The sequence below is a fragment of the Amycolatopsis acidicola genome (assembly GCF_007713735.2).
Classification (GTDB): domain Bacteria; phylum Actinomycetota; class Actinomycetes; order Mycobacteriales; family Pseudonocardiaceae; genus Amycolatopsis_E; species Amycolatopsis_E acidicola.
In genome coordinates, this window is the sequence record NZ_VMNW02000037.1 from 1 (window position 1) to 55,731 (window position 55,731).

General features: G+C 71.1%; 55 protein-coding genes, 1 pseudogene and 1 riboswitch (1 of these 57 only partly in view). Of the genes and pseudogenes, 22 read left to right on the forward strand and 34 right to left on the reverse strand.

The window, feature by feature from the left end; genetic code table 11:
• Positions 1-407: 407 nt before the first annotated feature.
• On the reverse strand, positions 408-1,130 hold the full coding sequence (locus tag FPZ12_RS23355) for an SDR family oxidoreductase (protein WP_144747767.1): 723 nt from the start codon (positions 1,128-1,130) through the stop codon (positions 408-410).
• A gap of 137 nt (positions 1,131-1,267) precedes the next feature.
• Between FPZ12_RS23355 and FPZ12_RS23360 the strand changes: the two genes are divergently transcribed.
• From FPZ12_RS23360 to FPZ12_RS23390, 7 genes are all read left to right on the forward strand, one after another.
• Complete coding sequence (locus FPZ12_RS23360) at positions 1,268-2,602, forward strand: amidohydrolase (RefSeq protein ID WP_144747768.1); 1,335 nt, start codon at positions 1,268-1,270, stop codon at positions 2,600-2,602.
• Between the two features lie 47 nt (positions 2,603-2,649).
• Positions 2,650-2,764: riboswitch (SAM riboswitch) on the forward strand.
• Between the two features lie 38 nt (positions 2,765-2,802).
• Complete coding sequence (locus tag FPZ12_RS23365) at positions 2,803-3,885, forward strand: ABC transporter substrate-binding protein (protein ID WP_144747769.1); 1,083 nt, start codon at positions 2,803-2,805, stop codon at positions 3,883-3,885.
• Positions 3,882-4,895 carry an ABC transporter ATP-binding protein gene (locus FPZ12_RS23370; RefSeq protein ID WP_243769985.1) on the forward strand — a complete coding sequence of 338 codons (1,014 nt, stop codon included), beginning with the start codon at positions 3,882-3,884 and terminating at the stop codon, positions 4,893-4,895. The genes FPZ12_RS23365 and FPZ12_RS23370 overlap by 4 nt, the downstream gene beginning before the upstream one ends.
• The gene (locus tag FPZ12_RS23375) at positions 4,876-5,751 is read left to right on the forward strand and encodes an ABC transporter permease (RefSeq protein WP_144747771.1); all 876 of its coding nucleotides are present in this window, start codon (positions 4,876-4,878) and stop codon (positions 5,749-5,751) included. Before FPZ12_RS23370 ends, FPZ12_RS23375 begins: the two co-directional genes overlap by 20 nt.
• Positions 5,744-6,529, forward strand: coding sequence for an ABC transporter permease (locus tag FPZ12_RS23380; RefSeq protein WP_144747772.1), 786 nt, complete (start codon positions 5,744-5,746; stop codon positions 6,527-6,529). The genes FPZ12_RS23375 and FPZ12_RS23380 overlap by 8 nt, the downstream gene beginning before the upstream one ends.
• Positions 6,526-8,535: a hydantoinase/oxoprolinase family protein gene (locus tag FPZ12_RS23385; protein ID WP_208025964.1), complete on the forward strand. Its 2,010-nt coding sequence runs from the start codon at positions 6,526-6,528 to the stop codon at positions 8,533-8,535. Before FPZ12_RS23380 ends, FPZ12_RS23385 begins: the two co-directional genes overlap by 4 nt.
• Positions 8,532-10,469, forward strand: coding sequence for a hydantoinase B/oxoprolinase family protein (locus FPZ12_RS23390; RefSeq protein WP_144747773.1), 1,938 nt, complete (start codon positions 8,532-8,534; stop codon positions 10,467-10,469). The genes FPZ12_RS23385 and FPZ12_RS23390 overlap by 4 nt, the downstream gene beginning before the upstream one ends.
• Here the strand turns inward: FPZ12_RS23390 and FPZ12_RS23395 are convergent.
• The 4 genes from FPZ12_RS23395 to FPZ12_RS23410 all read right to left on the reverse strand — a co-directional run bounded on the left by FPZ12_RS23395 (position 10,459) and on the right by FPZ12_RS23410 (position 15,467).
• Positions 10,459-11,580: an acyl-CoA dehydrogenase family protein gene (locus FPZ12_RS23395; protein WP_144747774.1), complete on the reverse strand. Its 1,122-nt coding sequence runs from the start codon at positions 11,578-11,580 to the stop codon at positions 10,459-10,461. The genes FPZ12_RS23390 and FPZ12_RS23395 overlap by 11 nt on opposite strands.
• 330 nt (positions 11,581-11,910) lie before the next feature.
• Entirely contained in the window at positions 11,911-13,443 is a 1,533-nt protein-coding gene (locus FPZ12_RS23400; RefSeq protein ID WP_144747775.1) for an acyl-CoA synthetase, read from the reverse strand.
• A 59-nt stretch (positions 13,444-13,502) separates the two neighbouring features.
• Positions 13,503-14,630 (reverse strand): DUF5938 domain-containing protein, encoded by a 1,128-nt coding sequence (locus FPZ12_RS23405; RefSeq protein ID WP_144747776.1) that lies wholly within the window; start codon positions 14,628-14,630, stop codon positions 13,503-13,505.
• Between the two features lie 33 nt (positions 14,631-14,663).
• Positions 14,664-15,467 (reverse strand): SDR family NAD(P)-dependent oxidoreductase, encoded by an 804-nt coding sequence (locus FPZ12_RS23410; RefSeq protein ID WP_144747777.1) that lies wholly within the window; start codon positions 15,465-15,467, stop codon positions 14,664-14,666.
• A 192-nt stretch (positions 15,468-15,659) separates the two neighbouring features.
• On the opposite strand from FPZ12_RS23410, the gene FPZ12_RS23415 reads away from it, so the two are divergent.
• Positions 15,660-16,289, forward strand: coding sequence for a TetR/AcrR family transcriptional regulator (locus tag FPZ12_RS23415; protein ID WP_144747778.1), 630 nt, complete (start codon positions 15,660-15,662; stop codon positions 16,287-16,289).
• A 19-nt stretch (positions 16,290-16,308) separates the two neighbouring features.
• On the forward strand, positions 16,309-16,983 hold the full coding sequence (locus tag FPZ12_RS23420) for a hypothetical protein (protein ID WP_144747779.1): 675 nt from the start codon (positions 16,309-16,311) through the stop codon (positions 16,981-16,983).
• 231 nt (positions 16,984-17,214) lie between these two features.
• Here FPZ12_RS23420 and FPZ12_RS23425 read toward each other — a convergent pair whose 3' ends face one another.
• Positions 17,215-17,859 carry a GntR family transcriptional regulator gene (locus FPZ12_RS23425; protein ID WP_144747780.1) on the reverse strand — a complete coding sequence of 215 codons (645 nt, stop codon included), beginning with the start codon at positions 17,857-17,859 and terminating at the stop codon, positions 17,215-17,217.
• Positions 17,860-17,945: 86 nt separating this feature from the next.
• On the opposite strand from FPZ12_RS23425, the gene FPZ12_RS23430 reads away from it, so the two are divergent.
• Together FPZ12_RS23430 and lhpI are read left to right on the forward strand one after the other, a co-directional pair.
• Positions 17,946-21,206 carry a molybdopterin-dependent oxidoreductase gene (locus FPZ12_RS23430; RefSeq protein ID WP_144747781.1) on the forward strand — a complete coding sequence of 1,087 codons (3,261 nt, stop codon included), beginning with the start codon at positions 17,946-17,948 and terminating at the stop codon, positions 21,204-21,206.
• A complete protein-coding gene (gene lhpI, locus FPZ12_RS23435; RefSeq protein ID WP_144747782.1) occupies positions 21,199-22,164 on the forward strand; it encodes a bifunctional Delta(1)-pyrroline-2-carboxylate/Delta(1)-piperideine-2-carboxylate reductase in 966 nt (321 codons plus the stop codon). The genes FPZ12_RS23430 and lhpI overlap by 8 nt, the downstream gene beginning before the upstream one ends.
• Here the strand turns inward: lhpI and FPZ12_RS23440 are convergent.
• Entirely contained in the window at positions 22,161-23,054 is an 894-nt protein-coding gene (locus FPZ12_RS23440; RefSeq protein WP_144747783.1) for an oxidoreductase, read from the reverse strand. The two genes, lhpI and FPZ12_RS23440, sit on opposite strands and share 4 nt — an antisense overlap.
• Positions 23,055-23,116: 62 nt before the next feature.
• Between FPZ12_RS23440 and FPZ12_RS23445 the strand changes: the two genes are divergently transcribed.
• Entirely contained in the window at positions 23,117-23,719 is a 603-nt protein-coding gene (locus FPZ12_RS23445; protein ID WP_208025965.1) for a TetR/AcrR family transcriptional regulator, read from the forward strand.
• A gap of 6 nt (positions 23,720-23,725) precedes the next feature.
• Here FPZ12_RS23445 and FPZ12_RS23450 read toward each other — a convergent pair whose 3' ends face one another.
• Positions 23,726-24,022: a PepSY domain-containing protein gene (locus tag FPZ12_RS23450; RefSeq protein ID WP_144747785.1), complete on the reverse strand. Its 297-nt coding sequence runs from the start codon at positions 24,020-24,022 to the stop codon at positions 23,726-23,728.
• A 222-nt stretch (positions 24,023-24,244) separates the two neighbouring features.
• Here FPZ12_RS23450 and FPZ12_RS23455 point away from each other — a divergent pair, with 222 nt between their 5' ends.
• Positions 24,245-25,876: a cation:proton antiporter gene (locus FPZ12_RS23455; RefSeq protein WP_144747786.1), complete on the forward strand. Its 1,632-nt coding sequence runs from the start codon at positions 24,245-24,247 to the stop codon at positions 25,874-25,876.
• Between the two features lie 3 nt (positions 25,877-25,879).
• Here FPZ12_RS23455 and FPZ12_RS23460 read toward each other — a convergent pair whose 3' ends face one another.
• Positions 25,880-27,847: an MFS transporter gene (locus tag FPZ12_RS23460; RefSeq protein WP_243769986.1), complete on the reverse strand. Its 1,968-nt coding sequence runs from the start codon at positions 27,845-27,847 to the stop codon at positions 25,880-25,882.
• A 64-nt stretch (positions 27,848-27,911) separates the two neighbouring features.
• On the opposite strand from FPZ12_RS23460, the gene FPZ12_RS23465 reads away from it, so the two are divergent.
• Positions 27,912-28,424 (forward strand): MarR family winged helix-turn-helix transcriptional regulator, encoded by a 513-nt coding sequence (locus tag FPZ12_RS23465; protein WP_144747788.1) that lies wholly within the window; start codon positions 27,912-27,914, stop codon positions 28,422-28,424.
• 5 nt (positions 28,425-28,429) lie between these two features.
• Here the strand turns inward: FPZ12_RS23465 and FPZ12_RS23470 are convergent, their stop codons facing one another.
• The 3 genes from FPZ12_RS23470 to FPZ12_RS23480 are packed head-to-tail and all read right to left on the reverse strand — an operon-like array spanning position 28,430 to position 30,956.
• Positions 28,430-28,861: a GerMN domain-containing protein gene (locus FPZ12_RS23470; RefSeq protein WP_144747789.1), complete on the reverse strand. Its 432-nt coding sequence runs from the start codon at positions 28,859-28,861 to the stop codon at positions 28,430-28,432.
• Entirely contained in the window at positions 28,843-30,270 is a 1,428-nt protein-coding gene (locus FPZ12_RS23475) for a sensor histidine kinase (protein WP_144747790.1), read from the reverse strand. Before FPZ12_RS23475 ends, FPZ12_RS23470 begins: the two co-directional genes overlap by 19 nt.
• Positions 30,267-30,956, reverse strand: a complete 690-nt coding sequence (locus tag FPZ12_RS23480) for a response regulator transcription factor (protein ID WP_144747791.1) — start codon at positions 30,954-30,956, stop codon at positions 30,267-30,269. The genes FPZ12_RS23475 and FPZ12_RS23480 overlap by 4 nt, the downstream gene beginning before the upstream one ends.
• Positions 30,957-31,144: 188 nt before the next feature.
• Between FPZ12_RS23480 and FPZ12_RS23485 the strand changes: the two genes are divergently transcribed.
• The gene (locus FPZ12_RS23485) at positions 31,145-31,690 is read left to right on the forward strand and encodes a D-alanyl-D-alanine carboxypeptidase family protein (RefSeq protein ID WP_144747792.1); all 546 of its coding nucleotides are present in this window, start codon (positions 31,145-31,147) and stop codon (positions 31,688-31,690) included.
• 157 nt (positions 31,691-31,847) lie between these two features.
• Here the strand turns inward: FPZ12_RS23485 and FPZ12_RS23490 are convergent, their stop codons facing one another.
• The 3 genes from FPZ12_RS23490 to FPZ12_RS23500 form a co-directional block, all read right to left on the reverse strand.
• The gene (locus FPZ12_RS23490) at positions 31,848-32,576 is read right to left on the reverse strand and encodes a hypothetical protein (RefSeq protein WP_144747793.1); all 729 of its coding nucleotides are present in this window, start codon (positions 32,574-32,576) and stop codon (positions 31,848-31,850) included.
• A 36-nt stretch (positions 32,577-32,612) separates the two neighbouring features.
• The gene (locus tag FPZ12_RS23495; protein ID WP_144747794.1) at positions 32,613-33,272 is read right to left on the reverse strand and encodes a hypothetical protein; all 660 of its coding nucleotides are present in this window, start codon (positions 33,270-33,272) and stop codon (positions 32,613-32,615) included.
• 113 nt (positions 33,273-33,385) lie between these two features.
• Entirely contained in the window at positions 33,386-34,594 is a 1,209-nt protein-coding gene (locus FPZ12_RS23500) for an MFS transporter (protein WP_243769987.1), read from the reverse strand.
• 75 nt (positions 34,595-34,669) lie between these two features.
• Here FPZ12_RS23500 and FPZ12_RS23505 point away from each other — a divergent pair, with 75 nt between their 5' ends.
• Positions 34,670-35,032, forward strand: coding sequence for a MerR family transcriptional regulator (locus tag FPZ12_RS23505; RefSeq protein WP_144747841.1), 363 nt, complete (start codon positions 34,670-34,672; stop codon positions 35,030-35,032).
• Between the two features lie 55 nt (positions 35,033-35,087).
• Here FPZ12_RS23505 and FPZ12_RS23510 read toward each other — a convergent pair whose 3' ends face one another.
• Positions 35,088-35,960, reverse strand: coding sequence for a siderophore-interacting protein (locus FPZ12_RS23510; RefSeq protein ID WP_144747795.1), 873 nt, complete (start codon positions 35,958-35,960; stop codon positions 35,088-35,090).
• Between the two features lie 372 nt (positions 35,961-36,332).
• Here FPZ12_RS23510 and FPZ12_RS23515 point away from each other — a divergent pair, with 372 nt between their 5' ends.
• Entirely contained in the window at positions 36,333-36,632 is a 300-nt protein-coding gene (locus FPZ12_RS23515; protein WP_144747796.1) for a DUF1540 domain-containing protein, read from the forward strand.
• A 70-nt stretch (positions 36,633-36,702) separates the two neighbouring features.
• Here FPZ12_RS23515 and FPZ12_RS23520 read toward each other — a convergent pair whose 3' ends face one another.
• The 9 genes from FPZ12_RS23520 to FPZ12_RS23560 are packed head-to-tail and all read right to left on the reverse strand — an operon-like array spanning position 36,703 to position 44,726.
• The gene (locus FPZ12_RS23520; protein ID WP_144747797.1) at positions 36,703-37,446 is read right to left on the reverse strand and encodes a nucleotidyltransferase domain-containing protein; all 744 of its coding nucleotides are present in this window, start codon (positions 37,444-37,446) and stop codon (positions 36,703-36,705) included.
• A 10-nt stretch (positions 37,447-37,456) separates the two neighbouring features.
• Entirely contained in the window at positions 37,457-38,347 is an 891-nt protein-coding gene (locus FPZ12_RS23525; RefSeq protein WP_243769988.1) for a fumarylacetoacetate hydrolase family protein, read from the reverse strand.
• A gap of 25 nt (positions 38,348-38,372) precedes the next feature.
• Complete coding sequence (locus FPZ12_RS23530; RefSeq protein WP_144747798.1) at positions 38,373-39,176, reverse strand: SDR family NAD(P)-dependent oxidoreductase; 804 nt, start codon at positions 39,174-39,176, stop codon at positions 38,373-38,375.
• A 10-nt stretch (positions 39,177-39,186) separates the two neighbouring features.
• Positions 39,187-40,395, reverse strand: a complete 1,209-nt coding sequence (locus FPZ12_RS23535; protein ID WP_144747799.1) for an FAD-dependent monooxygenase — start codon at positions 40,393-40,395, stop codon at positions 39,187-39,189.
• A 13-nt stretch (positions 40,396-40,408) separates the two neighbouring features.
• The gene (locus tag FPZ12_RS23540) at positions 40,409-41,392 is read right to left on the reverse strand and encodes a phosphate/phosphite/phosphonate ABC transporter substrate-binding protein (protein ID WP_144747800.1); all 984 of its coding nucleotides are present in this window, start codon (positions 41,390-41,392) and stop codon (positions 40,409-40,411) included.
• Positions 41,389-42,201, reverse strand: a complete 813-nt coding sequence (locus tag FPZ12_RS23545; protein WP_144747801.1) for an ABC transporter ATP-binding protein — start codon at positions 42,199-42,201, stop codon at positions 41,389-41,391. Before FPZ12_RS23545 ends, FPZ12_RS23540 begins: the two co-directional genes overlap by 4 nt.
• The gene (locus FPZ12_RS23550; RefSeq protein ID WP_144747802.1) at positions 42,194-42,982 is read right to left on the reverse strand and encodes an ABC transporter permease; all 789 of its coding nucleotides are present in this window, start codon (positions 42,980-42,982) and stop codon (positions 42,194-42,196) included. Before FPZ12_RS23550 ends, FPZ12_RS23545 begins: the two co-directional genes overlap by 8 nt.
• Positions 42,952-43,767, reverse strand: coding sequence for an ABC transporter permease (locus FPZ12_RS23555; protein WP_144747803.1), 816 nt, complete (start codon positions 43,765-43,767; stop codon positions 42,952-42,954). The genes FPZ12_RS23550 and FPZ12_RS23555 overlap by 31 nt, the downstream gene beginning before the upstream one ends.
• On the reverse strand, positions 43,764-44,726 hold the full coding sequence (locus FPZ12_RS23560; protein ID WP_144747804.1) for an ABC transporter substrate-binding protein: 963 nt from the start codon (positions 44,724-44,726) through the stop codon (positions 43,764-43,766). The genes FPZ12_RS23555 and FPZ12_RS23560 overlap by 4 nt, the downstream gene beginning before the upstream one ends.
• Before the next feature lie 223 nt (positions 44,727-44,949).
• Between FPZ12_RS23560 and FPZ12_RS23565 the strand changes: the two genes are divergently transcribed.
• From FPZ12_RS23565 to FPZ12_RS23575, 3 genes are read left to right on the forward strand one after another with little or no spacing between them, the layout of a single operon-like run.
• A complete protein-coding gene (locus FPZ12_RS23565) occupies positions 44,950-45,639 on the forward strand; it encodes a GntR family transcriptional regulator (RefSeq protein WP_144747805.1) in 690 nt (229 codons plus the stop codon).
• On the forward strand, positions 45,636-46,532 hold the full coding sequence (locus tag FPZ12_RS23570; protein ID WP_243769989.1) for a dioxygenase family protein: 897 nt from the start codon (positions 45,636-45,638) through the stop codon (positions 46,530-46,532). Before FPZ12_RS23565 ends, FPZ12_RS23570 begins: the two co-directional genes overlap by 4 nt.
• Positions 46,522-47,574 (forward strand): maleylacetate reductase, encoded by a 1,053-nt coding sequence (locus FPZ12_RS23575; RefSeq protein WP_144747806.1) that lies wholly within the window; start codon positions 46,522-46,524, stop codon positions 47,572-47,574. Before FPZ12_RS23570 ends, FPZ12_RS23575 begins: the two co-directional genes overlap by 11 nt.
• A 23-nt stretch (positions 47,575-47,597) precedes the next feature.
• Here FPZ12_RS23575 and FPZ12_RS23580 read toward each other — a convergent pair whose 3' ends face one another.
• Entirely contained in the window at positions 47,598-48,089 is a 492-nt protein-coding gene (locus tag FPZ12_RS23580; protein WP_144747807.1) for a TetR/AcrR family transcriptional regulator C-terminal domain-containing protein, read from the reverse strand.
• A gap of 8 nt (positions 48,090-48,097) precedes the next feature.
• Here FPZ12_RS23580 and FPZ12_RS46550 point away from each other — a divergent pair.
• Positions 48,098-48,867, forward strand: a pseudogene (locus FPZ12_RS46550) (FAD-dependent oxidoreductase).
• 26 nt (positions 48,868-48,893) lie between these two features.
• Here FPZ12_RS46550 and FPZ12_RS23590 read toward each other — a convergent pair.
• A complete protein-coding gene (locus FPZ12_RS23590; RefSeq protein WP_166462870.1) occupies positions 48,894-49,328 on the reverse strand; it encodes a DUF3237 family protein in 435 nt (144 codons plus the stop codon).
• Complete coding sequence (locus tag FPZ12_RS23595; RefSeq protein WP_144747809.1) at positions 49,325-49,903, reverse strand: TetR/AcrR family transcriptional regulator; 579 nt, start codon at positions 49,901-49,903, stop codon at positions 49,325-49,327. The genes FPZ12_RS23590 and FPZ12_RS23595 overlap by 4 nt, the downstream gene beginning before the upstream one ends.
• A 98-nt stretch (positions 49,904-50,001) precedes the next feature.
• On the opposite strand from FPZ12_RS23595, the gene FPZ12_RS23600 reads away from it, so the two are divergent.
• Positions 50,002-50,610, forward strand: a complete 609-nt coding sequence (locus tag FPZ12_RS23600; RefSeq protein ID WP_144747810.1) for a TetR/AcrR family transcriptional regulator — start codon at positions 50,002-50,004, stop codon at positions 50,608-50,610.
• 487 nt (positions 50,611-51,097) lie between these two features.
• On the opposite strand, the gene FPZ12_RS23605 is transcribed toward FPZ12_RS23600, so the two are convergent.
• The 6 genes in view from FPZ12_RS23605 to FPZ12_RS23630 are tightly spaced (at most 44 nt apart) and all read right to left on the reverse strand, a layout consistent with a single transcriptional unit that may run on beyond the window.
• Positions 51,098-52,309, reverse strand: coding sequence for a sensor histidine kinase (locus FPZ12_RS23605; RefSeq protein WP_144747811.1), 1,212 nt, complete (start codon positions 52,307-52,309; stop codon positions 51,098-51,100).
• A complete protein-coding gene (locus FPZ12_RS23610) occupies positions 52,306-52,980 on the reverse strand; it encodes a response regulator transcription factor (RefSeq protein WP_144747812.1) in 675 nt (224 codons plus the stop codon). Before FPZ12_RS23610 ends, FPZ12_RS23605 begins: the two co-directional genes overlap by 4 nt.
• Positions 52,977-53,696 (reverse strand): FAD:protein FMN transferase, encoded by a 720-nt coding sequence (locus tag FPZ12_RS23615; protein WP_144747813.1) that lies wholly within the window; start codon positions 53,694-53,696, stop codon positions 52,977-52,979. Before FPZ12_RS23615 ends, FPZ12_RS23610 begins: the two co-directional genes overlap by 4 nt.
• Positions 53,697-53,699: 3 nt before the next feature.
• Complete coding sequence (locus tag FPZ12_RS23620; protein ID WP_144747814.1) at positions 53,700-54,116, reverse strand: FMN-binding protein; 417 nt, start codon at positions 54,114-54,116, stop codon at positions 53,700-53,702.
• A 19-nt stretch (positions 54,117-54,135) separates the two neighbouring features.
• Complete coding sequence (locus FPZ12_RS23625) at positions 54,136-55,458, reverse strand: ferredoxin reductase family protein (protein ID WP_144747815.1); 1,323 nt, start codon at positions 55,456-55,458, stop codon at positions 54,136-54,138.
• 44 nt (positions 55,459-55,502) lie between these two features.
• On the reverse strand, positions 55,503-55,731 hold the 3' portion of the coding sequence (locus FPZ12_RS23630; protein ID WP_144747816.1) for a response regulator. 446 nt of this gene lie beyond the right edge of the window; the window shows 229 of its 675 coding nt (coding positions 447-675); its start codon lies off the right edge, out of view; it ends in the stop codon at positions 55,503-55,505.

Consider the following 55,731-nt stretch of genomic DNA (forward strand, 5'->3'; position numbering starts at 1 on the left):
GTGGTGGGCCGTCCGGGGATGGGCCGCATGCTGGGGTGGCGAATCGCTTGGGCAGGGTGGTGAACCGCTCGGTGGGGAGGCGGACGCCTCAGCGGGTGCCGCCGGGCGAGGCGCGCGGGGAGAGAACGGGCACCATCCGCGCCGGAGCGGCAAACATGCCGTCGCGGCGGGCAAACACACGCACCGTAGCCGCCAAAACAGAGCCGTGGCGGGCAAACACACCCGGCCGCGCTTCGCGTCGGCGAGTTGGCCGCCCGCGTCGGCGAGTTGGCCGTTCCCGTCGGTGAGTTGGCCGTTCCCGTCGGTGAGTTGGCCGCCCGCGTCGGCGGCCGGAGTCCACTGTGGACCGGTCCCCGAACCGCCGCGGTAAACCCGCTGCGCCGGGCGCACGCCTCAGCGAAAACCCCTCACCGGCCGGGGAGCAACCGCGAGCGTTGGTCCACCAGCTCCGCATACGTGCCGTCGCGTTCGGCCCAGCGGTGAGTCAGGACGCGGTCCACCAGGATCTCGGCGGGGGTCGGTTCCTTCGCCAGCAACGGCATCACCTCGTCGAGATACGCGTCGAGGGGCAGGGCCGCCGGGTTCACCTTCTCCTGCCCGGCGGTGGCGACCGCGGGCGGCACCAGCTCGGCCACCTCGACGCCCGTCCCCGCGAGCTGCGCCCGCAGCGATTCCGTATAGGCGTGCACACCGGCCTTCGACGCGCCATAAGCGGGCATGAGCGGGAACGGCAGAAACGCGATCCCCGAGCTCACCGTGAGAATCGTCCCCGCACCACGCCCGACGAGGTGCGGCGTGAAAGCACTGACGACGCGGATGGTGCCCAGCAGGTTCGTCTCGATCGTCGTCTCGGCCGCCGCGAGGTGCGACGGATCGCGCAGATCTTCGGGAAGCATGACGCCGGACATCGTGACCACGACATCGAGCCCGGGATGAGCGGCGAGCACTTCGTCACGGGCGCGGCTGACCGACTCCGGATCGGTGACGTCGATCCGGACCGTGCCGGGCCCCTCAGGATCCCGCCCACCGACGACCACCGTGCTCCCCGCGTCCGCGAACCGGCGCGCGAGCCCGCGCCCGATTCCCGAAGTACCGCCGACGACCAAAACCGTCCGGTTGCCGATCTCCATCCTGACCTCCTCGAACTGGGCTACAGCAACCACCGTGCCCCGCATCCGCGCCGCTGGGGAGATCCCCGCCGATCCTGGGAGTGGCGGGACCCCCGTCCGGACGGCACGCCACCGGGCCGGCGCCTAGGATCACCGTCGTGACCGGACCCGAGGAGCTCAAATCCCTTGCCTGCGCCGAAATCGACCGGCGCGCCGGCGAGATCGTCGCGCTGAGCGAGGACATCATGCGGCATCCCGAGACGGGCTACCGCGAGTTCCGCACGGCCGACGTCGTCGCCGGACAGCTCGAGGCGCTCGGCCTCACCCCGGAAACGGGGCTCGCGCGCACGGGCGTGAAGGCACGGATGAGCGGGCGCGCGGCGGGCCCCACCGTGGGCATCCTCAGCGAGCTGGACAGCCTCGTCATCCCCGATCATCCTTACGCCGACCCGGAAACGGGCGCCGCGCACGCCTGCGGGCACAACTCGCAAATCGCCGCGATGGTCGGCGCGGGGATCGGGCTCGCGACCGTCCACGAGGAACTCGACGGCGACGTCGTGCTGTTCGCCGTACCCGCCGAGGAATGCATCCAGACGAGCTGGCGCCTCGGCCTGCGCGACGCGGGCGAACTGCACCACACCGCGGGCAAGGCCGAGCTGATCCGCCGCGGCCATTTCGACGACGTCGACCTCGCGCTGCTCACCCACGCCGGCACCCCGGAACCCGCGCTGGGCCTGGGTTTCACCGGCACCGGCTCGCTGCTCATGCGCGTCCGCTTCCACGGCAAAGCCGCACACGCCGCCGCCTCCCCCGAAGCCGGGATCAGCGCGTACAAGGCGGCCACGGTCGCGATCGCCGCGATCGACGCGCACCGCGAGATGTTCCGCGAGGGCGACGGGATCCGCGTGCACCACCTGATCACGCATTCGGGCGCGGCCGTCAGCTCCATCCCGGCGCTGACCGAAATGGAGATCCTCGTCCGCGCGCACACGATCGACGCCCTGCGCGCGACGGCGAAGCGGGTCGAGGGCGCGCTGCGCGGGGGCGCTCTCGCGATGGGTGCCGACGTCGAAATCCTCACCACGGTCTCGTTCCTCCCCTACGCCGACGACGCCCCGCTCGCCGAAGTGGTCGAGGCGAACGCGCGCGAGCTCGTCGGCGACGGGTACGCGCGGCTGACCGGGTCCGGTGGCGGTTCGACGGACATGGGCGACCTGAGCCGGGTCATGCCGGTGGTGCAGGCGATGGCGGCCGCCGGGGTGGACGCGCCCTTCCACGGCAACGCTTTCCACACCGCCGACCACGTGTCCGCCGCCGTGGTCCCGGCCAAGCTGATGGCCATGACCGCGATCGACCTCCTGCACGACGGCGCCGCCCGTGCCCGCGAGGTGATCGCCGGCAGCGGGCCGAAACTGTCGCGTGAGGACTTCGCCGGACTGCACGACTCCCTGACGCGCGAGTCCGTGTTCCGCAGTACTGATCACGCCTTGTGATCGTTGTCTCAGCGTCAACAGGCCCGTACGGGTGATAAGTTCTGGTCCGTCATGAGTTCCGGCGCCAAGCCCCGGCTGGCCGGACGGCAACCCTCCAACTGCGGTGGGGTGCCCCGGGTGAAGACATGGCCGCCCACGGCGCGTGGGAGGCAAGCGCGGACCTGCCAGCCCAGGTCCCTCTGACCTGAGGACGATGCACGATGCTCAAACGCGTGGGCGCGATCGTGGCCGCGGCGGCCGTCCTGTTCACCGGCGCGTGTTCGGTGGACACGGCGAACACCGGCGGCTCCGGGGATTCCGGCCGGTCGATCACGGTGACGGCGTTCGCGGGGGCGTGGAGCGACGCCTTCCGGACGTCCTTTGTGGAGCCGTTCGAAAAGGAAACCGGCATCAAGGTGAACCTGGTGCTGGGCGCGGACGCCGACTGGCTGACCAAGCTGCGCGCGGCGAACGGCAAGAACCCGCCGTTCGACCTGGTGGCCTTCACCTCCGAGTCGGTGCGGGCCGCGGTCGGCGGCAACCTGCTGCAGCCGCTGGACACCGCGAAGATCACCACCTGGCCGCAGCTGTCGAACACGCTGGTGCAGCAGGGTTCGGTGGACGGCAAGGCTTACGGCGCCCCGCTGACCACCGGTTCGCTGGGCTGGCTCTACCGCACGGACAAGATCACCGATCCGCCCAAGGACTGGCAGGACATCTTCGATCCGGCCTACTGCGGGCACATCGCGCTGCCCCCGCTGACCTACAACCCGGGTATGCAGTTCTTCTCCGCGCTGGTGCACAGCCTCGGCGGGCAGCTGTCGAATCCGTCCGATGTGGACCGTGCCTTCGCGCAGCTGGAGAAGCTCAAGGGCTGCGTGACCTCGTACCCGGCGGACGCGGGCAGCGTGGCGACGACCGTGCAGAACGGTGACGCGTGGATCGTGCCCTTCTGGGACGGCCGCGCGCTGGCGATGGAGAAGGCGGGCCAGCCGATCGGCTTCACCTACCCGGCCTCGGGCGCGGTCGGCGCGCTCACCTCGTACTACGTCCCGGCCGGCACCACTCACTCCGACGACGTCTACAAGTTCCTCAACTACCTGACCGCCGCGCAGTACCAGAAACCCTTCGCGGAGGCCACGTTCTACGGCGCGGGCAACGACACCATCACCTACAGCGCGGACTTCGACGCCAAGATCAAGCACGGCGAGGACGTGTACAAGACCTTCACCTGGGTCGACTACGCGGCCGCGACCCCCAACCTGAACAGCTGGCAGCAACGATGGAACCAGATCTTCGGGTGAGCGAGCACCTCGAGATCACCGGCCTGACCGCGGGCTACGACGGGAACTCCGTCCTGGACGTGGACGCGCTCAGCGTCCGCAAGGGCGAGTTCCTGTCGGTGCTCGGCCCGAGCGGCTGTGGCAAGACGACCCTGCTCAACACGCTCGCCGGGTTCATCAAACCGAAGTCCGGCACCATCAGCCTCGACGGCGAGGACCTCACCGCGGTGCCGCCGTACCGTCGCGGGCTCGGCCTGGTGTTCCAGAACTACGCGCTGTTCCCGCATCTCAGCGTCGCCGACAACGTCGCCTACGGTCTCAAGGCGCGCAAGGTACCCAAGGCCGAGCGCGCGGAACGCGTGGAAGAGGCGCTGCGCCTGGTCAGCCTGAGCGAGTTCGCCGGGCGCCGTCCGCGTCAGCTTTCCGGTGGGCAGCAGCAGCGGGTGGCCGTCGCGCGGGCGCTGGCGATCCGGCCTTCGCTGGTGCTGCTGGACGAACCACTGTCCAATCTGGACGCCAAGCTGCGCCGCGAGATGCGTGTCGAGCTGCGCGCGCTGCAGCAGCGCCTGGGTATCACGATGGTGTTCGTGACGCACGACCAGGAGGAGGCGCTCGCGCTCTCCGACCGGATCGTGCTGCTCAACGGCGGCCGGGTCGAGCAGGCCGGGACGCCGGAAGAGGTGTACCGGACGCCGGCCACGCGCTTCGTCGCCGAGTTCCTCGGGGCCGCGAACGTGCTGGAGGGCAAGGCCGGAGACGGCAAGCTGACCGTCGGCGAGAACAGCTTCCCTTGGCAGGGCGAGGTTTCCGGCGACGTGACCATCGCCGTGCGGCCCGAGCGCGTGCGCCTCGGCGGCGAGGATTGGCCGAAGGCGAAGGTCGTGTTGCGGTCGTTCCTCGGCGACACCTGGCAGGTCGAGCTGGTCCTGCCCGGCGGTATCCGGCTGACGGCCCGCGCGGACGAGGCCCCGGCCGAGGGCAGTGAAGTTCCGGTGAGCTGGGAGCCAGGCGATGTCATCGTCCTCGGCTGAGAAGCCGCGCCGGCGCGGGCTGACCTTCGTCCTGCCGGCGCTGGCGTTCCTGATCTTCCTGCTGATCGTGCCCATGGTCCGGATGCTGATCATGAGCTTCCACCCGGTCGACCAGTACGGCGCCGCGCTGCCCGGGTTCACCGGGGCGCAGTACGGCCGCGTGTTCGGCGAGTCGTTCTTCCTCGAAGCGTTGCTGCACAGCCTGGTCGTCGCGCTGGTGGTGACGGCGCTGTGCCTCGTGCTCGGCTACGCGGCGGCGTACGTGCTCGCCCACCGCAGGCCCGGCGTCGTGCGGACTTTGTTGCTGCTCATCGTGATCTCGCCGCTGCTGACGAGCGTGGTCGTGCGCACCTACGGCTGGTCGGTGCTGCTGTCCGGCAACGGGCTCGTGAACCGCGTGCTCGTCGGCCTCGGCCTGAGCGACCAGCCGGTGAACCTGCTCGGCAGCACCGGCGCGGTGATCGTCTCGGTGACGCACGTGCTGCTGCCGTTCGCGATCGTCCCGCTCACCACGGCGCTGCGGAACATCGAGCCGAACCTCTCGCGCGCGTCGCTGAGCCTGGGCGCGGGCCCGGCGCGCACGTTCTGGCGCGTGACCGTTCCGCTGAGCCTGCCAGGCGTCGCGGCCGGTGTGCTGATCGTCTTCTCGCTGGCGATGGGCATCTACATCACCCCGATGCTGATCGGCGGCACCAACCAGCCGCTGGCCGGAATCCGGGTCTACGACCAGGTTTCGAGCGTGTTCGACTACCCGATGGCCGCGGCGCTGTCGTTCGTGCTGCTCCTGCTCACGGGGGTCTGCACGGCGCTCTTCGGCGGCGGGTTCCGGCTGTGGACGCGGAGGCTCAATGGCTAAGCTGCTGACCGTCGCGGGCCGGGTGTTCGCGGGTCTGGTCTTCCTGTTCCTGCTGGCGCCGCTCGTGGTGCTGGTGGTGGCGTCGTTCAACTCGGCGGACTCGGTGGCGTTCCCGCCGTCCGGGTTCTCGCTGCGCTGGTACTCCGCGGTGCTGTCCTCACCGGACTGGCTGGTGTCGTTCCAGCTTTCCGGGTTGCTGGTGGTGTTCGTCGTGCTCACCACGGTGGTGCTCGGCACCACGGCGGCGTACGGCATCGCGCGCGGGACGTTTCCCGGAAAGGGCGCGCTGGCCGGGTTAGCGCTGGGCCCGCTGCTCATCCCGGAGATCATCATCGCCCTCGGGCTCCTGTACTACCTGCAGGGTCTGCAGCTGACGAACACGATCACCGGGCTGTGGCTGGCGCATTCGCTGATCGCGCTCCCCTACGTCGTGCGCGCGGTGCTGGTGAGCGCGTCCGGCCTGGACGTGACGCTGGAACGGGCGGCCGCGAGCCTCGGCGCGAGCAACCGCCGCGTGTTCTGGACGGTCACGCTTCCCTTGCTGCGCCCCGGAATTATCGCCGGAGCCGTCTTCGCCGCCGTCACCTCGCTCGGCGAAGTGGCCATCACCGCGCTCGTCGCCGGGGCGAACACCACCACCGTGCCGCTGCGCATCTTCTCGGCCGTCCAGTTCCAGCTGGACCCGTCGGTCGCCGCGGTGTCCACCCTGCTGCTGGCCGCCAGCGTCATCGTGATGCTGGTACTGGAGCGATTCGTGCGCCTGTCGGAGCTGCTGTGACCATTCGAGCCGGAATCGACGTCGGCGGCACGTTCACCGACTTCGTCCTCGCCGGCGCGGGCGAGGAAGTGCTGCACCACAAGGAACCGAGCACGCCCGCGGACCCGACCGAGGCCGTCGCGCGCGGCCTGGCCGCGATCGCGGAGCTGGCCGGGATCGCGCCCGGCGAGTTCGGCGCGATCACCCACGGCACGACGATCGGGCTGAACACGATCATCCAGCGGCGCGGCGCGCGGCTCGCGCTCGTGGTGACCGAGGGATACCGCGACATCCTGGAGATCGGGCGCAGCCGTCTGCCCTCGTCGTTCGACCTGCACGCGGCGAAGGAAGAGCCGCTCGTGCCGCGCGAAGTGGTCGTCGAACTGCCCGCGCGCCTGAACCCGGACGGCACCCCGGCCCGCACCCCGACCGACGAGGACCTGGCCCGCGCCGCCGCTTCGATCGACGCGGACGCCGTCGCGGTCGTCGTGCTCCACGCCCACACCAACCCGGAGTTCGAGGCGGACATCGCGGCCCGGCTGGCGAACCTGTTGCCGGGCACCGAAGTCGCGGCCTCGGCCACGGTGTGGCCGGAGGTGCGGGAGTACGAACGGGCACTGGTGGCCTGTCTCAACGCCTACATCCAGCCGCTGATGCACGCCTACTTCGAGCGGCTGGAAGAGCGGCTCGCCGCGCTGGGAGTAACGGCGCCGGTCACCATCGCGGGCTCGAACGGCGGCGCGCTCAGCCTTTCCGCGGCGGTCGGCCGTCCTATCGAGACAGTCCTCTCCGGACCGGCCTCCGGCGTGACGGCCGCGACGAAACTCGCCGGAGAGGCGGGGATCGGGCGGCTGGTCACGTTCGACATGGGCGGCACGAGCAGCGACATCGCGGTCGCGCTGGACGGGGCGCCGGAGATCGCCACCCGCACCACGGTCGGCGGGCTGCCCCTGGTGCTGCCGGTGGTCGCGGTCAACGCGATCGGCGCGGGCGGCGGATCCGTGGTGCGCGTGGACGAACAGGGCGTGCTCAAGGTCGGCCCGGAAAGCACGGGCGCGGTGCCCGGCCCGGTCGCCTACGGGCGCGGCGGCACCCGGCCCGCCGTCACCGACTGCTACCTGCGCACCGGGCTGATCGACCCTGGCTCGTTCCTCGGTGGCCGGATGACGCTCGACGCCGGCGCGGCGGACAGGGCGCTCGCGGAGGTCGGCGAGCGGATCGGGCTGGACAGCATCCGTGCCGCGGCCGCGGCCCTGCGTGTCGCGACCGCGGGAATGGCCGTGGAACTGCAGAAGATCCTGGTGCAGCGCGGACTGGACCCCGCCGAGTTCACGCTGGTGCCCGTCGGCGGCGCGGGCCCCACGCACGCGGCGGCCCTCGCCGAGGAGGCGGGCATCAGTGAGATCGTGGTGCCGCCCGCGGCGGCCACGTTCTGCGCGCTCGGCGCCGCGGCCGCGGACCTGCGCCGTGACTTCGCGCGCAGCCTGCGCCGTCCGCTCGACGCGGCGGGAATCGCGCGGCTGCGGGACATCCTCGCCGAACTGGAGCAGCAGGCGCGGGTGTGGCTGGGCGAGCAGGGTGTGGCGACCGGGCAACCGCGGTTCGACGTATCCGCGGATCTCAGCTACCTCGGGCAGGCGTTCGAGCTGCGCGTACCCCTGACCGACCTGACCGAAGAAGCCGTGGCCGAAGCGTTGCACGCGGAACACGAGCGGCTGTACGGCTTCCGGGACACCACCGCGCCGATCCGGCTCGGGACGGCGCGGCTCACCGTGGTCGGGCCCGTCCCGCCGTTGCCGTCGAGGACCGTGCCGGCCGGGGGCGGCGAGCCGGAGCCGGGCGGCACCCGGCCGGTGTTCCTCGGTGAGGACTGGACAGAGGCCCGCGTCTACCAGCGGGCGGCCTTGCGGGCCGGAGACCGGTTCTCCGGGCCCGCCGTCGTGGAGCAGGAGGACACCACCGTGGTCGTGCCCGGGGGCTGGTCGGTGACCGTGGACGAGTTCGGCAACCTGCGGGTGCGGCGATGAAGCTCGACCCGGTCACCCTGGAGATCATCGGCAACAAGTTCTCCGCGCTGGCGGAGGAGATGTGCCTGACGCTGCAGCGCACCAGCAGATCCTTGTACGTCAAGGAAACCGCGGACTTCTGCTGCGCGCTCGCCGGCCCCGAAGGCGGGTTCGTCGCGTATCCGCGCGGGATCGGCGTGTCCGGGTTCGTGGGGCTCGACGTGGCCACGACGGCGGAGGCGGCGGGTCCGCTGGAGCCGGGCGACGTGGTGATCACGAACGACCCGTTCACCTCGGGCGGGCTCGCCACGCACCTGACCGACCTGCAGCTCATCGCGCCGTACTTCGCCGACGGGGAGCTGATCGGCTACGGCTGGGCGTTCATCCACTGCTCCGACATCGGCGGCCGGGTGCCCAGCAGCCTCTCCCCCACCAACGACGAGATCTTCCAGGAGGGGCTGCAGATCCCGCCGGTGAAACTGGTCCGCGCGGGCGAGCCGAACACCGACGTCGAGCGGATGATGGCGGCCAACAGCCGGATGCCCGACGCCAACCGCGGCGATCTGCAGGCCATGATCGCCGCGCTGCGCACCGGCCGCACCCGGCTGGCGGCGATCGTCGAGCGGCACGGCGTCGCGGATGTGCTGGCGGCGCAGCAGGATGTCGTCGACTACACCGCCGCGAAGGCGCGGGCCGCGCTGTCCACTTTGGACGACGGCACGTTCCGGTTCGTGGACTACCTCGACGACGACGCGGTCTCCCCCGTGCCGGTGCGCATCTCGGTCACCGCGACGCTGGCCTCGGGCTCGCTGCACCTCGACTTCACCGGCACCGATCCGCAGGTGGCCGCGGCGTTCAACATCGCGAGCCTTGGCCGCCCGCACGCCTGGATCACCACCCGGGTGCTGGCGCTGATCTGCACGCTGGACCCGGCGATCGCGCTGAACGCCGGGCTGGTGCGGCCGATCACCGTGACCGCGCCCGAAGGCAGCGTGGTCAACGCCGTGCGCCCGGCCGCGGTCGGTGTCCGGCACGCGACGGCTTCCCGGGTCAACGACGCGCTGGGCGGCGCGCTGGGCCTGGCGGCGCCGGATGTGCTTCCGGCCGCGTCGAGCGGGCTCGTGGTGCCGGTGGTGCTGGCGGAGCAGGACAACGTGCAGGTGCTGGAGCCGATGGTCGGCGGCACCGGGGCGCGCGCGGGCGCGGACGGCGTGGACGGGCGCGACAGCGGGATTTCCAACCTGGCCAACAATCCCGTCGAAACGGTGGAAACCGAGATCGGCGCGGAGATCCTGCGTTACGGACTGGTGCCGGACTCGGGCGGGGCCGGGCGCTGGCGCGGCGGGTGCGGGCTCGAACTGTCGTTCCGCGTGCGCGAGGACGGTGCACGGCTACTCGCGCGCGGGCTGGAACGGCAATGCTTCCGGCCGTGGGGCGTTCAGGGCGGTGGGCCGGGCACTCCGGCGGTGCTGTCGGTGAACGGTTCGCCGGTGGGGAAAGTGGATGTGCTGCCGCTGAACCGGGGCGACGTGGTGACGCTGCGGACCTCCGGCGCCGGCGGCTACGGCGACCCGTTCCGGCGTGACCCCGAGGCGGTGCTGCGGGATGTGCGCCGTGGCCTCGTTTCCGTGGAGGCGGCGGAGCGGGAGTACGGGGTTGTGCTGTCCGGCAACGAGATCGACTCAGCGGCGACGGCGCGGGCCCGCTCCCGCGCGGAGCGCGAAGGGTTCGGTTTCGGCCCGGAGCGGCAGGCGTGGGAGTCGGTCTTCGACGTCGAGACCGGTGACGAGTTCGTGCGGTACCTGTTCACTTTGCCCCTGCACCAACGTTATCGCCGCCGGGCGGAGATCGTGGCGTCGGTGCTGGCGGAGCTGCCCGACGGGTTCCCCCGCTCGACACCGACCGACGAACAACGCGAACGAGCCTCGGCCGTACTGCGTTCGGCTATCCGTTGAGGATGCGACGGCCGAGCGCTGTTACCACCGCGTCCTCCTGCGGAGCGTGGACGCGGGCGCAGAGTACGTCCCGGTAGTGCCGCTGGAGCGGGTTGTGGCGCGTGAGCCCGGGATTCCCGGCCAGCGTCATCGCCTGCTCGACGGCGCCGATCAGTGACCGCGTTGCCTGCGTCTTCGCGACGCCGATGCGTTGTGGCGCCTCGGGATCGCCGTCGTCGATGCGCCGGGCGAGGCCGAACAGGACCTCTTCGGCGCCCTGGATCGCTGCCGCGATCTCGCCGACGCCGGTCTCGAAACGCGGGAGCGTAGCGAGGGGTTTGCCCAGCCCGCTGGGCACGCGTTCGCGGAGGAACCGCACGAGCCAGTCGAGCGCGTTGCGGGCGACGCCGAGGTACAGCGCTGGGAGCGTGACCTGCCACGGCTGCGCCGAACGCGGCGGGACTTTGTCCGGTGTGGACAGATCGAGCGCGGGTTCGGCGGGCACGTCGGTGAAAACGACGTCGTGGCTCGCGCTGGCGCGCAGGCCGAGGTGATCCCAGGTCTCGTCGATCGCGATGCCGGGCGCGTCGCCGCGCACGAGGAAGTTGCCGACGCGCGGCTCGGGCTCGTCGGTGCGGGCCCACACCACCATCCAGCGCAGCGCGACCGAACCCGTCGAGTAGATCTTGCGGCCGGTGAGCCGCCAGCCGTCCTTCGTGCGGCGCGCCACGGTTTCCGGCAGGCCGCCCCGGCTCGGCGAACCTAGCGCGGGCTCGACCTGCAGCGCATTGATCAGCACCGGGCGTTCGGCCGATTCGGCGAGCGCCGCGCGGTAGATCTCGTCCGGCCAGGTGCCGTTCTTCCCTTGCCCCGCATGGGCGAACAGCGTCATCGCGGTGACGAGCGCCACAGCCGGATCACCGCGGCCGAGCTCGGCGAGGAGCTTCGCGGTGTCGAGGATTCCCGCGCCCTGGCCGCCGTAGCGGGGGTGCACGGTGGTGGTGAGCAGGCCCGCCGAATGCACGAGATCGACGCCCTCGAACGGGAAGCTGCCGTCCCTGTCGTGCTCGCCCGCGCGGGCCGCGAGCCCGGTGACGATCCGTTGCAGTGCAGGGGCGGCGACGCGGGTCACGGGGTTCCTCCGGGGGTAGCTGGACGTCGTCCAGGTTACCCGCGGAGGTCCAGTGTGGACTGTGATCCCGATGGCCGGAACGGGGCCGTCCGCGCCCGCGGACAGGCGCCCACGGGCGAGCTACCCATTCACCGCCACGAGAGACGAACACGCCCCGCGAGAGGCCAAATCACCACCACGAGCGGCCAACACGCCCGCACGAGCGGCCAACACACCACCGCGAAAGGCCAACACGCCCGCGCGAGCCGCCAACACAGCACCGCCAGAAGCCAACACGCCCGCGCCGCGGCGACCGGCCCGCGACCGCGAACGTCCCGGCCACGAGCCGCCTCAGTCGGCGGTGAGCCTGGCCCGGATGTCCGGTTTGAGCACCTTCCCGATCTTCGACCTCGGCAGATCGGGCCAGATCTCCACCTGTTTCGGCGTTTTCACGCTGCCCAGCCGGTCCTTCACGAACGCGGCCAGCTCCTCGGCCGTCGCCTCGCGGTCGGGGCGGAGCTGGACCACCGCCGTCACCCGCTCGCCCCATTTCTCGTCGGGCAGCCCGAGCACGGCGCTGTCCTGCACGGCGGGATGCGCGGCCAGCGCCTTCTCCACCTCGGCCGAGTAGACGTTGAACCCGCCGGTGATGATCATGTCCTTGGCGCGGTCGACGATGTACAGGAAGTTCTCCTCGTCGAGGTACCCGATGTCCCCGGTGTGGTGCCAGCCGTACGCGCTCGCCGCCGCGGTGGCCTCCGGGTTCTCGTGGTAACCGTCCATCACCAGCGGGCCGCGCACCACGATCTCGCCGCGCTCGCCCCGCTTCAGCAGGTTGCCGGCGCCGTCCATCACCGCGACCTGCGTCAGCGGCGTCGGGCGTCCGGCCGAGGAAAGCCGTTCCGTGGCAACACTTCCGTCCATCCGGAAGTGGTCGGCCGGGGCCAGTGTCGAGATCATGTTCGGGGCCTCGGTCTGGCCGAACAGCTGCCCGAGCACCGGCCCGATCCGCTTCAGCGCCTCCTCCAGCCGCGTCGGCGACATCGGCGCGGCGCCGTACCACAGGCAGCGCAACGATCCCAGCTCCGCCGCGTCGAGCTCCGGCCGGTCGAGCAGGCCGTAGATGACCGTCGGCGGCAGGAACGCGTGCGTGATCCGGTGCTGTTCCACGAGACGGAGGAACTCGCCGAGATCGGGGTTGGGCATGATGACGATCTCGCCGCCGAGCGTCAGGACCGGGAAGGTCAGCACCCCGGCGGAATGCGTGAGCGGCGCCAGCGCGAGATACCGCGGCCGGTCGCCGAAGGGGTAGCTCATCAGGGTCAGCGCGGTCGCCGTGGCCATGTTCCGCCCGGTCAGCCGGACTCCCTTCGGTTTTCCCGTCGTACCACCGGTTCCGGCGAGCATGCACAGCTCGTCGCTCGCGCCCCGGATCTCCTCCGGCTCGCCGGCGCCGGCGGTCCACTCGGCGAACGCGCGGGCCTCCTCGGCCTCGCCGTCCAGGCACACCAGCGTCTTCAGCTCCGGCAGCCGGTGCCGGATCTTCGCCACGAGCGGCGCGAACTTCCGCTGGAAGAGCAGCGCCCGGCAGCCGAAAAGGTCCAGCAGCTGCCGGTTCTCCTCGGCCTCGTTACGCGGGTTCACCGGGCACCACACCGCGCCTGCGCGGGAAATGCCGAAGACGCACGTCAGCGCGATCGGGTCGTTGCCGGAGAGGATGGCGACGCGGTCGCCGCGCCGGATCCCGGACGCCTGCAGCGCGCCGGCGACCTGCCGCGACTGCCGCACCACCTCGTCGTAGGTGAGCGTTTCCTCGTTCATGGTCAGGCAAGGCGCCTCGCCACCGAGTGACGCGCCCTTGTCCAGGTAGTCGGCCAGCCGCACTGCTCACCTCACGGGGAAGCCGTGCCGGCCGCCCCCTGCGGCGGCCGGCACGGTGGTCTTTACTGGTGGACTTCGAGGATCGGTTCGAGCACGAGGCCGAACGCGCGCAGCGTGCCGAACAGCTCGCGGTACCCGAACGCCTGGCAGCTGGACGCGAAACCCGTGCGGCGCGGCGGTTCCTGCAGCAGGTGCGCGGCGGCGTGCGCGTTCAGCAGCGCGGTCTGCTTGTAGTTGCAGTTGCCGTGGATCACGCAGTGCGCGCGCCCCAGCGGGCCCGAGGCGTGCACCGAGTCGAGCGAGGTGTTGATGCGCGGGTTCTCGCGCGGCGGCATCTCGCTGCGCACCGCCGCCGACTGCTCGTCGATGATCCGGTACTTCTCCTCCAGCGACTTCCCCTCCATCTGCTGCAGGGCACCCGCGACGATCTGCGGCACGCCCTGCATCAGCGGCCGGTTGAACACCCCGCCCAGCGCACGCACGTTCGCCACGCGCGGATCCTTCTTGAACCACAAGGGATGCGAGGTGCCGCCCCACGGCAGCGCGAGGCCGAGCTCGTGCTGGCCGGGCACGACCACGTCGTACAGCCCGGCGTCGGGCGGCCATTCGACGTACTCGTTCTGCTCCAGGTAGTACGCCTTGGAGAACGCCGCGTTGGTGAGGATGGTGTTCGTCGAGGCGACGGTCGGGTGCCCCTTCCAGAACACCTGGATGTCGAGGGTGTCCAGGCCCGGCGTCTCGAGGCAGAGGTTCGCCGCGATCTCGCCGATGGTGTACATCTGCGCCAGCCCCGGCGTGAGCACCAGGCCCCGCGTGGCGAACTCGGCGCCGTAGCGCTCGTCGGCGTCGATCATCCAGTTCTGTTCGCCGTTGGTGTCGGTGTAGTGCGCGCCGATCTCCAGGCAGGCCTGGACGACCTCGTGCCCCCACCGCGCGAACGGGCCGACGGTGTTCAGCACGACCTTGGCGCCGCGGAACGCTTCGGTGAGCGCGGCCGCGCTGTGCTCGACCTCGGCGATCTCGTGGTCCACGGTGTCGATGCCGGGCACCGCGGCGACGGCTTCGCTCACCCGCTTGAGATCGCGACCCGCCGCCAGGAACGGGATGTTGTACTCGCGCAGGTACTCGCAGATGAGCCTGCCGGTGTAGCCGGAGGCGCCGTAGACGACGACGGGCTTGTCAGTTGCCACGAAGACTTTCCTTTCGTCCCTGGGGAAATCCGGTCACATGCCCATGCCGCCGTCGACCGGGAGGCCGGCGCCGGTGATGAACTTGGCCGCGTCGGAGGCGAGGAACACGACCGCGTCGGCCATGTCGTCGACCTGCCCGAGCCTGCCGCCCGGGGTCAGCGACACGACGGCCGCCGCGGCCTCCTCGGCGGAGGGGAACAGGCCGAGTTCGGCGCAGTCCACGGCGAGCTGGTTGCCCATCGTGGTGGGGGTCAGCCCCGGGTAGATGCAGTTGACGCGGACGCCGTAGCCGAGCCTGCCGGACTCGGCGGCCGCGACCCTGGTCAGCCGGTCGATGCCGGACTTCGTGGCCGAATAGCCCGCGATACCGGGGAAAGCGATGGTCGCGGCGACCGAGGAGATGTTGACGACCGCGCCGCCCTGGCCCGCCGGGCCGCCGGGCCGCATGGCGCGGAAGGCGTGCTTGATGCCGAGCGCGGTGCCGACGACGTTGACGTCGAGCATCTTGCGCAGCCCGGCCGGGTCGAGGTCGGCGAGCAGGCTGGTGATCTCCACGCCCGCGTTGTTGACCACGAGGTCGAGCCCGCCGAGGGAGTTGACCACGTTGGTCACGGCGTCCGCCCAGCTCGCGTCCTGGGTGACGTCGAGCTGGACGAACTCCGCGACGGCGCCGGAGTCCCGCAGGGTCTGGGCGGTCTCCTTGCCGACGTCCTCGAGGACATCGGCGATCGCGACGGCGGCGCCCGCCTGGGCGAGCGCTTCGGCCATCCCGGCGCCGAGCCCGCGCGCACCCCCGGTGACCAGCGCTTTCCGGCCGGTCAAGTCATAACTCGTCATCCTGGCATCTCCTCCTTGAGAGCACCGGCCCCGCCTGCTCCGGCCCGGGTGTGCGTCGTGGGTCACAGTAACATTCTTTGGACAGTCGTCAAGATTTTTTTGGACGCTTGTCAAGGCTCAGGGATCCGGACACGCGTTAGACTTCTGCGGGACCCGCGACCGCGGGCCGGAGCGAACCGACGAGGACAGGCAGTGACCGAGGTCGCCGAGACGAAACGGGATCGGATAGCCCGCCGCCAGGTCGACAAGTTCGACGCGCGGCGGACCGAGCTCGCCGTGGCCACGCTGCACACGCTGGCCGAACTCGGCTACGCGCGGACGAGCCTGCGGGAGATCGCGCAGAACTCCGAGTTCTCCCACGGGGTCCTGCACTATTACTTCGCGGACAAACGGGATCTGGTCACCGAAGCCGTGCGCCAGTACGAAGCGGTCTGCGTGACCCGCTACGACGAAGTGGTCGCGCACGCGGAGACCGCGAACCAGCTGCGCGACGACTTCACGGCGATGTTCTTCGCGACGCTCGCGGAAGACGCGCCACTGCACCGGCTTTGGTACGACCTGAAGAACCAGAGCCTGTTCGACGAGGCGTTCCGCAAGGACGTGCTGGACATAGACGACCGCCGCGAGGCGATGATCTGGCGGGTGATCAGCCGGTACGCGGAGCTGCGCGGCAGCGAGTGCACCGCCTCCCCGGCCACCGCGTACGCCATGCTCGACGGGATTTTCCAGCGGGCCCTGCTGAACTCGCTGTCGGAAATCGGGGAAGCGGTCGACGCATACCGCGAGGAGCTTCCCCGCGTGCTCGACCTGCTGGTGGCTTAGCCGCGTCCGACTGGGGGTCTTGGTGCTGGCCGAGGATTACGGGTATCAGCTGTCGCCGCAGCCTGCCCAGGCGATGACCCCGAAGATCCGGGAAGAAGTCCAAAAGGCGATCGCGGACACGGCCGTGAAGGGAGCGAATAGCAGCAAGGCGGCCAGGGGCATGGTCTTCACCCTTGTCGCCGTGCTTTCAGTCTCTCTGGCTATTACCACGCAATTCTTCTGGCTTCTTCTGATCGGCTTCCTGGTGGCGTGGGTGCTGTCGGATTCGGCGGGCAAATCGTCCGCGAAAACCGCCAAGGCCGCCGAGGAAAGGGTGCGGGAACTGACCACGCCGGTACTCGACGGCCGTTGGCAGGCATGGCCGTGCCGGATGGAAGCCGTCGCGAACACGCCGCAACGCCGCGTACTCCTGCTTGATCCTTCAGGCGAGGCCGCCGTGACCTTCCTGTCGGACGTCCCCGGCGAAGCCTGGCTGGGTCTGACCGACGGCCGCGGGCTCGTCTGGTTCGTGGGCGATCTGCGGTTCGGGGGCATGATGGCGCTGCCGGGCGGAGATCCGCTCTGGTGGACAGGCCCGCCCGTGCCCGATCCGGCGCCCGCGCCCGCGCCCTCGCCCTCCGGCGGCCGGAAGGCCCTCGAAGAAGAACTGGCGCGCCAGGCGGTGAAGTTCGCCTTCGACGCGTGGCTCCGGTAGGGCCTAGTGTCTTGTGATCTTGTGGTCTTGACGCGCAGGTGTGTTTGCCTGCCAGGGAGCCGAGTTGGCCCGGGGCGTCGCCGAGTTGGCCCGGGGCGTCGCCGGGTTGGCCGACCGCTGTCGCCGTGGGCAAACTCGGCGACCGGACCGGCAAACTCGGTGACGCGGCGGGCAAACTCACCGACCGCACGGGCAAACACGACAACGTAAACCGGACAGCATCACGAGACACTAACCGGCCCAGTCGGCGCGGGTGTGTTCGAGGTGCGCCCGCAGCAGGCGCTCCAAAATGGACAGATCGCGGCTCTCGATGGCGGCGAGGAGTTCGCGGTGCTCGGCCGCCGCGCCGGGGAGCCGGCCGGTTTCGGCGAGTTTTTCCAAGCCGTACAGGCGAGTCTGGTCCCTCAACGCGGCGATGCCGTCCACCAGGCGGCGGTTGCCCGCGAGCGCCAGCAGGTCCAGGTGGAAGCGGCGGTCGGCTTCGAGGAAGCGGGCGACGTCGCCGTCCGCGGCGGCGGCCTCGATCTCCCCGGCAAGCGCGCCGAGGCGTGCCAAGTCGGCGGGCCCCGCCTTCGCGGCCGCCGAGAGGGTGGCCGGGATTTCCAGCAGCTGCCGCATTTCGTAGACCTCGTCCAGGTCCCGCTCGCTCATCTCGACCACCCGGAACCCGCGGTTGCGGACCGGCTGCATGAGCCCCCGGTGCACCAGCGCCAGCATCGCCTCGCGCACCGGGCTGCTCGACACCCCGAGCCGCGCCGCCAGCGCCGACGCGGAGTAGATGTCGCCGGGGCGGATCTCCCCCGAGACCATCGCCTGCTGCACGACCTCCAGCACCTGGTCCCGCAGGTTCGTGTGCCGCACGCGGATCTCGGTCACCGCCCACCGCCTCCTTGACAATCCGGCCCGTCACCGCGCAGCGTACCCTCAGGAGTAGACGGTAACCGACTACTGGAGGGTAACTTATGGCGGAGGTCCGCGGGTACTGCACGCTGTGCCGGTCCCGCTGCGGCGCCGTCTACACCATCGAGGGCGGCGCGATGCGCGGCGTGCGGCCCGATCCCGATCATCCGACCGGCGCCGCGATGTGCCCGAAAGGCCGCGCCGCGCCCGAGCTGGTCCACTCCCCCGCGCGCCTGACCAGGCCATTGCGGCGCACGACGCCCCGCACCGACCCCGACCCGCGCTGGCGCGAGATCAGCTGGGACGAGGCCATGTCCGAAATCGCCGAGCGGCTCGGCAAGATCCGCGCGGAGAGCGGCGCCGAGGCGGTCGCCTTCTCGGTGACCTCCCCCAGCGGCACCCCGATGTCGGACTCGATCGACTGGGTGGAGCGGTTCATCCGCCTCTACGGCAGCCCGAACACGGTGTACTCCACCGAGATCTGCAACTGGCACAAGGATTTCGCGCACGCCTTCACCTTCGGCTGCGGACTCCCGGTGCCGGACTACGCGGGCACCGACCTGGCGGTGTTGTGGGGGCACAACCCGGCGAAGTCGTGGCTCGCGCAGTCGGCCGCGCTCGCGGACGCCGGCCCGAAGCTCGTGGTGGTCGACCCGCGCCGCTCCACGAGCGCGATGCAGGCCGACCACTGGCTGCGCGTCCGCCCGGGCACGGATGCCGCGCTGGCGCTCGGCGTTGCCCATCAACTGCTCGAAAAACGGGGCCACGACGAGGATTTCGTGCGCTCGTGGACGAACGCGCCGTTGCTCGTTCGCCGCGACACCGGCCGGTTCCTGCGCGCCGACGAACTCGGCCCCGGGCTGTCCGGGTTCGTCGTGTGGGACGACGGCCCCCAGCCCTACGACACGGCGACGAATCCCGAGCGATTCGCCTTGCACGGTAAGCGAAAGGTGGTCACTCGCACCGGTCCCGTCGACTGTGTCCCGGCGTTCGAGCACTACGCGCGCGCCTGCGCGGAATGGCCATTGGACCGGACGGCCGCGGTCACCACTGTTGAGCCGGAGGCGATCGCGGCCTTCGCGGATGCGCTGGCAGCCGCGAAATCCGTGGCCTACGCGGCGTGGTCGGGCGTGGGCCAGCACGCGAACGCCACGCAGACCGAGCGCGCGATCGCCACGCTCTACGCGCTCACCGGCAGCTTCGACGCGCCCGGCGGCAACGTCGTGTTGCCCAAACAGCCGGTCAACGCGGTCACTTCGCCCGCGCAGCTCGCCCCGGAACAGCGGGCGAAGGCACTGGGCATCGACCGGTTCCCGCTCGGCCCACCGGCGCAGGGCTGGGCCAACGCCCGCGACTTCTGCCGGGCCGTGCTCGATGGCGAGCCGTACCGGGTGCGGGCGCTGGTGTCCTTCGGCGGGAATCTCCTGCTGTCCCAACCGGATCCGCGCCGCACCGCCGCCGCGTTGCGCGAGCTGGAGTTCGCCGTGCACCTCGACCTGTTCGAGAATCCGACCGCGCGGTTCGCCGATCTGCTGCTGCCGGTCAACACCCCGTGGGAGCACGAGGCGATCAAGGCGGGTTTCGAGATCACCCAGGCCGCGCAGGAACGCGTCCAGCTGCGGCCGCGAATGGTCGAGCCCGTGGGAGAGTCGCGTTCGGACACCGAGTTCGTGTTCGACCTCGCGACCCGGCTGGGCCTGGACTTCTTCGGCGGGCGCATCGAGGACGCATGGAACCATCAACTGGAGCCGCTCGGTGTTTCCGTCGAGCAGCTGCGCAACGGGCCCGTCCACCTGCCACTTCCCTTACAGCACAGGAAATACACCGCGACCGGGTTCGACACGCCGACACGGCGCGTCGAGCTGTATTCGGAACGGCTGGCCGAACACGGCTACTCCCCCGTGCCGGTGGCGGACGAGCCCGGCGTCGATCCGCGGTTCCCGCTGGTGCTCACGTGCGCCAAGAACGGGTACTTCTGCCACAGTCAGCATCACGGGATTTCCTCACTGCGCAAGCGTTTCCCGGAGCCCGTGGTGGAGCTGAGCGCGGAACTGGCGCACGAGCGTGGAATCGACGACGGGCAGTGGGTGCGCCTGACGACCCCGGCCGCGCGGGTGCGGATGCGCGCCAAGGTGGATCCGGCGCTGCACCGCGACGTCGTGGTCGCCGAGTACGGCTGGTGGCAGGCGGCGGAGGACCTGGCCCTGCCCGGTTCGGACCCGCTCGCCGACGACGGGGCGAACTACAACCTCCTGATCGGCGACGAAACCCGTGATCCCCTCAGCGGTTCCGTCGCGCTCCGATCGTCCACATGCGACATCAGCGCCGAGCCGACCTGGACCACACCAAGGGAGTTCGTCGTCGACTCCGCGGAGTTCGAGACCGCCGAGGTGCTTTCGGTGCGGCTACGGCCCGCCGACGGCGCCTCGGTGCCGGGCTTCCGGCCGGGGCAGCACGTCACGGTCGCGCTGCCCGACGATCCCCGTCTCACACGGAGCTATTCGCTCACCGGCACCGACCGCTCCGGGTACGGGATAGCCGTGCGCCGGGTGCCCGGCGGGCGGTTCTCGCCGCTGGTGCACGAGCGGTTCCGGCCGGGGGAACGGGTTCTGGTCACGCCGCCGTCCGGGGTGTTCGCGATCCCGGTCGAGCATGAGCGGCCGCTCGCGCTGCTGGCGGCGGGGATCGGGATCACGCCGTTCCTCGGGCATCTGCAGGCGCTCGACCCGGCGACGGAAACCGTGCTGTACTACGGAAACCGCCATGGCGGCTCGCATGCCTTCCGCGAACGCATCGCCACGCTCGCGGAGAGATTGCCGAGGTTGCGGGTGGTCGACCACTACAGCCGCCCCGATCCGGGCGACACGTTCGCCGTGCGCGGCCGGGTGTCCGCGGACAGCGTCGACGAGGACCTGATCCGCCGCCGCGCCCGGTTCTACCTGTGCGGCCCGGCGGCGATGCTCGACGAGGTGATCCCCGGGCTCGTGGCGCGGGGCGTGCCGCGCTTCGACATCTTCGCCGAACGGTTCCAGGCCGCGCCCACCACGGTGACCGTCGCCGAGGACGCCACGGCCGTGGTCCGGTTCGCGCGTTCGGGCCGGGAAGTGCGGTGGCGCAAGGCGAACGGCACACTTCTGCAGCTCGCCGAACAGGCCGGCGTGTCCTTGCCCAGCGGGTGCCGGCTCGGCCAATGCGAAAGTTGCGCGACCGCGGTGCTGTCCGGCCGGGTCGCGCACCTCGTCGCCCCGGCCGGCGACCTGCCCGAAGACCAGTGCCTGACCTGTCAGTCCGTGCCGGCGTCCGACGTCGTGCTCGATGCGTGAAGGGAATTCCGTGCTCGCCATTTCCGCCGAGGAGACCGCCCGCGCCCTGGAGTTCGGCGCACTCATCCCGGCCCTGCGCGAAAGCCTCGCGCTCGGGGCGACCGCGCCGCCGCGGCACCACCACCGGCTCGGCGACGACGCGACGTTGCTGATCATGCCGTCGTGGCGGGGCGGGCTGCTCGGGGTGAAACTGGTGGATGTCTTTCCCCGCAACCGTTCCCTCGGCCGGCCGGCGCTGTCTTCGGCCTACGTCCTGGCGAGCGCCGAGACCGGTGAGCACCTCGCGGTCATCGACGGCAACGAGCTGACACGGCGGCGCACCGTCGCCACGTCCGCGCTCGCGTCGTCTTATCTGGCGCGGCCGGACAGCAAAGTGCTGCTGGTGGTCGGCACGGGGCACATCGGCAGCCTGGCCGCGCAGGCGCACGCCGCGGTGCTCGGGATCGAAACTGTGTTGGTGTACAACCGATCCCGGCCAGGCGCGGACGCGCTGGCCGCGCAGCTGCGGGAGTCCGGAATGGACGCTCGCGTGGCCCCCGATCTGGACGCCGCCGTGGCCTCCGCCGACGTGATCACGTGTGCGACGCTCGCGAGCGAGCCGATCATCCGCGGCGCGCTGCTCCGGCCCGGCACGCATCTGGACCTCGTCGGCAGCTTCAACCGCGACCTCCGCGAATCCGACGACGACTGCCTCCGCCGCGGGCGCCTGTACGTGGACGCCGAAGTGGCCCTCGACGAGTCCGGCGACCTCACCCGCCCCCTCGCCGACGGCACCATCACGCGCGAGGACGTGGTGGGCACCCTCCCGCAACTCTGCCGCGGCGAAGTCCCCGGTCGTTGCGGCGCCGAGGAGATCACCGTCTTCAAGGCCGTGGGCACTTCCGTGGCCGACCTCGCAGCCGCGGGCCTGGTCTACACCCAGGCGTCGGGCGCGCGGGAACTGCGCGGCAACCTCTAGACGTCCTGCAGCTGCGGGAAGACGACCCCCGTGAGTTCCTCCGACACCTCCCACAAACGCCGCGCCACCGCGGTGTCCTGGGCCTTCGCCGAGCGGCCGACCAGTTTCGGGGCGCCGCGGCCTTCCAGGAAGCCACCCGGACCGGCATAGCTGTCGCCCGGGATGCCGGCTACAGCGGCGTACAGGGTGGGCAACGCACCGCCGTCGTCGTTCTGGCCGAACAGGCGGACGAAGGCCCGCTCGAACGGCTCGACGGCACGGCGGATTCCGGTGGGGCGGAACAGGTTCGTGGCCGCCAGGCCGGGGTGCGCGGCCATCGCGAGCACCGGGGACCCGGCCCGCGCGAGGCGCCGCTGCAGCTCCGAGGTGAACAGCAGGTTGGCGAGTTTGGACTGGCCATACGCGGCCATCGCCCGGTACCGGCGGCGCTCCCAGTTGAGATCGCCGAACCCGATCGTGCCCGCCCGGTGGCCCATCGACGAGACCGAGACCACCCGCTCGCGGATCCGCGGCAGCAGCAGGTTCGTGAGCGCGAAATGCCCGAGGTGGTTGGTCCCGAACTGCAGCTCGAACCCGTCCGCGGTGCGGCTGAAGGGCGGGATCATCACGCCGGCGTTGTTGATCAGCACGTCGACCGGCTCGGTGAAGTCGCTCGCGAAGGCGCGCACCGAGGACAGGTCGGCAAGGTCCAGTCGCCGCACTTCGACGTCGCCGGTCATCGTCGCGGCGGCGTCCTTGCCTTTGGTGACATCGCGGACGGCGAGCACCACACGCGCGCCCTTGGCGGCAAGGGCGCGGGCGGCGGCGCGGCCGATTCCGCTGTTCGCGCCGGTCACGAGGACCGTGCGGCCGCTCTGGTCAGGGATGTCCGAAGCCGTGAATGTTGTCATGAGCTACATAGTAGCCGCTGACAACAATGTTGTCGCTAGAAACATTCGCGTATCATCGGGAGGTGCCCGATGCGATCGACGACCGGCCCTACCACCACGGCAACCTCCGCACCGCCCTCCTCGACGCGGCCGAACGCGGCCTGCGCGAGCACGGCGCGGACAAGTTGTCGTTGCGCGATCTGGCCCGGGAAATCGGTGTCAGCCACGCCGCGCCGCGCCGCCACTTCCCGGATCGCCAGGCTCTGCTGGACGCGCTCGCCGAGGCTGGGTTCGCCCGGCTGGATCGCACGCTTCGCACGGCGCTGGCCGACGCCGACGACGACTTCCCCGCGCGCGTGCGGGCGGGTATGACCGCGTACACGCGCTTCGCCACCGAGAACCCCGCGCTGCTCGAACTGATGTACACCAGCAAGCACCGCCCGGACGCGACGCGCATCGTCAAGGCGGCCGAAGCGCCGTTCGGGCTGATGATCGGGCTGATCCAGCAGGGACAGGAGCAGGGCGAGCTGGCGACCGGCGACCCCGACCGGATCGGCATCGTCCTGTTCGCGATGCTGCAGGGCATCGCCTCGATCATCAACGGCAACCTCGTCCCGGCGGAGCTGCTCGACGGGCTCGTGGACCTCGCCGTCGACCAGTTCCTGCGCGCCAACCGCCCCGGCTGAGGGACCTCAGTCCCGCTCCACCTCGAGGATCCGCGCGTCCCGCCGCGCCACATCGACCTCGATGCGCCCCTGCGCGCTGTCGGCCAGCTCGACCTCCCACGACGGCACGCCGCCCGTCGTGTCCGGCTCGACGCCCAGCACGTACCCGCCGTACTTCCCGGACGCGACCGCCCCGGCCGCGTCCTGCCCGACCGGCGCCGCGCTCGCGGGCGGTGCCGCGGGTCGCGGGTCGTCGGTACCGCAGGCGGCCACCGCGACGGCGACGACACCGACGGACAGGATCGTGAGCGTCCGCGAAAGCAAAACCAGGCTCCTTCCCGAGGCGACCACCCCACCGTGCCTCCGCGCGCGGGGCCGCCGCATCAGGGATCACCCTGGGAAAACCCTTACGGCACAGCCAGAACCGCCCGCGCGCAAGGCGAGCACGATGCCGCTCGCCCCGGCCGGCACAGCGCTTGGACAGGCGAGCCGGGCCCGTGTGTTCCAGCATGGTGATCACCATCGCGGGAAACGGGGAGGGTGCGGGTGCTCGGGGAAGTGGCCGTCGCGGTCCTGGCGCTGCTGATCATCGCTGCGGGGGCGGTGCTCGCGCCGAAGGTCGGCGTCGCCGCGCCGCTCGTGCTGGTCCTGGTCGGGATCGGCGTCAGCCTGGCCCCGGTGCTGGAGGACTTCGAAGTGGACCCGGAGTGGATTCTCCAGGGCCTGCTGCCCCCGCTGCTCTACGCGGCCGCGGTCTCGATGCCCGCCATGAACTTCCGCCGCGAGTTCCGCGCGATCAGCGGGCTGTCGGTACTCCTCGTGATCGCGAGCGCGCTGGTGCTCGGCCTGCTGTTCGCCTGGCTCATCCCCGGCATCGGGTTCGTCTGGGGCGCCGCGCTGGGCGCGATCATCAGCCCCACCGACGCCGTGGCCACCTCGATCATCAAGGCCACCCCGGTGCCGAACCGGGTCATCGTCATCCTCGAAGGCGAGAGCCTCCTCAACGACGCCACCGCGCTCGTCCTCCTGCGCACCGCCATCGTGGCCACCACCGCCGGGTTCTCCTTTTGGGCCGCCTTGGGCACCTTCGCCTACGCGGTCGCGGTCGCCGTGGTGATCGGGGCGTTCGTCGGCCGGCTGAACCTGGCCGTGCGCCGGCGCGTCGAGGACCCGACCGTGAACACGATTCTGTCGTTCACCGTCCCGTTCCTGGCCTCGGTCCCGGCCGAGGCCGCGGGAAGTTCCGGGCTGGTCGCCGCCGTCGTGGCCGGGCTGGTCACCGGTTACCACGCCCCGCGCCGCCTGTCGCCCCAGCACCGGCTTTCGGATTCGCAGAACTGGGCGAGCGTCGAGCTGATGCTGGAGGGCCTCGTCTTTCTCCTGATGGGGCTGGAACTCTCGACGATCCTCGCCGAGGTACCCCGCGAGCACACCGGGCTCGGCATCGCGCTGGCGATCGCCTGCGCGGCGCTCGTGGCGACGTTGCTGACCCGCGCCGCGTACGTCACTCCCCTGCTCTGGGGCCTCGGCCGCCGGAGACGGCGGGGCGAGCGGATCCAGCCGCGTGTCGCGGAGATGCACGAAAAGCTGCAGGCGGGAGAGCTCCCGGAATTCCGGCGCGGGCCGGGACGGGGCGAGTACAAGCGGCGCGACATCGAACGCCTCACCACGCACGTCCGCCGGATGCTCGCGGACATCGACTACCTGCGCAGCCAGCCGCTCCGCGCCAAGGACGGCGCGATCGTGGTCTGGGCAGGCATGCGCGGCGCGGTCACCGTCGCCGCCGCCCAGACCCTCCCGGCCGAAACCCCGCACCGCCCGCTGCTGCTCTTCGTGGCCTTCGCGGTCGCCACCCTGTCGCTGCTGGTGCAGGGCGGCACGGTCGGGCCACTCGTCGCGCGCCTGTTCCGGAACGAGCCGGAAGAACCACGCACGCCGGAGGAAGACACCCAGCAACGGCAGGTTCTCGCGCTCCTCGAGGACGTCATGAACCAGACGCCGCACGAGGAAGGCGCGTCGGAGAAGCAATACCGCCTGTCCGTGCTCACCGCGCAGCGGAACGCTTTGCTGGACGCCCGTGACGACGGCGCCTACGACGCGGACGTCCTCGCCCACGCGCTGCGCAACGTGGACGCCACGCAGATCGCGCTCGAACTGCGCGGCGGCCCGGACGGCTGAGCGTCAGTCCACTGTGGACGGAAGGCGCAGCAGCGGGTCGAAGCGCGCCGGTTCACCCGAGACGAGGCGTACCGGCATCGCCGCCGGTTCGTAGCCCGACGCGACCACCGTGTACTCGCCCGGCGACAAGCCTTCGACCGTGTAGTGCCCCGTTTCGTCGGTGATGGTGGCGCCCCGCACCTGACCCGCGGCATCCACCACCGCGACCCGCGCGCCCGCGACCGGGCCCGGGTCGGCGCTCACGGTCCCGGCCAAGCGAACCGAACGCGGCAGCTCGACGTCCTCGCGGACCGGTGCGCCGCCGAGAGTCACGTGCCGCGCGACCGGTTCGAGGCCGGAAGCCTTGACCAGCAACACATAGCTGCCCGCCGGGGCGTCGACTTCGAACTCGCCGTCGGGACCCGTCGCCGCGCGATGCACCTCATGCGTCTCCAGCGACGTAAGCGAAACCGCCGCCCGCTCCCCCGGCGCGAGCCCGCGCACCACGCCCGACACGGCCGCCGCGCGACGCGCTGCCGCCGGAGCCGCGGCCGGCGCGGGCCGCTTCTTGCGGGAACGGGAAAGCAGGACATCCGCGATGCCGAACAGCAGCGCGAGCGTGACGAGGCCCGTCGACCCGATCAGCCCGAGCGCCGCCGAAGCGTGGTAATCCCCGTGCGAACGCGTCAACTGACCGAAGAACAGCGAACCACCCAGCGCGGTCCCGACCGCGGAACCGACCCGCTGCGCCGTCTGCAGTACCCCGGCCGCCGTCCCGCCCTCGGCGGGCGGCACCTCCTCCAGCGCGAGCGTCGAGTTCGGCGCGATCACCAGCCCGCTGCCGAACCCGGCGACGAACAGCGGCCCCGCGAGCACGAGCGCGGTGTTCGCCCCGAAGTAGTCCTTCACCAGCCACGCCGTCGCCGCGAGCCCGAGCGCCACGAGCAGGTTGCCGAGCACCACCATCGGCCGCCCGAACCGGTGCACCAGCCGCCCGCCGATCGCCGGCGAGATCGCCGAGCCGATCGCGAACGCGAGCGTGGACGCCCCGGACTCCAGCGCCGAATATCCCAGCCCCTGCTGGACGAACAGCGTCGCGACCAGGAAAATCCCGGTGAATCCGGCGAAGTAGACGAGGCCGAGCGACGAAGCCATCGCGTAGCTGCGCACGGTCAGCAGCTTCAGGTTCACCAGCGGATGCTTCCCGCGCGCGCCGAGCCAGCGTTCCCACAGCACGAACAGGACGAGCAGCGCCGCCGCGACGCCCATCAGCCACCAGCGCGGCCGCGACGTCTGTTCCTCTTCCTGCACCAGCGGCAGCATCACCAGCACGACGGCGGCGCCGAGCAGCAGCGTGCCCAGCAGGTCCGGGCGGCGTTTGCGGCCGCTGCTCACGTCCTTCGGCAGCAGCCGCAGGCCGAACAGGATCGCGAGGATGCCGATCGGCAGGTTCACGTAGAAGACCCAGCGCCAGCCCTCGGTGAGCCCGAACCCCTGGATCAGCAGGCCGCCGAGCAGCGGCCCGACCGCGGTGGAGAGCCCGACGGTCGCGCCGAAAGCGCCGAACGCCTTGCCCCGCTCACGACCCGAGAACAGCTGCTGGATCATGCCGATGACCTGCGGGTTCAGCAGGCCGCCCGCGATGCCCTGGCACAGTCGCGCGACCACCAGCCACGTCGCGTTCTGCGCCGCCCCGCACAGCGCGCTCGTCACCACGAACAGCGCCAGGCCCAGCAGGAACATGCGGCGGCGCCCGTAGTCGTCCCCGAGCCTGCCCGAAGGAACCAGCGCGAGACCGAACGTCAGCGCGTAGCCGGAGACGACCCAGGACACGTCGGCCGGGGTGGCGCCGATGCCGTGTTCCATCGACGGCAGCGCGACGTTGACGATGCTGACGTCGAGCAGCGTCATGAACCCGGCGATGAGGCAGACCCACAACGCCCGCCAGCGCCGTGGATCGGGCCCGGCTTCGGATGCGGCACGCGTGCTCACTCGATGACCATCCACAGTAGACTTGAGACCAGTAAGATAATGACTGGTGTTAGGATAGCCTGCCATGCACCACCGGCGTGACCACATCGACGAGGTGATGGCGCAGATCACCTCCCCGTCGGAGGACGAGCGGGCCAGCAAGGAGCTCAACATGCGGCTCCGGCGCGTCGCCCACCACCTCGAAACCGAGCTGCGGCGCGAGCTGGCCGCCTTCGGCATCGAGCTGTGGGAGATGGAGCTGCTGGGCGCGCTGAAGCGCGCGGGCGAGCCGTACCAGCTCTCGGCGGGTGAGCTGCTCAGGCGGATGCGCGTCACTTCGGGCGGGGTCACCAAACGCGTCGCGGGTCTGGAGCGCAAGGGCTGGGTGCGCCGTGACATCGACCCCGACGACCGGCGGCAGATCCTCGTCAGCCTCACCGACGAAGGCGTGCGCCGCGCTTACGAGGTGTTCGACACCAAGACCGAGACCGAAGCGCGCCTGCTGGGCACACTCTCGCTTTCGGCGCGACGACGGCTCAACGACGACCTGCGGCGCCTGCTCCTGGACTGGGAAGGCCCGTCGGAAGAGGCGTCATAACGCGATCACGGATGGCAGGTCAGGTTCGTCAGCGCGCGCCCGGCCGCGCGCAGCGTCACCGAACTCGCGCCCTCGCCCTGGTTGACCAGCACCGTGCAGACGATCTGGTCGATCGCCACCTGGCTCAGATCCGTGCTGCCGAGGCTCACCTCCGCGCCCTGCCGCGAGTACTGGATCTCCGCGGGCGCGGCCGAAGCGGGCACCTGAGTGCTGAGGCCCCGGGCCCGTTCGGTCTCGTTCGGGCCCTGCGCGAGAAGCGTCACGACGTCGGCCGGCACGTCCACGCGCTTCACGACGACCAGTCCGGTGGACGAGACGAAGTACAGCGTGCGGACCTCGGGCACCGCCGGCCCGCTCGGCGGGGAGCCGCCCGAGATCACGCCGCTCCCCGTCAGCGCGGCGAGAACCAGTAACGCGATCAAGACCCGTTTACCCATGCGGCACCCCCTTCCGGATCCCGCGGCAGCCACAGCGTGAACACCGCGCCGCCTTCCGGCCTGTTCCCCGCCGTGAGCGTTCCCCCGTGCAGGCGGGCGTTTTCCCACGCGATGGCGAGCCCGAGCCCGCTGCCTTCGGACCGGCCGCGGGCCGTGTCCGCCTTGTAGAACCGGGAAAACACGTGTGGCAGCACGGGGTCCGGCAGGCCGGGCCCGTGGTCGGTGACCTCGACGAGAATCCCGCCGCCCTCCTCCGCCAGCCGCACCGCGACCGGGGGCGCGCCGTGGCGCAGGGCGTTGCCCACGAGGTTCGCGACGATCACGTCCAGCCGCCGCGGGTCGACCCGCGCGTGCACGCCCGCGGGCAGGTCCCCGGTCACGTCGCTGAACCCACGCAGGCGCAACGTCGCCCGGATCGCTTCGGCGAGGTCCACGTCGTCGACCGCGAGCGCGGCGGTGCCCGCGTCGAAGCGCGTGACCTCGATGAGGTCGTCCACCAGCCGGGCCAGGTTGTGGGTTTCGCGGCTCACCAGCCGCACCGCTTCCCCTGCCACCTCAGGAAATTCGCCGGCCTCGGCGTCGAGCATGTCCGTCACGGCCGTCATCGCGGCCAGCGGCGTGCGCAGCTCGTGGGACACGTCGGCCACGAAGCGCCGGGAGTCGGCCTCCATCCGGCGCAGCTCGCCCACATGTCGTTGCAGGGACTCGGCGGTGGTGTTGAACGTCTGCGCCACCGCCGCCAGCTCGTCCCCGCCGCGCACCTCCAGCCTCGCGTCGAGGTCGCCTTCGCCCAGCCTGCGCGCGGCCGCGCGCAACTCCCGCACCGGCCGCAACACGCTGTACGCCGCGAGCAAAGCCAAGATCAGCGCGAGCAGGAAACCCGCGCCACCGGTGAGCCACGCGTCGCGCGCGAGTTCGCCGATGGCGTTCGACTCGTCGGTCAGAGTCCGCCCGACGAACACCGTGATGCCCGACGGGTGTGCCTCGCCGCTCGTCGTGAGCCACAGCTGGGTGCCGATCACGAGCACCGTCGTCCCCGAGAGATCCACGCGCTGCCAGGCAACGCGCCCCTGGGCCACCGTCGCCCGCAACTCCGGGCTGGGCACCCAGGACTCCATGCCGCCGCCGGAAATCCCGCTGCTCTCGGCTCTCGCGGCCTCGTCGCGCCCGGACACGCGCCCGGCGATCCGCTCCAGGTCGGCGGCGGTCTCGGGCCCGGCGGACAACGGGTACAGCTGCTCGACCGCGTTGGTCAGCTCGATGACGGCGTTGTCCTGGGCGCGCTGCACGATCGCGTCCCGCGCCCGCACGTACCCGAGCCCGGCCACCCCTGTCGCGGTGACGACGCTGACGAGGGCGAACGCGAGCAGCAGCCGGGTGCGCAGGCCGAACGCGCGCCACCGGTTCACAACGGCCCGAAGCGGTAACCGAACCCGCGCAGCGTCTGCACGTACTTCGGCGCCGCCGGATCGTCCTCCAGCTTCGCGCGCAGCCGCTGCACGCACGCGTCGACCAGCCGCGAGTCGCCGAGGAAAGCCTGATCCCACACCGCTTGCAGCAACTGCTGGCGGCTGTGCACCCGGCCCGGCGACGCCGACAACTCCAGCAGCAGCTTCAGTTCGGTGGGCGCCAGCGCCACGGGCGCGCCGTCCTTGGTCACCACGAGCGCGTCGCGGTCGATGGTCAGCGCGCCGTGCCGTTCCCTCCCCGGCTTCGCGTCCGGATGCCGCTCCGGTGTGCTCCGCCTGAGCACGGCGCGGATACGTGCCTCCAGCACCCGCGCCTGCGCCGGTTTGGCGACGTAGTCGTCGGCGCCGGCCTCCAGCCCGGCCACCACGTCGATGTCGTCGTTGCGGGCGGTCAGCATGATGATCGGCAGGTCGCCGTCCGCGCGGATGCGGCGGCACACCTCGAACCCGTCGACGCCGGGCAGCATCAGGTCCAGCACCACCACGTCCGGCGGGTCGGCGGCCACCGCGGCCAGCCCCTCCTCGCCCGTGGCGACGGCGTCGACCGCGTGCCCCTGGTACGTCAGGGCCATGCGCAGGCCGTCGCGCACGGATGCGTCGTCCTCGATAAGCAGTACCCGCGGCATGTCTCCCACTATCGCAGCCTCTTCCGGGCGTCCACAGCGGACACCGGGCACCATCCTGGACGGCCTGTCTCATCGGCGCGTCCGCGCGAGGTCATGGTCCGGTAACGGCTCGGGCGGCGTGCGGAACCGTTGCGGAGCCGTCGAATTCCGCGCACCGGGAGCGCACCGGAGCCCCCGACCGTGGAGGCATGACCGAATTCCGCATCCGCCTGCTGGCCGCCGTGACCCGGACGCTGGCGGTGGCCCTGCTCCCCTTGGCGCAACTGCGTTCCCCCGGCCGCGCCCGGTTCACCGCCTGCCAGTGGGCGCTCGCGCTGCGGTTCCCGGCCGAGGACCTCGACGGACTCGAGCCCGGCACGCGGGCGTCGTTCCGCGAAGCCCGCGCCGTGGCGTTCTGGCGGGACCACCAGCTGATCGGGCTCACCTCCGGCCACCGCGACGCGGCCGAACAACACCGTCTCTTCACCGAGGAAGTCCGCCGCACGGGCTCCTTTTCCGCCGCGCGCCGCCGTGTCCTGCCGCCCGAGGAGTCCTCCCACGTGGCGGGCCGGGCACTGGACGTGCGGCCCGCGGAAGGCGCCGCCTGGCTGGAACGACACGGCGCCGCGCACCACCTGTACCGGCGCTACGACAACGAATGGTGGCATTTCGAGCACCACCTCATCGCGCCCGGACGGCTACCTCATCCCGGCCTGCCGGACCAGTACGACGCTGTTGCCCAACGTGGACTGTGAGCGCGCCCGCGCCCGCCAAGGTCGCCTTCATGGGTGTCGGCCCGCGGGCCACGAATCCACCGTACGGACCAAGCCAGACCACACACTCGCAACAACAGTCCTTTGTGGACGGGCTTCCCGGCCGCGTGGCCGCGAAGCCATGGGGCCGAGGAGCCCGTCAGCCCCAGGTCCACACGTTCTTCAGGTCCGCCGTCCAGTCGATGGGCACCCCGTCTCCGACGGTGGAGTGGATCGACAGGCCCATCCCGAGCCCCTCGCCCAGGAACACCGACCGCTCGATCCGCAGCGAGAACGGATGCCCGTTGTCATCCCACCACTGCTCGTGCTGCTGCACGCAGCGGACCGTGCCGAAGAACCTCGTCTGGCAGTCGCCCGCCGGGTACCAGACCTGCTGGTGCTTGAACGTGACCACTCCGGCCGGCGTGGTGATGGTGCCCTGCGCGACGAGGCAGTACCCCTGCGCCGGGACCGTCCACCGGACATAGTGCTGCTGCCCACCGTGGCCCGGCAGGTCGGTCAGGCCCGCGCAGTTCACGTCCCCGATCTGCTCCGACGTGACGCGCTGGACGTTGTACGTGCCGGTGGACTGGTTCTCGTACCCGTCGAGGTAGAGCCAGTCCCCGTCACGGACGAAATGCTCCAGCCCGTCCCCCGGGTTGTTCCAGTGGGACGGCGCGTCCCACCGGATCACCGAGGTGCCGTCGTCCCCCGGGTTCCACGCCCATTGACTCGCGGGCGTGCCCGCGCCGTCCACCAGCTGCCCGGCGGATTTCTGGTACAGCAAGGAAAACTGGTCGTAGGTCTCCTCCCCGGCCGAAGCCGTGCCCGCGGTGGAGGCGAGCACGGCGACGAACAAAACGAACAGCAGGTTCTTGATCCCCCTCATGCCCCGGAACCCTAGTCGCGGGCACCGTTTCGGGGATCAGCTGAACGTGGCCGAGGCGAGCATCCGGTCGAAGGCCGCGTCCAGCTCGGGCGTGCAGGCGTGCTCGACGATGAGGATCTTGCTCTGCGGCAGCCACCACATCCGCAGCTGGTTGTTCTCCGTGGCGTCCTGGCAGGTCTCCTGGAACCGCCCGTACTCCGCCTTTTTCGGCCCCACTGGCGCGTAGCCGCTGTCCACCACGGTGCTGCCGGTCGCCTCGGAAGCCTCGCCGGGATCCGAGGCCGGGCCGATGCACGTGGGCACGTCGGTGCCCGGGTACCAGCCGTACTCGCGACTCGCGCTCGGCGTGTTGATCGCGCCCTGGGCGGCCGCCTCGCGCAGGTCCAGGATCTTGCCCTCGCAGGCGAAAGACGCCGACTGCAGACAGCCTTCGTAGCCAGGATCGCGGGACTCCACGGCGTACTGGGTGCCCGCGGGCAGGCGGACGGTCATGGTCGCGATCGTCGCCGTGCCCCCGTCCGCGGTCGTGGAGGACGAAGGCGCGGCGGTCGCCGACGTGGTTGTTCCCTTCGAGCCACCGGACCCGCTCGACGGCGGCCCGGCGGACTGCGCCTGCCCGGTCGTCGTCCGCACGCATCCGGTCAGCACCAGCGCGAACAGCACAGCCGCCGCGCCCCAAGTGAACCCGCGCCGCACCGCAGCCCCTCTCCTCAGGCCCCCGATGCCTTCGACGCGGCCCGGCACGACCGGTTCCCGGCATGCTGATCCTGCCAGAAGCGCGTGCCGCGAGCCTCGGCAGAACGAGGGCACTACCGATCGCGCGTCATGCTCCCCTGGGGGCGGGACGTGGCCAGCCATGACAGGCCGAGGCCGGCCAGTGCGAGGGCCGCTCCGGCAAAACCGTTCCAGCGCAACGCGCCTGCGGCGACGATGCCGCCGCCGAGTGCGGCGCCGAGCGCGTTGGCGAGGTTGAACCCGCTGACGTTGACGGCGACCGACAGCGTGGGCGCGGCCGCGGCGTGCTGGAGGATCAGGCCCTGCAACGGGGCGATGGTGGCGGTGGCCAGCAAGCCGAACGCGAGCACCGCGACGATGGCGGCCGGCCGCGAGGGCGCGGCGAACGGCAGCGCGGCCAGGATCACTGTCAAGCCGAGGAACGCGATCCGCACCGTCATGGTCGCCGAGACGTCGGTCAGCCGGCCGGCGGCGAGGTTGCCCAGCAGGCTACCGGCGCCGTAGGCGACCAGCAGGGCGGACGCCATGCCACCGGAGAAGCCACTGACCTGGGTCAGCAGCGGCATGAGGTAGGTCAGCACGACGCCGGCTCCGGCGAAGCCGATGGCGGTGGTGGCGATGGCCAGCAGCACCGGGCGGCGCAGCAGGACCCGGAGCTCGGACCGGGCGCCGGTGGCCGGCGCCGGTGTGCGCGGCATCGCCACGGCCAGGACCGCGCCGCCCGCGGCGGCGACCACCGCGACGGCCAGGAACGGCATTCGCCAGCCGAAGGCCTGGCCGAGCAGGGCCCCGAGCGGAACCCCCAGCACGGTCGCGACGGTGAGCCCGGAGACCACGATGGCGATGGCGCGCCCGGCCCTGCCGGGTGGCATGACGGTCGTGACCACGACCATCGCGACGGCGAACAGCGTTCCTTGGGCCAGCGCGGCCAGCACGCGGCTCGCCACCAGCAAGCCGTAGGAGGTCGCCGCCGCGCTGAGCAGGCTCCCGGCGACGAACAGCGCGATCAGGCCGAGAACCAGGCCTTTGCGGGGCATCCGCGCGGTGAGCACGGTGATCAGCGGGCCGCCGATCACCACGCCGAGCGCGTAGGCGGTGACGAGCTGGCCGGTGCCGGCGACGGACACGTGCACGCCGGCCGCGATCTGCGGTAGCAGGCCGCTCACCAGTAGTTCGGCCGTGCCGATCGCGAAGATGCACAGGAGGAAACCGGCGATGACCGGGACGGCCCGTCTCGTCGTGGCCGATGCCGGGGTGCCGGATGAGGTCGTTGCGGGTGTCATACCGCGGACCGTAAAGTCTCACATGGATGTGAAAGTCAATGTGAGGTGGCGGGGGTCGCAGTGCCGGCGGAGACGATCAGGATCGGCGAGTTGTCCCGGCGCAGCGGCGTGAGCCAGCGGCTGTTGCGCTACTACGAAGAGCAAGGGCTGCTCCGGCCGCGACGCCGGCCGAGCGGATACCGGGAGTACCTGTCCTCCGACGTCGCCGTAGTGCGCCGGATCCGGGGCCTGCTGGCCGCCGGGCTGTCCACCGCGACGATCTCCTCGGTGTTGCCGTGCATCCGTGAGGACGACGAGCGGCTGGTGCCGACCTGCCCGGACCTCGTCGCGCAGCTGCGACGGGAACGCGACCGGATCGACCAGGCCATCGACGACCTCACCACGTCCCGCCAGGCCCTGGACACGGTGATCACCGCGGCACCGGGCCCGGCGAACTGAGCCCGCCGCGCGACCATGGCACCGGCTTTGTGGCGAACTACCTGATCTGCCGCCGTCAGTGGTGATGGTGGTGTTCGTGATGGTGCTCGTGCCGGGCGGGGTCGCGGTCGTTGTCGTACTTCGCCGAATAGTCGGTTTCGGTGCTGCCGAGCTTCCAGTACCCGATGGTCAGCGTCCGCTCCGGCGACAGGCCGGCCTCCTTGCGGAGGTACTTGCGCAGCGCGCGCACCGTCGCCGACTCCGCGGACACCCAGGCGAAACCCTCACCGGACGCGGGAATCGGGACCGAGCGCACGGCGTCCTGCAGGATCGTGGTGCCGCCCGCCGGGGCGCCGTCGCGGTAGAGCCACCGGACCTCGACCCCGGGCGGCGCCTCGACCTCCTGCTTCTCCTTCTCGTCGGCCACCTCGACGAAGATCACCCCGGTGGCGTCCCGGGACATCTTCGGCGCCAGGTTGACGATCGCGGGCACCGCGGCGTCGTCACCGGCGATGAGGTACCAGTCGGCGGGCAGGACGGTGCGGCCGCCGGGGCCGGTGAGGCCGAGGAAGTCGCCCGGCACGGCGCGTTCGGCCCAGTTCGAGGCGGCGCCGCCGGCCTGGTGCAGCACGAAGTCCAGCTGCAGCCGCCGCGTGACCGGGTCGTAGTCGCGCACGGTGTAGGTGCGCATGGTGGGGCGCTGGTCGTCCGCCGGCCAGCGGGCGATCCCGTCCGCGCCGACCACCGGCATGACCGGCCGTTTCTGTCCCGGCAGCGGCACGTAGATCTTCACGTTGGGCCCGCTGCGGTCCTCGCCGAACCCGGCCAGTTCTGGGCCGCCGAACGTGATCCGGCGGACGCGGGGCGTGATCATTTCCGTCTCGAGGACCTCGACCGTGCGGAACACGTAGCCGGGCAGCGCAGCCCGTTCGACCCTGGTGCCCGCCATCAGCATTCGCCTCCTGTTTCGCACTCCACACGATCTTGCCTCGCGATTAGGTTAGCCTACACTAAAAGCTCGGGCAAGGATCGCGCCGCGCACCGGAAAAAGCGCGGGCGCGCGCAATTCCCGTGAATTGCCCGTCGATCCGGAATTCGGTAATCCCTTTCCGCACAACTCCCTCCGGCACGCTTCACCCGGTACGGGGAAATCCCCGCGACCTGCGAAGCCGGGCGCCCGGAAATGAGGCCGCGATGCTGGGGATCCTATTACTTAGGGGAGCCTTGCCTGCACATTTCCCGCGCTGCGGGGCCCCGGACCCGGTGGCATCGTGAGAATCACCGGACGGAAATCCCACCACCACGGCTTTGAGGAGCGGAGATGACGAGCACCGTCGAAATGCCGACCGTGCACGAATGCACGATCACCAACTGTTCCTACAACCACGACGGCTGCCGCGCCTACGCGATCACGGTGACCGGCGAGAACGGCGCCGCCGACTGTGGCACGTTCGTGCCGCTGAACACCCGGGGCGGCCTGGACCGGGTGGTGGCCCAGGTGGGTGCCTGCTCGCGGGCCGACTGCGTGCACAACGCCAATCTGGAATGCACGGCGCAGGGCGTCCGCGTCGGCCCGGGCAGTGACGGCGAAGCGAACTGCCTCACCTACCAGACCTCCTGAGTTCCGGCGAGAAGACGGCGAGCGGGCTGCCATTCCCGATGGCGGCCCGCTCGCCTTTTTCGCGCGGTATTCAGTGCGCCTTGTCCAGCAGTTCCCTGGCCTCCGAGACCGCCTGCCCCAGCGCCTCCGGGCGGAGCGCCTCCACGATCACGTCGATCCCGCGCAGACCGGCCCGGAGCAGCAGCCGCTTCTCGTTGGTGACCCACTCCCCTCGCTCCGCGAGGACGGCGTGCGCTGTCTCCATCGCCGCCGTGACCAGCGCGCCCGCCACCTCCGACACCGCGCGCCGCGGCGCGTACGACTTCTCGGCGTAGCCCAGCGTCAGCGACGCGCGCTGCCGCCACATCCGCGCGGCCGGCTCGCGCAGGGCCGCCGGAAACTCCGGTCGCGGCAAGCTACCGTGCAGCACCTGGTTGACGGCCAGCTCGCCGACCACCAGGTAGCTCGGGATACCGGCGAAGTGGAACATCAGCGGCTCCCAGCGGAACCGCCCGGCCCGTGCCTCGGCGAGCTCGTGCTCGACCACGCCGAGATCGCGGTAGTGCACGTCCACCCGGCGGCCGTCGATCGTGAGCCACGCGCCGCCGTTGAACACGCCGCCGCCCCACTCGCCGATCGCGGAGACTTCGCCCGGCCACCCGAGCGCGCGCAGTTCGCCCGGCTCGAACGCTCCCCGGTAGTACACGGCGAAATCCCAGTCGCTGTCCGCTCCCGCGGTGCCCTCGGCCCGCGACCCGCCGAGCGCGACCGCTTCGACGCCGGTCAGCTTGGCCAGCTCGCCGGCGACGTAACCAGGGAACGTGCCGTCGTCCACGGGCTCGATTCTATCCGCGCAGCTCCAATTCTTCCGGTTCGAGCGAATCCGGTACGACCGGCGCGGAACACACGTTGCGCATCCGGCCGATCCCGTCGACCCACGACTCCACGACGTCGCCCGGCCGCAGGAACCGGGGCGGGGTGCGGCCCGCGCCCACCCCCGACGGGGTCCCGGTGAAGATCAGGTCGCCGGGCAGCAACGGCACCGTCGCCGACAGCCGGGCGACCAGCTCCGGTACCGGGAAGATCAGGTCCGCCGTGGTGGCGTGCTGCACCGGCTCACCGTTGAGCGAGCAGCCCAGTTCCAGGGAATCCCGCTGCGGCAAGGAATCCGCGGCCACCAGCCACGGCCCCAGCGGCCCGAACGTCGGGAACGACTTCCCCAGGCTGAACTGCGGCGAGGCGCCCGCTGTCTGCAGCTCCCGTTCGGAGATGTCCTGTCCGATCGTCAGCGCGGCGACGTGCTCCCAGCCCCGCTCGGCCGGGACCCGGTGGGCGTACGCGCCGATCACGACCACCACCTCGACCTCCCAGTCGCACCGGCCGTCCACCAGCTCGACCGGGCAGAACGGGCCGGTGAGGCAGGACCGGTACTTCGTGAACACGCTGGGCACGGGCGGGATCGGCGCGCCGACCTCGGCGGCGTGCCCGGCGTAGTTCATCCCCACGGCGAACACCTGCCGCGGGTTCTCCACCGGGGCACGCAGCCGTGCCGGGTCGAGCGGCTCACCCCCGCTCAGCTCGGCCGCCCCGGACCAGGCACGGAATTCCGCCCAGTGTTCGAGCACGTGCCGCGGGCCCGGCCCGAACCGGCCGCCGGAGCGCGTGGCGATGTCGAAGACCCGCGACCCGGGACCCACGAGAACCGCCCGGCCGTCGAGATTGGCTATGCGCAACAACTTCCACCCCTTTTGTGAACGTGCGTCAATGCTGATAGCCGGTGTAGCCGGGGGAACAGCCCGGCGTGGCTGCCGTGCGTCCCCCGTCCACCGGCAGCAGCACGCCGGTGACGTAGCTCGCCGCTTCGGAGGCCAGGTACAGCACGGCGGCCGCGTACTCGTCGGGCTCGGCCACCGGGCGCAGCGGCGTGGCACGGCCGAGCTCGGCGACCACGTCCGCCTTCAGCGGCATCGCCGAGGAGCCCGCGCGGGAGATCCCGTTGACGCGGATCTTGTCGGCGGCCAGCTCCGCGGCGAGCACGTGCACGAGGCTGTGCACGCCACCCTTCGAGGCGGAATAGCCGACCACGTTGGGATTTCCGAGCGTGCCGTCGATCGAGCCCGCGTGCACCATGCTGGCGTGCGCGGACTTCCGCAGCCGTGGCAGGAACGCCTGCGACGCGGCGAAGACACCGGTCAGGTTGACCCGCACGGTCTCCTCGAACTGCTCGATCGTGACGTCCTGGAAGCGGCGGAAGTCGTTCGCGAAATGGTGGGTGACCAGGGTGTCGACCGTGTCCCACTCCAGCTCTTCGGCGATCCGTGCGATCGAATGCGGGTCACGCGGGTCCTGCACGAAGACCAGCGGCTTGCCGCCCGCTTCGGTCACGGCGTCGGCGGCCTGCCGCGCGGCTTCTTCGGTCGCCTGCACGACCGCGACTTCGGCGCCGCAGCGGACGAACGCCGGCGCGGCGGAGTTCGCGATGTCCTCCGGCCCGGTGATCCCGATCCCGGTGCCGATCAGCACCACCCGGTACCCGGTGAAGTCGAACGCTTTCGTGATGTCCATCTTCGTCCTTTCAGGACAGTCCGGCCAATGCGCGGCCGGGGTTCTGGTACTGCCAAAGCCATTCGCTGACCGCGGAGTCGATCCGGCCCTCGGCCACGGCGAGGTCGCGGGCGCGTTGCTCCGGCCCGTCGGGCAGGTGGAACGTGGTGGCGTTCCCGGCCGAGAGCGACTGCACCTCGCACGCCCGCTCCACGCGCAACGCCTCGTACGCGCGGAAGGCTTCGGCCGGGTCCTGAGTGTGCGCGAAGACTTCACCGAGCGCGTGGCCGTCCTCGATCGCCTGCGCCGCGCCCTGGCCGAGGTAAGGCAGCATCGGATGGCAGGCGTCGCCGACCAGGCACACCCGGCCCGTGCTCCAGCTCCTCAGCTCCGGCTGGACGTAGATGTCGTAGCGGGTCACGCCGTTGCCCGCGGTGATCAGCCGCCGCAACGGTTCGTGCCAGCCTTCCAGCCACGCCAGGGTTTCCTCGATGCTCACCGGCGCCGCCGTGGCGCCGGACCCGATCGCCGGCGCCTCGATGCACGCGGTGACGTTGATGACCGAACCGCGCCGGAACGGGCAGTGCACCACGTGCGCGCCCGGGCCCAGCCAGGACTCGAAACTGTTGCGCTCGGCGAACTCCGCGAGCAAGGGATCTTCGCGGGCTCGCTCGGCCGGGACCTGGGTGCGGAACCCGCTGTGCCCGGTGTACCGCGGCGCCCCGGCGTCGAAGAGCCGCTGCCGCGCGACGGACCGGATGCCGTCGGCACCGACGGTGAACGCGGGCGTGAAGACCTCGCCGCCGGTGGTGGTGACCCGGCCGGTGCCCGGGTCGAGGTCCGCGACGCGCCGGTCGAGCAGCACCCGCACCGGTTTCCCTTGCCCTGCCCGGTCTTCCGCCGCTGCGAGGAGCGCACGCTGCAGATCTCCCCGATGCGCGAACCAGAACGGGTGGCCGTAGGTTTCGACCGTGCCACCGAGCGGGGACTTGAACAACTCGGCCCCGTCCTGCCAGCGGCGGCGCGTGGTCCAGGTCGGCAGTGACACGTCGGGCGAAAGCCGTGGCGCGAGGCCGAGCGCGGTCAGCGCGCCGACGGCGTTGGGCCCCAGCCCGATCCCGGCACCGACTTCGCTGATCTGCCGCGACTGCTCCAGCACCGTCACGCCGAGCCCGGCGCGCCGCAGCGACACCGCGGCGGCCAGCCCGCCGATCCCGGCACCGATGACGACCACATCCATGCGTGTTCTCCTTTCAGACGATCGAGGACGGGCCGCTCGGCTCGGCGTCGACCGGGGCGAACAGCGAGTCGAGGCCCGCGCGTCCGGCGGTGATCCCCTGTTCGTTCGCGTACCGGACGATCAGCTCCATCGCGCGGTCGTTGCCCTCGGTGCGCCCGTACTGCCAGGGGTCCTCGCCCAGCAACCGATCCTGCTCACGCCACACGTCCTGGACGAACGCGAACGGCAGCGTACGCGGGTTGCGCAGCCGCTCCATCGCCAGCAGCCGGGCGGAGGTGAACGCCGCGAACAGGCTCGCCGGGATCCACGGGTGGGCGTCGACGAGATCCTGTTTGATCGTCACCACGTGCATCACCGGGAACACCCCGGTCTTCGCGTAGTACGCCTTCTCGGCTTCGGGGAAGTCGGGGAACAGCCGCGCCACTGACGGGTCACCGGCGAGGAACGACGGCGGGTTGTAGGCCGACACCGTGGCACTGATCGCGCCCGAGGCGAGCAGCTCGTCGATCCGGTGGCGCGCCGCGCTGTCGGTCGGGGCCAGCGGCGCGTCCTGGCCGTCGGGCAGCCGGCCGAACCCGCCGAACACATCCTGCCAGTCCACTTTGGACAGGTGCAGTCCGTGCTCGTCCTGGAGTATCCCGCGGATCCACACGGCGGCGGCGGGTTCGTACCCGCCGATGCCGACCGCCCTGCCCTCCAGATCGGCCACTGTGCGGATCCCGGAGCCGGTGTTGACGAAGATCGAGCCGTGCCGGAACCGGCGGTGCGGGAAGACCGGGATCGCGGTCAGCCGCTCGCCCTGTTCCACCGCGCGCAGGTACTGCACGACGTTCAGCTCCGAGACGTCCACTTCGGCCCGCCGGTCGAGGCGGAAGATGCGCTCCTTGTCCGAGGGCAGCGCGATCAGGTCGATCCCGTCCGGGCGGACGGTGCCGTCCAGCAAGGGCCGGGTGATCTCGTAGTCCCCGCAGGTGAGGGACAGCGTCAGCCGGCTCATGCGGCGCTCCGGTGCCCGAGCGCGTCGAACACCGACGCCCGCAGCCGCGCGAACTCCTCGGTGGCCTTGGTCGCGATCTGGTCGCGCGGCCGCGACAGGTCCACCGGCATGACCTCGCGGATGGTCGTGGGCGTGCGGGTGAGCACGACGATCCGGCCGCCGAGGTAGATGGCCTCGTCGATGTCGTGGGTCACGAACGCGACGGTCATGTCCCGCTCCTCCCACAGCTTCAGCGTCAGGTCCTCCAGCTCGACCCTCGTCTGCGCGTCCACCGACGCGAACGGCTCGTCCATCAGGAGCAGCCGCGGGTGATACGCCAGCGCACGCGCGATGGCGACGCGCTGCTGCATCCCGCCGGAGAGCTGCCACGGCTTCTTGCGCACGTGGGCCGAGAGCCCGACGGAATCCAGCGCTTCCGCGGCGCGCCCGGCGGCCTCCTTCTTCGAGATCGCCTTGTAGCGCAAGGGAAGCCGGACGTTCTCCTCGACGCTCTGCCACGGCAGCAGCGACCGGCTGTAGTCCTGGAAGACCAGGCCCAGCGTGTCCGGCGGGCCCGTGACCGGCTGCCCCGCGACGCGGACCGTGCCCGCGTCGAAGGGCAGGAGCCCGGACAGGCAGCGCAACATGGTCGTCTTGCCGCAGCCCGAGGGGCCGACGATGGAGACCAGTTCCCCGTCGAAGACCCGCACGGAGATGTCTTCGAGCACGAGCTCACGTCCGTAGCTCTTGCGCAGTCCTTCGACTTCGAGGATGGGTTCCCGGCCTTCGGGGCCGGCGGAGGGCGCGCGCATCGGCGCTGTCTCAGTCATGGGCGTATTCACCGAACTTCCGGTCGAGCAGGCGGCCGGCGAAGGCCACCAGCGAGTTCACGGCGACCCCGAGCAGGCCCAGCAGCACGACCGCCGACCACATGTCGGCGAGCCGGAAGCTGGTGGAGGTCTGGGAGAGGAAGTAACCGAGGCCGTTGGTACTGGAGTAGTACTCCGAGGCGACCATGACCACGAACGCGATCGGGGTCGCCGAACGGACTCCGCTCCAGATGTGCGGGACGGCGGCGGGCAGGATCACCCAGCGGAACCGGGCGAGCGCGGGCAGGCCGAACACCCGCGCCATGTCCTGGCGGACCGGCTCCGCGGAACGGACACCGTCCACAGTGGCCAGCAGGATCGGCCAGACCGCCGAAGCCGCGATGACCCCGATCTTCATCGCGTCCCCGGTGCCCAGCACCAGGATCATCGGCGGGATCACCAGGATCGGCGGCAGCGCCCGCATGAACTCCAGCTGCGGTTTGACGAACGGCTCGGCCCGGCGCGCCACGCCGATCGCCGCGCCGGCGGCGACGCCGAGGACGAAGCCGATCAGCAGGCCCAGGCCGACCCGCCACAGGCTGGGCACCACGATCTCGCCGAAGTCCGGGGACAGCCAGTTCGTCTTGAACGCTTCGAGGATCTGGTTCAGCGGTGGGAAGAACAGCGACTGAGAGGAGGCGCTGCCCGCCCACCAGATCACCACGAACACCGCGGTGACGACCACGGGGACCACCGCGTAGAGGAGTCGTTTCACCGCGCCGCCCTCCGGGAGGAGTGCCACGAGAGCAGCTTGTTCTCGACCGGCACGAAGGCGAAATTGAGGACGAGGCCGAGCAGCCCGGCGGCGACGGTGTAAGCGTAGATCCCGGTCTGGTCCCCCGCTTGCAGCGAAGCGCCGACGTCCTTGCCCAGCCCGGGCATCCCGCCGAGCAGTTCGACGGTGATCGCCACGACCAGCGACACCGAGCACGCGATCCGGACCCCGGTCACGATGAACGGCAGGGCGCTGGGCAGCACCAGCCGGTACAGCCGGGCTGCCGCGGGCACCCCGAAGGACTTCAGCGTCTGCTCCGCCACCGGGTCGGCCGTGCGGGCGCCGCGGATGCTCAGCACGAGCACCAGCCACAGGCTCGACAGGCTGGTGAGGATCACCGCGCCGGCGAGCCCGACGCCCGCGGTCAGGATCACCAGCGGCAGCAGCGCCACCGACGGGATCGGCCGGAGGAACTCGACACTCGGCCGCAAAGCCCGCTCCGCCAAGGGAAACCGGCCGAGCAGCAGCCCGAGCGGGACGGCGATCGCGGTGCCGATCACCAGGCCGAGCAACGTCTGGGCGAGGCTGTCGCCGACACTGCCCCAGAAGGCGGCGCCGGTCAGCATCGTGCCCAGCCGCGCCAGCACCTCCGTGGCCAGCGGGAAGCTCGACCGGCTCAGGATGCCGGTCACGCCGAGCAGCTGGAGCAGCGCGAACGTCACGAGCACGGAGACGGCGGTCCGCCAGCCCGGCAAGGATCGCTTGCGGGGCAACGGTTTCCCGCGCACCTCCTTGGTCAGCACGGCGGTCATGACCGAGCCACCAGGAACTGCGAGATGTCGATCTTCTTGGTGGCGAATCCCTCTGCCGCCATCAGGTCGGCCTCGGCCTGCAGTTTCGCGACGTCGATCGAGGTCGGGAAGACGTAGGCGGGCACCTTGGCGGCCAGCTCCGGGGTGAGCTGGGTGTAGCTGGTCACGAAGTCCCGGTACGAGCCGGACTTGTTCAGCTCGTCGGCGGCCTGGGTCAGCGAGGCCTTGAACGCGGTCACCGCCTTCGGGTTGGCCTGGACGAACTGGCTCGTCATCATGTAGCCCGCGACCGGGGTGCCCGCGAGCGCGCCACCCTGGTACGGGTCGACGAGCAGGCCGGCCTGCTTCGCCTCGGCCTGGGTGGAGAACGGCGGCACCAGGTAGGCCGCGTCCACCTTGCCCGCGGCGAGCGCGTCGGCGATGGTCGACAGCGGCAGCACCTGGAACTTCACCTTGTCCACGTCGACGCCCAGATTCTTCAGCGCCACCCGCGAGTTCAGCTCGAACGTCGCCTTGGGCTGGTTGATCGCGAGCGTCCTGCCTTCGAGTTGCTTCGGGTTGGTGATGCCGCTCGACGGCAGCACGTAGATCCCGGTCTGGGTGGCGGGGGCGCCGGTGATGCCGGGGAACACCCCGCGCAGCGGCACGCCCTGCGCGGCGGCCTGGACGAACGTGGTCCAGGACATGGAAACCGCCTGGTAGTCCCCGGAAACCAGGGGCGGCACCTCGGAGGCGCCCTTCGGGTCGATCGTGACGTCGAGCCCGTTGCGGGCGAAGATCCCCTTCTCCTTGGCGTAGTAGATCGGGGCGAAGTCACCGACGGGCGTGACCCCGACCTTGAGCGTCATCGTCCCGGCCTGGGCCGGCGGGCCGCCGCAGGCGGTGAGCACGGTGAGACCCGCGAGCGCCGCGACGAGCAGCGCGACGGCGCGGAGTCTCCGGTTGACCACAGCGAACATCGATGTTCCCTTCCTCGGATTCCGCTCACGGTGACCGCCCGGCACCGGTGCGGTCCCGGCGGTTTCGGCACGGGGGCTTCCCACCTGCTATGGGCTGCCGGCCGAACCTTCGTGCCGACTGGTGCCGTAAGCACAACCCCTAACTTCGAAGAAGTCAAGAGATTTCGAAATTTTGCTTTTTGATACGAGACGGCGGCCGTGATCCGATGTTAGGGTGACTGCCGTGCCACGAAGAGTCGAAGAAAAACGCCCCACGCGCGGTGAGATCGTGTTGCGCGCGCTACGGGACGACATCCTCAACGGGCGCCTGACGCCGGGGTCACAACTGGGGTTCGCCGATCTGGGGTCGCGCTACAGCGCCAGCACCGGGGTGCTGCGGGAGGTGCTGCCGCGCCTGGTGGAACAGGGGCTGGCCAGCACCCAGCCGCAGCTCGGTTACCGCGTGGTGGAGGTCAGCACCGAGGATCTCGTCCACCTGACCGAAGCCCGGATAGCGCTGGAAACCCAGGTGCTGGCGCAGTCCATCCGGGACGGGGACCTGGACTGGGAGACCTCGGTCGTGGCCGCGCACCACCGGCTCGCCCAGCTGTCCACTTTGGACGACGCCGGGGGGATGAACCCGGACTGGTCGGACGCGCACCGCCGGTTCCACCAGGTGCTGCTGGAGGGCTGCCCGAACCGCAGGCTGCGCGAGGTCGCCGGGCGGCTGCGCGACCTGAGCGAGGTCTACCACTGCTGGTCGGTGCTCAACACCGACGATCTGCGGTCTCGCGACGAGGAGCACGCCCGGATAGCCTCACTCTCGGTCGGCCGCGACATCGGCGGTGCCAGGGCCGAACTGGCCGCGCACATCCAGAAGACGACCGACCTGCTACTGGCCGCGCAACCGAAACCCAGTACGACGGGTTCGTGAGCACGACCCCGGGAACCGAGGAGCACGACGTGGATTTCACCGAGGAAACCGCTGTCACGGCTGTCATCGACAGTTTCGCGCGCACGGCTGACCCGCGCTTGCGCGAGCTGCTGGAGGGGCTCGTCCGGCATCTGCACGCCTACGTCCGCGAGACCCGCCCGACGCTGGCCGAATGGGAGCAGGCGATCTCCTTCCTGACCCGCGTCGGGCAGAAGTGCGACGACACGCGGCAGGAGTTCATCCTGTTCTCCGACGTGCTCGGGGTGTCCATGCTCGTCGAGACGATCAACGGGCAGGAGAACGGAACCGAGAGCACGGTGCTCGGCCCGTTCCACGTCGTGGAGTCGCCGCGGCGGGAGAGCGGCGACACCATCGACCTCGTCGGCGGCGGAACGCCTTGCGTGGTCTCGGCGCGCGTCGTGTCGACGTCGGGCGAGCCGATCGCCGGGGCGAGCGTCGACGTGTGGCAGTGCGACAAGGACGGTTTCTACGACGTGCAGCGCCCGGACGTCCAGCCGCTGGGCAACGGGCGCGGGCTGTTCGAGAGCGGACCCGACGGCGGGGTGTGGTTCCGGACCGTCGTGCCGAGCCACTACCCGATCCCGACCGACGGGCCGGTGGGGCAGCTGCTGGAGGCGACGGACCGCCACCCGTACCGGCCGGCGCACATCCACTTCCTCGTCGAAGCCCCGGGCCACAAACCCTTGACCACGCACATGTTCGTCGCGAACAGCCCGTACATCGACTCCGACGCGGTGTTCGCGGTGAAGAAGAGCCTCGTCGTGGATTTCCGCGATACCTCGGACGCGGCGCTGGCCGAGCGGTACGGGGTGAGCGCGCCCTTCCGGCACGCCGCGTTCGACATCGTGCTGGAACCGTCCGATGTGGACTGAGTTCGACCACGAGTCGCTGCCGATGCGGGTCCGGTTCGGGCCGGGACGGCTGGACGGACTCGGCGCGGAGGCGGAAAGGCTGGGCCTGCAACGGGTTCTGGTGCTCGCGACGCCCCGGCAGACCGCGCTGGCCGCCCGCGCGGCCTCGCTGCTGGGGGCGCGCCACGCGGGAACGTTCGCGGAGGCGCGGATGCACGTGCCCGTCGAGGTGGCCGAAGCCGCTCGCGTGGCGGCGAAAGACGCCGGGGCGGACGGGTGCGTGGCGATCGGCGGCGGTTCGACGATCGGGCTGGGCAAGGCACTGGCGCTCGAACCGGGCCTGCCGGTCATCGCCGTGCCGACCACGTATGCCGGGTCCGAGATGACGCCGATCTGGGGCCTCACCGAGAACGGCAGGAAGCGCACGGGCCGCGATCCGGCCGTGCTGCCCCGCAGCGTCATCTACGACCCGTCACTCACCACGGATCTGCCGCGGGCGATCTCGGTGACCAGTGGCATCAACGCGCTCGCCCACGCCGTCGAGGGGTTGTACGCGCCGGACAGCTCGCCGATCCTCGCGCTGATGGCGGAGGAAGGCGCCCGCTCGCTCGTCGGGGCACTCCCCCGGATCGCCGAAGCGCGCGACGAAGCGCTCTACGGCGCGTGGCTGTGCGGCGCGGTGCTCGGGTCGACCACGATGTCCTTGCACCACAAGCTTTGCCACGTGCTCGGTGGTTCGTTCGACCTGCCGCACGCGGAGGTGCACACGGTGATCCTGCCGCACGTCCTGGCTTACAACTCCCCCGCAGCGCCCGCTGCGGTTTCGGTTCTCCAGCGGGTTTTCGGCGCGGCCGACCCGGCTTCGGCCTTGTGGGAACTGGCCGGAACCCTCGACGCGCCAAGGTCTTTGGCCGCGATCGGCATGGACGGGGCCCGGCTCGGCGAGGTGGTGGAGCAGGTGATGGCCGCGCCTTACGCCAACCCGCGTACGCCGCGCGCGGAGGAGCTGGCGGAGCTGCTCGACCGCGCGCAGCGGGGGCTTCCGCCCGCGAGTGGCGAGTGAGCTCGTAGGTCGTTCGCGCGGATCTACCGCAGAGTGGCGATCCCGGCCAGCACGATGTCCACGCCCGCGAGGAACTGTTCGCGGTCGTCGTGGCCGGGCAGCTGCTTCGCGGCCTTGTGCACGAACGGATAGCGGCCGGGGTCGAGCCGCGACCACTGTGCGGCGACGGTGGTCAGGAAGGCCGGGCGGTCCGCCTTCCGGTCGGCGAGTGCCCGCGCGTTCGCGGCGTTCTGCCCGGCGACGCCGAGGACGTAGTTCACCAGCGCGCCCGCGGCGTCGAAAAGTGCATGCCCGGGCACGCCGAGCGCGTCGAGCAGCCTGCCGATGTTCTCGTAGATCTCCAAGAGCGCCGGGCGCCACGGTTCCCGGGCAAGCTGGGCACCGGCCCACGGGTGCGCGTCGATCGCGTCGAACAGGCCCAGCGCCACGGCGCGAAGAGCTTTCCGCGGGGCGGCATCGAGGTCCACTCCGGCCAGCACGCGGGCGACGACGTCGTCCGTGGCCGCGGCGAGCATGTCGCTCGCTGGTCCTGGCCCGCGTCCTGCAAGTGCACGGCTTCCCGGTGACGGTCTACGAAGCGGAGCCCTCTCCCGCCTCGCGCCGTCAGGGCGGGATGCTCGACATCCATCCCTGGAACGGCCGGCCCGCGCTCGAAGCGGCGGGCCTCGCCGAGGGGTTTCGCGAACTGGTCCTTCCCGGCCGCGAGTCCTACCGCGTCCTTGACCGGCAAGGAAATCTGCTCCTCGATGTCCGCGACGACGGCACCGGCGAACGGCCCGAAGTCCAGCGCGGCGAACTGCGGCAACTGCTGCTCGACTCGCTGCCGCCCGGGGTCGTCCGGTGGGGCCGGAAGGCCACCGGGGTGCGAACGCTGGACGACGGCCGTCACGAGGTGAGCTTCGCCGACCGCGCCACGCCCGAATACACCGAAATCTCGGTCATCGAGACCTTCCTGTTCGACGGCGATGCCCGGCATCCCCTTACCGCGCAAGCGATCGGCGCCGGTCGCGGAGTTCGACGGCTGGGCGCCGGGGCTCACCGCCTTGCTCACCGCCAGCGACACCCCGCCGGTCCTCCGCCGTCTTTTCACCCTGCCGCAAGGACATCGGTGGGAGCGCGTGCCGGGGGCGACCCTGCTCGGGGACGCCGCGCACCTCGGCCGCCCTCGCGGCGCATCCGGACGACGTCGAAGCCGCGCTCACGACGTACGAAGAAGCGATGTTCACGCGCGCCGCGGCTGTCGAGGAGGACGAGGACACGTACGCGATCATGTTCGGCGCGGACGCGCCATAGAGCATGGTCGCCCTGCTCGCCGGGGCTCAACCCGCCTGAACCCGGTGGAACTCCAGAGAAACCCCGCCTCCCCCGGCAAGCGGGACGAGGGTACCGACGAGCACCGCGTCGTTGAGCCACGCGTACTCGCCCGCCGGGGCCTCGATCTTCGGCGTGGTCAGGCCGGAGGCACCGCCGGGGCCGACGGTGATCGTGCCGGTGTTGGTCACCGTGAGGACCACGCCGTCGTGCGTGCGGATGAGGTATTTCGCCGTCACGGAAGGAACTCCGTCGCCGCGCAGCAGGCTCCAGTCCGCGCCCAGCGCGAGGACCTCGCCGCGCAGCAGCGGGCCCGCCACGGTGCCGCCGGTGATCGGGATGACGCGGCGCCGCCCGGCGGGCGTGTCCCCGCCGTCGATGGGCTCGCCGATCGTGACCTCGAGCCGCGCGACCAGCTCCAGCGCCAACGCTGGATGAGTCATCGAGCCGCCTTCCCCGCGATGAGCCGCCACGAACCCAGCAGCCGGTCGGTGAACTGCTCCGGGGTTTCGGCGCCCGCCAGCAGCCATGCGTTCATCAGCGCGCCGGTGCCGCCGGTGACGAACGTGGCCAGATCGTCCAGCGCCTCGGGCGAAGTCCGCGCGCCGGAGAACTTGCGGACGATCTCCCGGTTCACCGGGGCGAGCAACTCGGTCAGCGCGCTCGTCATCGCGAACGCGCACGAGCCGGTGAGCATCGCCCGGTAGAACACCCGATGCCGGTCGAAGTGGCGCACCGCGGCGAGTACCCCGGCCCGGCCCACCAGCGGTTTGCTCCGCTCCAGCGGCAGCTCGCCGCGCGCCAGCTCGATCGCCGCCGCCACCAGCAGCGAATCGCGGTCGCCGAAATGCAGGTAGACCAGCTGCCTGCTGACGCCGGCCGCCCGCGCCAGCTCGGTGATCGACACGGCCGTGGTGCCGCGTTCGGACACCAGGCTCACGGCGGCGGTCAGCAGCGCCGACCGCGACCGCAGCACGCGGCGATCGCTGCTCTGCCGCGGCACGATCCGGACTGTCATCTCCCCGGTTATATACACTTGTCAAAAAACCGGCAACCGCCGGACGGACCAGGCCGTCGCGTAGGGTTGGCCCATGACCACCCGGAGGGCTTGCTGAAGTGGCGAATCTTCGTGCCGCGCAGAAGGAAATGACCCGGGGCCTGCTCCTGTCGACCGCGCTCGAGCTGTTCGAGGCGCAGGGTTACGCCGCGACGAAGATCGACGACATCGCCCGCGCGGCGGGCACCACGCGGGTCACGTTCTATGCGCACTTCTCCGGCCGCAGCGACCTCATGCGCGCGCTGATCGCGAGGCTCAACGAGCTTCTGGAGCGCAGCGACGACGCCGGCCATCACTCCACTTCGGACGCTCTCGTCGCCGCGGTGCGCGAAGGCGAGCGCGCGGGCCTCGACGCCTGGCTGCGCGCGCAATCGGCCCGCTGGCCCGAAATCCGGCCGTACGTGCTGTCGGCCTTCGAGGCGGCGGCGGTCGACCCGGAGCTGCGCGGGCTGGTGTACCAGTGGTTCGAAGAGGTCATCGACGACATCGAGCGCGGACTGACCGAGGCCGGTCGCTTCGCCCCGGACAGCAGGCGCGCGCGGGGTGTGCTCGCCATGGCGCAGCTGGACCACCTCGCGCAGCGCTGGATGCGCCACGGCTGGGACATCGACGGCGACCAGGCCCTGGCTCTGCTGGCCGACAGCTGGGCGCACCTCCTCGCGGACTGACTCCGGGAGGGCGGGAGTCGCGGGAGCACCACGGAAATCCGGGGCGGCGATCACCGGCATCAGGCCGAGACCTCCACGCCGAATGGCTCCCGAGCGGCGGCCAGGAATCGCGCCACCCTGCCGCGCGGCGATCACGATCGACACGCCGAGACCCGCGCGCGGGATGACTTCGGGAAGCCGGGAGTCGTGGCAGCGCCACGGAAATCCGGGGCGGCGATCACCATTCAGGCCGCGAGCCGCGCTCGCCCGCTCGCGGACGGCCGAGCCTCAGGAGACCGGGAGTCGCGGCAGCGCCACCAAACCGCGCGCGCCCCTGGCCCGCCATCGCACCCCGGCATCACGCTGGGCGGCCGGGCGCCGGACCACCTACACGTAGGCACCCCTCACCGAGCCGCCAACACTGGCAACAATCCGCGCACCACCGGGCCCCACCACCGCGGGACATCCCGCCACGAGCCGCCCATACGTCCTCGCCAGCGACCGACCCTCACGAAGCCGACAGAACCGGCAGCAGCACCGAAATCCGCGCGCCACCGGTCTCGACGTTCCGCGCCGACACCGCACCGCCGTGCCGGGCGGCGATTTCACTCACCAAGGACAACCCCAGCCCATACCGCCGCCGGGCGGCGCCAGGCTCCGGTGCCGGGCCGGACGCGAAGCGCGTGAACAGGTCCGGCAGGACGGCCTCGTCGATGCCGGGGCCGTCGTCGCTGAAGTCCAGGCGCGCGTTCCGCCCCGAACGCGACAGCCCGACCCGCAACTCCGCCGTGGCATGCCGGATCCCGTTGTCCAGCAAGGCGTTCACCGCCCGCCGCAGCCCCGCCTCATAGCCGTCCACCCAGACCTCCGCGCCCGGCTCGAACACGAGCCGCACCTCCTGCTCCGCCGCCGCGGGCTCCGCCGCCGCCACCGCCTGGCGGACGAGCGCGTTCAGCTCCACCGGCTGACGCGGAATCTCCTCGCGCGGATCGGCGGCCAGCAGCAGATCGTCCAGAATCGCGGCCAGCTGGTTCGCATCGTCGACCAGACCGTCCACATCGGACTCGTGCGGCCCGGCACGCAGTTTCCGTCGCAACAGCTGCGCCCTGGTGGACAACAACGTCAGCGGCGTCCGCAGCTCATGCCCGGCGTCGGCGACGAAACGTCGTTGTAGCGCAAGGGATTCCACCAACGGCGTCACGGCACGCCGCGCCATCCACGCCCCGGTCAGCGCCGCCAGCGCCAGTCCGGCCAATCCCGCGATCACCAACGCCTGCAGCAACCTGTCGCGTTCCTCGTGCGCGGATCGCATGTCCAGCACTGCCTGCACGACACCATCGCCATGGGTCTCCGTCCGCACGCGGTACTCCCGGTCGTGCATCCGGTAGTCGACCGTCGCCGCCGGACCGCCCGCCGCCACGCGCGCGAGCTCCTGCCGGTCCGGCAATCCGTGCGGCAGCCCGGGACTGGCCTGGACCCGGCCGTCGGCCGAGATCACCAGCCACGTGCCCGCGGGTGGATCGCTCACGTCGTCGGCGTGCGCGATCGCCGACGCCAGCAGCGAATCCTGGTCGTCATGCTGCCCGCGCAGCACCGCCAGCACGGCCACCACGATGAGCAGCGCCACGGTCACCGCCACGGCCAGCGTCGACTGCAGCGCGATCCGCACCATCGTCCGCCGGACCAGCCGCGCCTCCGCCGGATCGGCCCGCCGCCTCACCGGCCGCTCCCGAGCTGGTAGCCCCGGCCCCGCACGGTGTCGACGATCTTGCGCCCCAGTTTCCGGCGCAGATAGTGCACGTAGGTGTCCACCACGACCTCGCTCTCGGCCGCGTCGAAGACCAGCCCGAGCAGCTGAGAACGCGAGAACACGTGGCCGGGCCGGGCGGCGAGGGTGGCCAGCAGCGCACACTCCCGTTCGGACAGACGCACCGGATTCCCGTTGTCCCGCACCACGTTCCGGGTCTCCAGCTCGAGCCGCCCGCCCGGCAGCGGGAGCGACCGCGCCAGGTCCAGATGCCGGCGGCGCAGCGCGCGCAGCCGCGCCAGCAGCTCGTCGACGTCGAAGGGCTTGCCGAGGTAGTCCTCCGCGCCCGCGTCGAGCCCGGCGACGCGGTCGGCGGGGTTGCCCAGCGCCGAGAGCACCAGCGTCGGCGTGCCGACGCCCTTGCCGCGCAGCCTGCCGAGCAGGTCGAGGCCCTCGATCGCGGGCAGCCCGCGGTCGAGCACGATCACGTCGTACTCCCTGGTCAGGCCCAGATGCAGGCCGCGCTGGCCGTCGGCGGCGGTGTCGACCGCGTAGCCCTCGTCGGCCAGCAGGGTGCGCAGCATCGCCAGCAGCTGCGGATCGTCCTCGACGACGAGGACCCGGGGCGGTTCGGTGACACTCACCCCGGCATTGTCCCGCTTGCGGTGTCGCGCACGATCAGGTCCTCCAGCTCCGGCGACCAGCGCACCCGGCGGTGCTCGTCCACCGCGAGCACGAGGCACCCCGGCTGGGCGTGCGCCCAGGCGATTCCGTCACGGCCCATCGCGAAGGCCGCGGTCGAGACGGCGTCCGCGGTGGTCAGGTCGTCGGCCACGACGGTCAGGCTGAGCAGGCCGCGCGCGGGTTCGCCGGTGCGGCCGTCGAGCACGTGCTCGCCGCGCTCGTAGGCGCCGGAGGTGGCGACGGCCCGGTCCTGCACGGCGAGCACGGCGCACACCTGGTGCGCGTCCTCGGGGTGGCGGATGCCGACCGACCAGAGCCGTCCCGCCGCGACGAGGTCCCCGCCCGCGTTGAGGCAGAACGAGCGGATTCCCTGTGCCCGCAACAGATCCGCGGCCCGCTGCACGGCCCAGCCCTTGACGATGCCGCTCGGGTCGAAGGCGTGCCCTGGCAGCCGGGCGCGGAACGCCCCGCCGCTGCGCAGTTCGTACTCCTCGCACAGCCGCCGGATCTCCCGCATGTCCTGGTTGTCCGCGCCGAGGCAGACCTCGCTGTCCGCCCGGAAGGGACTGAACCGGCGGTCGGCCTCCGCGAGCCAGTCGAAGACGGCCTGCCCGTCCCCCTCGTCGCGAAGATCCAGGGAGATCGGCATGCCCATGATGTGCTCGACGCGGCGCACCGCTCAGCCTTTCGCGTCGATCGCGGCCTGCAGGGACTGCGCGTAGGCCTCGCTGGTGATCGTCGCGCCGGAGACCGTGTCGATCTTCGCGCTCTGCGCCTGCAGCGCCTCTTCCTTCAGCGTCGGCTCGGCGCTGCTCGCGATGCGCTGGCTCCGCCGGTCACCGGGCTCGTCGATGATCTTCACGTCGGTGATCTTGGTGCCCTCGAAGGTGACCTGCACCTGGTACGGGCCGAACTCGGTGTCCACAGTGGACCCGTTGATCACCGTGCCGCCGCTGCTCCCGGCCGCCGGCGAGGCCGGCGAAGCGGGAGCGGCCGCGGCGGCCGGTGCCGCGGTGGTGGTGCTGCTGGGGTGGTACCGCAGCAACGGGATCAGCCCGGCGATGGTGAGCATCACGACGATCACGACTCGGCGCACGGTGTTCTCCTCGTTCTGCTCAGCCGGCGAAGGCGAAACGTTCGGTGTGGCATTGGTTTTCGGGCACGCCCAGGCGATCCAGCGTGCGGCGGACCGCGTCGGTCATCCCCGGTGGCCCGCAGACGTAGACGTCGCGCCGCTGCACGTCCGGCACCAGCGCGGCGAGGTGCTGGGGACCCATCATCGGGCCATACCGGCCGACCGCGTCCGAAGAGCCCGTGACCACGTGCAGCCGGGCGCCGCACCAGCGGGCGAGCTGCTCCAGTTCCCCGGTCAGCACGGTGTCGGACGCGGTGCTGGCGCGGTAGACCACCACGATGTCGTCGCGGGCGTGCGCGAACTCCTCCAGCAGCGCCCGGATCGGCGTCACGCCGACGCCACCGGCGACCAGCAGGACGTGCTCGCGGGTGCGCCGCCGCGCGGTGAAGGCGCCGTAGGGGCCTTCGATCAGGACGCGCGTGCCGGGCCGGATCCCTTGCAGCCAGGCACTTCCGTCGCCCAGCGCCTTGACCGTGATGCGCAGGTACTGCCCGTCCGGCATCGCCGAGAGCGAGTAGGGATGGGCCTCCCACCAACGATTCAGGAACCGCCAGAGGAAGAACTGCCCAGCGCGGGCCGGCAGCTTGTCGAGGTTCCGGCCGCCGATCCACACCGTCACGACCTCGGGGTTCTCGCGGACGACGGACACCACTCGCAGCCGGTGCCGGAAGTTGCGCAGCAGGGGCAGCCCGAGCCGGGTGAGAAGCACGGCGCCGAGCGCTGAGCCGTACAGCGCCCACCAATAGACGCGGCCGACCGGCGAGCTGACGAAGTCGCGCCCGATGGTCACCTGGTGCAGGAAACCGAGCAGCACGGCCAGATACGCGTAGAGGTGCACGAAATGCCAGGTCTCGTACTTGAGCCGGCGCCGCGCGCGGCGGGCACTGGTGACGGCCACCCCGATCAGCAGGATGGTGGCGACGGTCGCTTTGAGCACGTCGTCGGTGTCGAAGACGAGGGTGCCGATCTCGCTCAGCACGGGGCTGCCGTCGGCGGCGGCATAACCGAGCGTGATGAACACGACGTGCGCCAGCACGAGCCACAGCACCCAGAACCCGCTCCAGCGGTGCCAGGCGGTGAGCCGGTCCATGCCCAGCCGGGTCTCCAGCCAGGGCAGCCGGGCGATCAGCACGAGCTGCAGCACCAGCGCGATCGCGCCGTACAGCCCGGTCAGCCGCCCGAGCGCGGTCAGCAGGCCGCCGGGCGCGGCGAGGTCCTCGAACCCGTGGCCGAGGACGAAAAGATCGGTCGCCCAGGCGGCGTTCAGGGCCACCAGCGCGAACAACCAGTGTGCGGGTTTCACCCCTTCAGTCTCGGAAGATTTTCTGGGGGAAATCTTGGAAGGGGCTACTCCGCCCGGCGGTATCCGGGCTCCGCGGGCTCCCCGGCCACGCTCAGCGCGTAGCGCACGGCGTCCGCGCGTGAGGTGAACCCGGCCTTGGCGAACAGGTTGTTGATGTGTGTCTTGACCGTCGCTTCACTGATCACCAGGTGCCGCGCGATCTCCGGGTTGCGCAGGCCTTCCCCGATCAGGCCGAGGATTTCCCGCTCGCGCGCGGTCAGGGACAGCAGCCGG

Coding starts and splice junctions, on each gene's coding strand:
- FPZ12_RS23355 (WP_144747767.1), bottom strand. CDS start 1,130: ATGGAGATCGGCAACCGGACGGTTTTGGTCGTCGGCGGTACTTCGGGA.
- FPZ12_RS23365 (WP_144747769.1), top strand. CDS start 2,803: ATGCTCAAACGCGTGGGCGCGATCGTGGCCGCGGCGGCCGTCCTGTTC.
- FPZ12_RS23375 (WP_144747771.1), top strand. CDS start 4,876: ATGTCATCGTCCTCGGCTGAGAAGCCGCGCCGGCGCGGGCTGACCTTC.
- FPZ12_RS23380 (WP_144747772.1), top strand. CDS start 5,744: ATGGCTAAGCTGCTGACCGTCGCGGGCCGGGTGTTCGCGGGTCTGGTC.
- FPZ12_RS23390 (WP_144747773.1), top strand. CDS start 8,532: ATGAAGCTCGACCCGGTCACCCTGGAGATCATCGGCAACAAGTTCTCC.
- FPZ12_RS23410 (WP_144747777.1), bottom strand. CDS start 15,467: ATGACGAGTTATGACTTGACCGGCCGGAAAGCGCTGGTCACCGGGGGT.
- FPZ12_RS23430 (WP_144747781.1), top strand. CDS start 17,946: ATGGCGGAGGTCCGCGGGTACTGCACGCTGTGCCGGTCCCGCTGCGGC.
- lhpI (WP_144747782.1), top strand. CDS start 21,199: ATGCGTGAAGGGAATTCCGTGCTCGCCATTTCCGCCGAGGAGACCGCC.
- FPZ12_RS23440 (WP_144747783.1), bottom strand. CDS start 23,054: ATGACAACATTCACGGCTTCGGACATCCCTGACCAGAGCGGCCGCACG.
- FPZ12_RS23465 (WP_144747788.1), top strand. CDS start 27,912: ATGCACCACCGGCGTGACCACATCGACGAGGTGATGGCGCAGATCACC.
- FPZ12_RS23470 (WP_144747789.1), bottom strand. CDS start 28,861: ATGGGTAAACGGGTCTTGATCGCGTTACTGGTTCTCGCCGCGCTGACG.
- FPZ12_RS23480 (WP_144747791.1), bottom strand. CDS start 30,956: ATGCCGCGGGTACTGCTTATCGAGGACGACGCATCCGTGCGCGACGGC.
- FPZ12_RS23485 (WP_144747792.1), top strand. CDS start 31,145: ATGACCGAATTCCGCATCCGCCTGCTGGCCGCCGTGACCCGGACGCTG.
- FPZ12_RS23490 (WP_144747793.1), bottom strand. CDS start 32,576: ATGAGGGGGATCAAGAACCTGCTGTTCGTTTTGTTCGTCGCCGTGCTC.
- FPZ12_RS23500 (WP_243769987.1), bottom strand. CDS start 34,594: ATGACACCCGCAACGACCTCATCCGGCACCCCGGCATCGGCCACGACG.
- FPZ12_RS23510 (WP_144747795.1), bottom strand. CDS start 35,960: ATGGCGGGCACCAGGGTCGAACGGGCTGCGCTGCCCGGCTACGTGTTC.
- FPZ12_RS23515 (WP_144747796.1), top strand. CDS start 36,333: ATGACGAGCACCGTCGAAATGCCGACCGTGCACGAATGCACGATCACC.
- FPZ12_RS23530 (WP_144747798.1), bottom strand. CDS start 39,176: ATGGACATCACGAAAGCGTTCGACTTCACCGGGTACCGGGTGGTGCTG.
- FPZ12_RS23535 (WP_144747799.1), bottom strand. CDS start 40,395: ATGGATGTGGTCGTCATCGGTGCCGGGATCGGCGGGCTGGCCGCCGCG.
- FPZ12_RS23540 (WP_144747800.1), bottom strand. CDS start 41,392: ATGAGCCGGCTGACGCTGTCCCTCACCTGCGGGGACTACGAGATCACC.
- FPZ12_RS23545 (WP_144747801.1), bottom strand. CDS start 42,201: ATGACTGAGACAGCGCCGATGCGCGCGCCCTCCGCCGGCCCCGAAGGC.
- FPZ12_RS23555 (WP_144747803.1), bottom strand. CDS start 43,767: ATGACCGCCGTGCTGACCAAGGAGGTGCGCGGGAAACCGTTGCCCCGC.
- FPZ12_RS23560 (WP_144747804.1), bottom strand. CDS start 44,726: ATGTTCGCTGTGGTCAACCGGAGACTCCGCGCCGTCGCGCTGCTCGTC.
- FPZ12_RS23575 (WP_144747806.1), top strand. CDS start 46,522: ATGTGGACTGAGTTCGACCACGAGTCGCTGCCGATGCGGGTCCGGTTC.
- FPZ12_RS23580 (WP_144747807.1), bottom strand. CDS start 48,089: ATGCTCGCCGCGGCCACGGACGACGTCGTCGCCCGCGTGCTGGCCGGA.
- FPZ12_RS23590 (WP_166462870.1), bottom strand. CDS start 49,328: ATGACTCATCCAGCGTTGGCGCTGGAGCTGGTCGCGCGGCTCGAGGTC.
- FPZ12_RS23595 (WP_144747809.1), bottom strand. CDS start 49,903: ATGACAGTCCGGATCGTGCCGCGGCAGAGCAGCGATCGCCGCGTGCTG.